The following is a 51698-nucleotide window of genomic DNA, read 5'->3' on the forward strand; positions in this document are numbered from 1 at the left end:
TTTTAAGCCTAACTCTTTTCGAAAAAATACCTATCGATCAATTGGTTAAAAATACCGATGTGCAAATAACCATGTCGAACAATAATAACCAACTGAATCTATTCAATTAAATCTCCGGACACTTCTGAAAAATGATAAAGATTTAAGTTTTTTCGAAGAAATGCTCAATCAATTAATACATGGCGAATTTAACCTAAGTGAAGGAGCTTCATTCATACTTCCAGATGCTAGGACTGTGCAAGGTAATTTTAAAATTAAGAATGGACAATTAGTGGAGATAGAATTTCAATATTTTGGCGATAATGAATGGTTTAATTCTTCTTCTCACTTTAGCAATTCGCGCAGGATTTTTATTTACTCTGAAACAGATTTGACCAGTAACGATCTGAATGAGCTAAAAGAAAAAGCAAAGGAACACGACTTTAATGTTCAATTTAGATCAGAAAAATTTAGAAAAACTTTAAGTATGGAAGAAAGACCCTATGCTTTTATTTGTCATGATTCAAATGATAAGAATATTGCAAGGAATGTTGCTTCAAATCTAAGTAAGAAGTTATGTCCTGTTTGGTATGATGAATTCTCTTTGAAAGTAGGTGACAATTTAAGAATCAGCATAGAAAAAGGACTAAAAGAATGTAAGAAATGTGTAATCATTTTAAGTCCAAAATTCATTTCAAATACTGGTTGGACAAAAAAAGAATTCGATTCAATCTTTACGCGAGAGATACTAGAAAATAAAACCCTAGTTTTACCAATCTGGTACAACGTAACTAAAAATGATGTTTATGATTATTGCCCTAGTTTATTAAATATTCGGGGAATAGATTATATCCAATTAGGAGAAGAAGAAGTCTGTCAGCAACTATTTGATACGATTACTTATCATCAATAGCGTGGTAGGTTGGGCTGACAAAGGAAGCCCAACATTTCCCATTCGCGATAAAGAAACACCTTCATTTTACCACGCTGATACCCGGCAGCAATACACCGACAGGAACCTGTTTTATTTCATCGCCATTTGATGTTGAACTTTCTCCGGCAGTCCAACCTTGCATTTCATCTTGCTAGACGAATAGACGCTTAATGGGATAAAAAAGTAATCTTCTTGATAAACGCTTCGGCGCCGCCTTGGGTATTGTTGGTATTGGCCTGGAAAGCAATCCCTGTAATCGGCGGTGTTTTATCGTGATTGAAAGTGGCGCGGAATTTTTCATCGACTTCAAAATCGGTGGTAATCACTGTTCCCGGCGGATTCCCGGAAGCCACGCAAAAATATCGCCCGCCCTTTTTCCATAGCTTGCCCACATACATTCGATCCACTTCTTCGGCCTTGCCAATAAAAGGACTCAAGAAATAGGGCGCGGCATAGATACCGAAAGGCAAACCGCTTGAAAGCTTTTCGGTTCCAAATGACAACATCACGGCAATGGGCACACTGTTAATTCCCGCATTCCAATTTGCGCCCTGGGGATACTTATTCACGCCCCAAACGATTTCCACCCGCTTCACATTGTGAATAAAGTTCTGTTGCTTCAGCTGCAAACCAAACAATCCGGCCATCTCGCCGTCCGCGCTGATCACCAGGGCATCATTCTCAAATCTAGGGTTCAGTTTTTTTGCATCCAGTTGAAGCTCGAATCCTCGTTCCTCCAACCAGGAAACGGCACTGCCATTCAAATTGCCGGAAAAATCGATGACATGAACAATTTTTTCATTCGCTACGGCAAACGACGCCCAACACCACAACAATAGAACGCCAATTAAAAAATGTCGATTAGGGAAGCGCCGATTCATTTGTACTGTTTACAAAAATTGACAAGATGAATTGTTGTAGTTTAAAAGCAACTCCAAAATTATCTCATTATGAACAAGCTAAGCAGCCTGATTCGTTCGATTGAAACCTCAGGTCTGTGAATTCTTCCGGTTTATTTTGTTTTTCTTAAGACTTTTCTTTGCAGCCTTGCCATCCGCTTGCGGCCGGGCACGCTTACCGGTCGCGATAAATTTCTCGCTACCCAGTTTCTGGATGAATTTCATTTTATCAACCGGCGAGATAATGATGAATTTATCATCGTCGTAGGCAATTTCCAGGCGGTCAAACGACAATGCCGGGCTTGTCACTGCACTTTGCGTTTCCTGTATTGATTTGATCGATTGTATGGGAATGTTCCATGAAAAGGGGCCACTGATTATTTCTAGCTCATCGCCGCTCACAATATATTGGGTTGATGTATATAGCCATACCGGTAAACCGGCGCCCGCAAGCAATATAATTGCTGCAAACACATAATTAGCTATCCCGCCGACCATGAAGGCAGCGGATGCGCCCATCAGGCAGGCAGAGATTGATAACAACAAACAAACCAGTACCCAGTTATCGATTTTAGACTTGAAAACATGCATGATTATTGTTTTTTAAAATATTGATTCGATGATATCGCACACAACTTATCTGGTTTTGATCACAATTAATTTTCACAGTGTAAAAATATCAACTAAGAAAAATTCGGGAATTTTGCCTCATTATCGTTTTAAAAACAAAACTTGCGCCAATATTTCTCCAGAAAGTCACAGTGACGATTGATGCATTGATGATCAATCAAAGCAAAACGTAATGAAACTGTGACTTACTTTCCGCCTTTCCGCAGTAAACACACAACCCGGCAATCCAGTTATCCGAAACTGATAAGCAACTTTATCGCATGCAAAACCGAACACATACAAAAATAAACCTTTTTCACGTATAATTCCGCCTTCAATAGCCGAGGCATTTAGAACTTGTTGGCCTTGGTCCTGTTTCCAGATCTTGTCAGTATCCAAGGAGTTTTTTGTGTCACAACGCCCGCACGCCATCCTCGCACTTGCCGATGGAACAATTTTTCGTGGCGTGTCTATTGGTGTTGAAGGCATCAGGACCGGTGAAGTCGCTTTCAATACGGCAATGACCGGTTATCAGGAAATATTAACCGACCCTTCGTACTGTCAACAAATCATCACCCTGACTTACCCGCATATTGGCAACACCGGCACCAATCCGGAAGATTTTGAATCCGGCAACATCAACAAAGTGTACGCCGCCGGTTTAGTGATTCGTGATCTCCCGCTAGCAGCCAGTAGTCACCGCAAAACTCAGACATTATCTGAATTTTTGAAAGAACAAAATGTGGTCGCTATCGCTGAAATTGATACGCGCAAGCTCACCCGCATTTTACGGGAAAAAGGTGCGCAATCCGGTTGTATCATGGCGGGTGATATAGATGAGGACAAAGCATTACAGACCGCTAGGGCATTCCCTGGTCTAGCGGGCATGGATCTTGCCAAGGTGGTCAGTTGCCAGCAATCGTATCCTTGGACAGAAGGTGAATGGTCGCTCGGATCGGGTTTTAGAATTCAGGAAAATTCCCAATATCACGTTGCCGCTTTTGATTTTGGCATCAAACGCACCATATTACGCAAACTGGCGCAACGCGGCTGCAAGGTCACGGTATTTCCTGCACAAACCCCGGTCGAGGAAATTTTAGCGGTACAGCCTGATGGTGTATTTCTCTCCAATGGCCCTGGTGACCCGGAGCCTTGTGATTATGCAATTTCTGCCACCCAAAAATTGCTGGAAAAGAATATTCCGATATTTGGCATTTGTCTTGGCCTCCAATTACTGGGTTTGGCTACGGGTGCACGCACCATCAAAATGAAGTTCGGCCATCATGGCGCCAATCATCCAGTGCAGGATGTTGACACTAACCGGGTGATCATTACCAGCCAAAATCATGGTTTTGCTGTTGATGCAAATACGTTGCCCGCTAACGCGCGTATCACACATAAATCACTGTTTGATGGCAGTTTGCAAGGATTTGAGCTAACGGATAAACCCGCATTCTGTTTTCAGGGACATCCGGAAGCCAGCCCGGGCCCGCATGAAGCCGATTATCTGTTTGATAAATTTATTAAAATGATGCGGCGTTATAAAAATCAACCTTCACAATAATTCGCATCTAAACGACGCAAATTTTACCTCTTAGAAAGTATGCCTAAACGTACCGACATTCAATCCATACTCATCATCGGTGCCGGCCCCATCATTATCGGCCAGGCTTGCGAGTTTGATTATTCCGGCGTACAAGCCTGTAAAGCTTTGCGTGAAGAAGGCTACCGCATCGTTCTGGTGAATTCCAATCCCGCTACCATCATGACTGATCCGGAAATGGCCGATGCTACCTATATCGAGCCGATTACCTGGACGATGATCGAGAAGATCATTGCTATTGAGCGGCCACAGGCGCTGCTGCCTACCATGGGTGGCCAGACTGCATTGAACTGCGCATTGGATTTGGTCAAACATGGCGTATTGGAAAAATACGGTGTTGAGCTCATTGGTGCATCGCGTGAAGCAATCGATATGGCTGAAGATCGTGAGAAATTCAAACAAGCCATGACGCGCATTGGATTGGGCTCTGCCCGTTCTGCGGTTGCACATAGTATGGAAGAAGCATTACAAGTTCAGGCTATGGTTGGCTATCCAGTTATTATTCGCCCTTCTTTTACAATGGGCGGCAGTGGTGGCGGGATTGCGTACAATCGTGAAGAATTCCTGAGTATTTGTGAACGCGGATTGGAAACTTCCCCTACCAAAGAACTATTGATTGAGGAATCCGTTATTGGCTGGAAAGAGTTTGAAATGGAAGTGGTGCGGGATAAAAACGATAATTGCATTATTGTCTGTGCCATTGAGAATATCGATCCAATGGGTGTTCATACCGGCGATTCGATAACGGTAGCGCCTGCTCAAACACTGACTGATAAAGAATATCAGTTGATGCGCAATGCATCCATCGCCGTGTTACGCGAAATTGGGGTGGAAACCGGCGGCTCCAATGTTCAGTTTGCCATTAATCCTAAGAACGGCCAAATGCTGGTAATTGAGATGAATCCGCGTGTCTCGCGCTCCTCCGCGCTGGCTTCAAAAGCAACCGGTTTTCCGATTGCCAAGATCGCCGCCAAACTTGCTGTCGGTTATACCCTAAACGAGTTGGGCAATGACATTACAGGCGGCATTACACCGGCATCCTTTGAGCCCACGATCGATTATGTCGTCACCAAGGTGCCGCGTTTCGCTTTTGAGAAATTCCCGCAAACCAATGATCGCCTGACGACACAAATGAAATCGGTGGGTGAAGTCATGGCGATTGGACGAACTTTTCAGGAATCTTTGCAAAAAGCGCTACGTGGACTGGAAACCGGCGTGGATGGTCTGGATGAGAAAACCGACAACCTGGAAAATATCAGCACCGAACTGGCTAACCCCGGTCCGGAACGCATCTGGTTTGTCGCCGATGCTTTCCGTTGTGATATGTCTATTGAGGAAGTGCAGCAGCTGACCAATATTGACATTTGGTTTTTGGCACAAATTGAAGATCTGGTCAAACAAGAACAGGCATTGACTCATACAAAACTGGAAACACTGGATAAACAGGCATTACGGAAACTAAAACGTAGCGGTTTTTCCGACCGCCGCCTGGCCAAGCTACTTAATACCGAACAGACGGCTGTCCGCACTTACCGGCATCAACTCAACTTACATCCTGTCTACAAACGTGTAGATACCTGCGCGGCTGAATTCGCAACTAGCACGGCGTACATGTATTCCACTTACGAAGACGAGTGCGAATCCCGCCCTACGGATAAGAAGAAAATTATGGTGCTGGGCGGTGGACCCAATCGTATTGGCCAAGGCATCGAATTTGATTATTGTTGCGTGCATGCGGCATTGGCATTACGTGAGGATGGCTTTGAAACCATTATGGTCAACTGCAACCCGGAAACCGTTTCAACCGACTACGACACATCGGATCGTTTGTATTTTGAGCCGCTGACACTGGAAGATGTTCTTGAAATTGTAGCAGTAGAAAAACCCGATGGCGTGATCGTACAGTATGGCGGGCAAACGCCCCTCAAACTCGCACGAGACCTAGAGGCTAATGGCGTGCCGATTATTGGCACCAGCCCGGACATGATTGATTGTGCGGAAGATCGCGAACGCTTCCAGAAAATGTTGCAACAGCTGGGTTTAAGACAGCCGCCTAATCGGACTGTGCGCAATCCAGAGGCTGCTTTTATCGCTGCTGAAGAAATCGGTTACCCGCTGGTAGTACGACCAAGTTATGTATTAGGTGGACGTGCTATGGAAATTATTCATGAAAAGGCTGATCTGGAGCGCTACATGCGTGAAGCAGTTAAGGTTTCCAATGACTCACCGGTATTATTGGACCATTTTCTTACCAATGCAACGGAAGTGGATGTTGATGCAATCTGTGACGGAGAAACCGTTTTGATCGGCGGTATCATGGAGCATATTGAGCAAGCCGGTGTGCATTCCGGCGACTCCGCTTGTTCTCTCCCGACCTTTAACTTGCAGCCTGAAATATTGGATGAACTGCGTCGCCAAACTGCTGAAATGGCGCGTGCATTGAATGTCGTTGGGCTCATGAATATTCAATTCGCGATTCAAGACAACACAGTCTATGTTCTCGAAGTCAATCCAAGAGCATCACGCACTGTTCCTTTCATCTCTAAGGCAACCGGCCTCCAATTAGCAAAAATCTCTGCACGTTGCATGATAGGAAAGAGTCTTATTGATCAGGGTACTACCAAAGAGATACTCCCTGAATATTATTCTGTCAAAGAAGCCGTATTCCCCTTTATCAAACTCTCTGGTGTTGATACGATATTGGGTCCGGAAATGAAGTCTACCGGCGAAGTTATGGGAATGGGCGCCACTTTTGCAGAAGCTTTTGTTAAATCCCAATTAGCGACAGATGTTCGTTTACCTACTTCCGGCAAGATTTTCATCAGTGTGAAGCAATCCGACAAACCGCATGCCGTTGAAATCGCACGCAGCCTTGCAGAACTTGGTTTCACCCTTTATGCTACACGCGGAACTGCTGCTGCGATAACCGAAGCCGGCGTAGATGTCGTTATCATTAACAAGGTAGCAGAAGGTCGTCCGCATATAGTAGACATGATTAAAAATGGAGAAATCAACTTAATCATCAATACAGTAAAGAATCAGCGCAGTGCGATACGTGATTCTTACTCGATTCGCCATGCCGCGCTTCAGGCAAGAGTAACTTACTATACAACATTAGCGGGCGCACGCGCTGCATGCATGGGCATAACCAATCGACGTGAACTGCAGGTCTATAATTTACAGAAATTGCACACACAACTTAAGACATAAACACATAACCCCCTATATTATTGAAAATAAAATGAAAATGAAAGGTAAAAATTTACGATGAGCACTATTCCATTAACGGTAGTAGGGGCGGAGGCATTACGTAAGGAATTACACGAAATGAAAACGGTACATCGCCCAGCAGTCATTGCGGCGATCGCCGAAGCACGTGCACATGGCGATCTTTCTGAAAATGCCGAATATGATGCTGCCAAAGAAAAGCAAGGCTTTATTGAAGGACGTATTGCGGATTTGGAAAGCAAACTTTCCAACGCACAAATCATTAACCCGGCACTCATTAATGCTGATGGAGCCTGTGTTTTCGGCGCTACTGTCGAATTGGAAGATCTACAAAGTGGCGATATCGTTACTTATCAAATTGTGGGTGACGATGAAGCCAACATCAAGAATGGAAAAATCTCCATCAGCTCCCCGATTTCGCGTGCCTTGATCGGTAAATTTGCCGGAGATATCGCAGAAGTTCAAGCACCCAGCGGTATACGAGAATATGAAATATTGGATGTTAAGTACATCTAAAGATACGGTCAATAGACAATCAATTCTGAAAGCTACGCTTGGCACGAAATGCTTCACGTTTCTTTCTGTGGATCGTATGCACAGGTTTCTTCTCGGTTTCTTCCGGTTTAGGCCGATAAATAATAAATATTTTACCGATATGCTGTACCGGCGCTGCTCCCAATTGCTGACATATTTCCTCAAAAAGCGTATTCCTGACAGTCCGATCATCAATCTGAGCTTTAATCTTAATCAATTCATGACTTAAAAGCCCGCGATCCAGCTCCGCAATAACGCTAGGCGACAAGCCAGTCTTCCCGATCATCACAACCGGATTTAGCGCATGTGCTTGCGCTTTTAGTTCACGCCGATGAGCAATAGTTAGTGTTAACATAAATCCTCTTAAATTATATTATTTTACTTGATGAAACAGGCTAAAACCAGTAAAGCTTGGATGAAGGAACATGTCAATGATTTTTTTGTCAAGCAAGCCAAAAAAGATGGTTATCGCTCGCGGGCCGCATACAAGCTGCTAGAGATCGCCGAACGTGATCACATACTGAGACCGGGTATAATTGTTGTCGATTTAGGCGCAGCCCCCGGGAGCTGGTCTCAAGTTGTCAGCCATAAAGTAGGTAACAAAGGTAAAGTTATTGCCGTGGATATTCTGGACATGTCACCACTGCCCGGTGTGGAATTTATCCAAGGTGATTTTAGAGAAGAGCACGCTGTGCTTGAATTGAGGAAGCACTTAGGTGAACATCAGCCGGATCTTGTAATTTCAGACATGTCGCCTAATATCAGTGGTATTGTAGTCAGTGACCAAGCTAGAAGTATGTATTTGGCTGAACTGGCACTGGCATTTTCAATGGAACAACTGAACTATGGCGGAAATTTTCTAGTCAAAGTTTTTCAAGGCCGCGATTCTGAGCAGTTTCTCCGTGACATGCGCGCCGGATTTAAGAGCGTACTGATAAGAAAACCCAAGGCCTCACGTGATCGCAGCAATGAATTATATTTATTAGGGCTCGGGAAAAAATAATAGTAAGATTGCTGAGAAATGAATGGATCCCCTCAGTGATCAGGATAAATGTACAGAGTAGGATTACAATTTAACAGCAAATTTATACAACACGAACTGTTCTGTTATATTCTACAAAATAGAGTTAGAATGACTAATCAATGATTTTAAGGTGCAAATCAAGGAGCTATTTTGAATAACTTAATTAAAAATATGGCCATTTGGCTAGTAATTGCACTTGTGTTGATGACCGTATTTAATCAATTCAGCGTACGTCAACCGGCGCAAGTGCCAATGGAATACTCTCAATTCATTTCAGAATTGAATCAAGGCAGGATCGCTAAGGTTGTCATTGAGGGCCGTACACTTAAAGGTACGAAGTCTGATGGCAGACGCTTCACAACATATGCGCCATCCGATCCCTGGATGGTCAGCGATTTACTTAAAGCTGGTGTTGTTGTTGAGGCTAAACCGGATGAAGAGCCATCCATGTTGATGAGTATTTTCATTTCATGGTTCCCGATGCTATTACTGATTGGCGTATGGATATTTTTCATGCGTCAAATGCAAGGTGGTGGGCGGAATGGCGGCGCGTTCTCATTTGGCAAAAGCAAAGCGCGTATGCTCGACAAATCAACCAACACGGTAACTTTCAATGATGTTGCAGGTTGCGAGGAAGCAAAAGAAGAAGTTGCAGAACTAGTCGAATTCCTGCGTGATCCCACCAAATTCCAGAAACTGGGGGGGCGTATCCCACGCGGCGTATTGATGGTAGGTAGCCCAGGAACGGGAAAAACATTGCTGGCTCGCGCAATCGCAGGGGAAGCGCAGGTACCATTTTTCAGCATTTCGGGTTCCGATTTTGTTGAAATGTTCGTCGGTGTTGGCGCATCTCGGGTACGTGACATGTTTGAGCAAGCAAAAAAACATGCGCCTTGCATCATCTTTATTGACGAGATTGATGCGGTAGGCCGTCAACGTGGCGCCGGTCTGGGCGGTGGAAACGATGAACGTGAGCAAACGCTCAATCAGCTACTGGTAGAAATGGATGGTTTTGAAGGTGCCATGGGCGTTATTGTGATTGCAGCAACCAACCGTCCTGATGTATTGGATCCTGCTTTACTACGTCCCGGCCGTTTTGACCGTCAAGTTACCGTACCACTACCAGATATACGTGGACGGGAACAAATTCTTCATGTGCATATGCGCAAAGTACCACTTTCGCCTGATGTAAAAGCAGATATTCTGGCACGTGGCACACCGGGTATGTCGGGTGCAGATCTTGCTAATCTGGTTAACGAAGCTGCGCTATTTGCAGCACGTGGTAACAAACGTTTTGTCGACATGGAAGATTTTGAACGCGCCAAAGATAAAATATTTATGGGCGCCGAACGACGTTCTCTTATCATGCCGGAACATGAGCGCAGAAACACTGCCTATCATGAATCAGGGCATGCTGTCGTGGCACAATTATTGCCAAAAACAGACCCGGTCCACAAAGTAACTATTATTCCACGAGGCCGTGCTCTGGGTGTCACCATGCAATTGCCCACAGAAGATCGCTTTAGTATGGAACGTGAAGAAATACTGCAAAGAATCTCGGTTATGTTTGGCGGGCGTATCGCCGAAGAAGTCTTCATGAAGCAAATGACAACGGGCGCTTCCAATGATTTTGAACGTGCAACAGATCTAGCACGGCAAATGGTAACCCAGTGGGGAATGTCCGATAAGCTTGGACCGATGGTCTATGGTGAAAATGAAGGCGAAGTTTTTCTGGGTCGTTCAGTGACTACTCATAAAAATATGAGTGAAAAAACTATGCAAACCGTCGACGCAGAAGTTCGCCGTATTGTTGATGAACAATATGCGATTGCCCGAAAACTTATTGAAGCCAATAAGGACAAAATCGAAGCCATGACTCAAGCTTTACTGGAGTGGGAAACGATCGATAGCGACCAAATCAATGATATTATGGAAGGTCGTCCACCACGTCCACCTAAACCACCACAGTCAACAACTTCTTCAACCACAAGTGGCGAATCATCAGTAAAACCGGATGAACAAGGTGAACCCGCAGCACCGCAGGAAATCGCAAAAGAAGCTGATTAATCATCAATCATCTGAATGACGGGATACGACCAGAAATCGTATCCCGTTTTTACTTCTACATTCCCTTTCTTATTGTAACTTCATGACAGAAAAGCCTTATGCTCTCAACTAATCGCCCACTCATCATGGGGGTTATTAATGTAACCCCCGATTCCTTCTCGGATGGGGGACTTTACCTGTCAACGCAACAAGCTATTGCACATGGCAGGAATCTGATTGATGAAGGTGCCGATATACTGGATATCGGTGGAGAATCAACACGCCCCGGGAGTCAACAAGTCAGCATTGATGAAGAATTAAAGCGCATTATCCCTGTGCTGGAAGCACTCATAGTTACCAATACGCCTATTTCAATTGATACTTCCAAGCCCGAAGTGATGAAATGCGCAATAGCTGCAGGCGCTTTCATGATTAATGACGTTAATGCACTGCGTAGCCCCGGAGCGTTGGAAACTGTCGCACAGAACAATCATGTTCGAATCTGTTTGATGCATATGCAAGGTACCCCTCAAGGTATGCAGAAAAATCCAGAATACAAAAATATTGTCTCTGAAGTAAAAGATTTCTTGGAGCAGCGTATCCATGCAGCAACGACAGCCGGCATTTCGAAAGATCGATTGATTATCGATCCGGGTTTTGGTTTTGGCAAAACACTGCAACATAATCTTGCATTACTCAATCAGCTGGAACATTTGACAACACTGGGTGTTCCGGTATTGGCAGGTTTATCCCGCAAATCCATGCTTGGAACCATTACCGGAAACAGTGTAGATCGCCGGATTCATGAAAGTGTTGCAGCCGCCTTGCTCGCAGTAGTTAAAGGTGCAAAAATTGTACGTGTACATGATGTCAAAGCCAGCAAAGATGCGCTTGCTGTCTACAACGCCATGCAGAACTTTGAAGTATAACAAACAGCAGATTAACAAACCAAACGTTCATAAAGATTTTTCCAATCCTGATCAATAATTTCTTAAAATGACTAAAAAATATTTTGGAACTGATGGCATACGCGGGCGTGTAGGTAAATATCCGATTACACCTGATTTCATCATGCATCTGGGTTATTCTGCAGGCAAAGTTCTGGCGGCTGCCGATTGGCATTTGATGGAAGGGAAGCGTCCAACCGTCCTTATTGGCAAAGATACCCGGGTTTCTGGCTATATGTTGGAATCTGCACTGGAAGCAGGATTATGCGCAGCCGGCGTGGATGTCATTTTGTCTGGACCGATGCCGACGCCAGCCATAGCTTACCTGATTCGCGCACTGCGATTGCAAGCTGGCATTGTTATCTCAGCATCACATAATCTGTTTGAGGATAACGGTGTAAAGTTTTTTTCTGCTTTAGGCAGCAAGCTTCCTGATGAAATGGAACACAAAATAGAAGCTGGCTTAAGTGCTCCCATCGAAACCAAACCTTCGGCACAGCTCGGCAAGGTACAACGGATTGATGATGCCGCTGGCCGCTATATCGAATTCTGTAAAAGCACTTTTCCCTATCACCTTGATCTGCGCGGATTGCGCATTGTGGTCGATTGTGCGCATGGTGCCGCCTATCATATTGCCGGTCATGTCATGCATGAACTCGGCGCCGATGTCGTCACCATTGGTGTACAACCTAATGGTCTGAATATCAATCATGAATGCGGTGCTACTCATTGCGCCACATTGCAAAAGGCTGTCACACATCACCATGCTGACTTGGGCATTGCACTGGATGGTGATGGTGATCGCGTCATCATGGTGGATAAGCAAGGCAGGTCGTACGACGGTGATCAATTGATCTACATCATCGCCAAGCATCGTCAGCAGAAAAAAATGCTAACCGGCGGAGTTGTTGGCACCTTGATGACCAATCTTGCAATAGAAGCCCAATTCAAGAAACTGCATATTCCGTTTCTCCGCACCAATGTCGGTGATCGTTATGTGCTGGAATCACTGCAAGAAAAAGGATGGCATCTCGGTGGCGAGAATTCTGGACATATCATTTGTATGGATAAGCATACGACGGGTGATGGCATTATTTCCGCTTTGCAAGTTTTGTATGCACTGCGTGATACTAATAAAACACTGGCTGAATTCATGCGCGGCGTCTCCTTATACCCGCAACGCTTAATCAATGTAAGAATCCCCAAGATGTTTAACTTTAATACTAACAAAGCGATCAAATCCGTACAGCAAGAAGCTGAAACTGATCTGAGTGGCGGCGGACGTGTTCTTATTCGGGCATCGGGTACAGAACCGCTTATCCGTGTGATGGTTGAAGGTAAATTAAAACATAAGGTTAATTTCTGGGCTGAACGAATCGCTGAAACCGTGCAAGCTGCCAGCGCTGCATAAAAAATATCGGCATTCGAATTCCACAATCAGTCTTTCTAGAAACCTATCTGACATACTCATGAAACACTGTATGCTGTATATGATTAGAGATCTGATATAAAATTGAGTCGAGCCAATCCACTTTATGACAAAAATAAAACTGTCATAATATTGTAATAATTCTGCAATAAAATATTGCGTCAACTTTAAGTAACCTCTCATTACCTTTTATCCACTCATTTGGAGAGCATATAAATGTCGAACTCGGTTCACTTCAGGACGCTCATTGCGACCATGTTTCTCAGCGCATCAATTACCGCAGGCGTTGCCAATGCCAGTCCGATCGTTAAGATTGATGGTTCCAGCACCGTTTTCCCCATTACTGAAGCTGTCGCTGAAGACTTTCAGATAGCCAAACGCGGCGCGATCCGTGTCACTGTCGGTATCTCTGGAACCGGTGGTGGTTTCAAGAAATTCTGCCGGAATGAGATTGATATTGTTAATGCTTCCCGCCCGATTACGCAATTAGAAATGGAAGCATGTAAGCTGGAAGGGGTACAATACATTGAGATGCCGATTGCTTTTGATGCCTTAACCATCGTTGTTAATCCAAAAAACACTTGGAGCAAAACCATAACTGTTGATGAACTGAAGAAAATATGGGAACCCGGTGCACAAGGTGTAATCACCAGCTGGAATCAGATAAACCCTGCATGGCCTGATAAAAAAATTAAACTTTATGGCCCTGGTGCGGATTCCGGTACATTCGAATACTTCACCGAAGCTATTGTTGGCAAGGCAAAATCAAGCCGTGGCGATTTTACCGCATCAGAGGATGACAATGTTTTGGTGCAAGGTGTCGCAAGTGACATCTATGCGCTAGGTTTTTTCGGTTTTGCCTATTACATAGAAAATAGTAATAAAATTAATGCAGTTGCGGTCGACAGTGGCAATGGTGGCGTAATTCCATCCGCCGCAACGGTAGAGAATAATAGCTACAAGCCATTATCACGCCCGATATTCATCTACGTTAATGCCAAATCAGCTGACAAACCTGAAATTAATGAATTCGTTAATTTCTATATGAAGAACGCGGCAGAACTTGTAACTGAAGTCAAATACTTCCCGCTTTCCAAAGAAGTATACAATCTCAATATCGAACATCTGAATAAGAAAAAAATAGGTACGGTATTTAAAGGTACGGGAACCAACATAAAGCTAGAAGATATACTTAAACTGGAATCCAGTTTATAAACCATTTGAAGACGATTCAGTTCTCAGGCTTCGGTTAAAATAGCCACAGCATCTCAGGGAAGTACTGATTAAATCTTGCGCCTATTTATGCGCTTAGAATTAATCAGTACTTCCTTTTTTTTTGCATTGAGGATTACCCGGAGAAGCGATGGATTTTCTGCCAATTTTCTTTAACATCAAAAACAAAACCTGTCTAGTGGTAGGCGCCGGTGAAGTCGCTACGCGCAAAATTATGCTTTTGCTCCAGGCTGGGGCCAAAGTTTCAGTGGTATCCCCTGAATTGGATACAACGCTGAAAGAATACCTCGTGCATGGCAAAATCAAATTTTTTGCTGAATCTTTTCAACCCGAACAACTGGAAGATATTGTTTTAGTTATTGCGGCAACGAATGATCGGGTCACAAACCAATTGGTTTCTGAGGCAGCCCAGCAAAGGCAAATTCCGGTTAATGTGGTCGATGACCCGGATTTATGTACCTTCATCATGCCTTCCATCGTTGACCGGTCGCCGTTGTTGATTGCCGTATCCAGTGGCGGCCAATCCCCTGTACTGGCTAGATTGTTACGCGCCCAATTGGAAATTATGATACCGGTCGCCTATGCACGGCTAGCGGCGATGGCCGGGAAGTTCCGTAAGCATGTCAAACAGCATTTTACGCACCCGGAAAAACGACGTATTTTCTGGGAAGAATTACTGCAAAGCCGATTTACGGAACTGGTGCTGGCTGGAAAGGACAAAGCGGCGCAGGCATATCTTCTACAATCCTTGCAGCAAGAAAAAGACAAATCTCCACAAGGAGAGGTTTATCTGGTTGGAGCCGGGCCGGGCAATCCTGATTTACTCACTTTCCGGGCCATGCGTCTGATGCAACAAGCGGATGTTGTTGTTTATGACCGGCTAGTCTCGCCTGCCATTCTCGATATGGTACGCCGGGATGCCACTCGTATATATGCCGGAAAGGAACGTAATCGCCACACCCTGGAGCAGGAATCTATCAATCAACTACTGGTACGTCTCGCACAAGAAGGGAAACGAGTGCTGCGGCTCAAAGGCGGCGATCCTTTTATTTTTGGCCGTGGCGGCGAAGAAATCGAAACTCTGGCCTCCCACCATATTCCTTTCCAAGTTGTACCCGGCATTACCGCCGCTTCCGGTGTTGCAGCCTATGCAGGCATTCCACTTACACACCGGGATTATGCCCAGTCATGTATTTTTGTTACCGGCCATCTGAAAAATAACAGCGTCGATCTGGACTGGTCCCTTCTCGCACATCCTAACCAGACCATCGTAATTTACATGGGGCTGTTGGGTTTGCCTTTTTTATGCCAACAGTTGGTCGCCCACGGCCTGCCAGATTCCACGCCTGCAGCAATCATTCAGCAAGGCACGACGCAAAAACAGAAGGTCATTACCGGAACATTACAAACACTAGCAGATCTCGCCGCAGCTGAAAATCTGACTCCACCCACCCTGATAATCGTTGGAGAAGTCGTCCAACTACACCAGAATCTTGCGTGGTTTGAACCAGCCGAAGAAATCTCGCGAACACAAATCATCTCAGGGATAGCAACGAACAAGGGTAAGAAACAGTAAAGTCACAAAAAACATGCGCAACATCATTAATGCAATACCAGATTCCAGAATCAGTTCTTGCGATAGTCACTTGAGTTTGAATAAGAAAAAAGCTAATCAATTGTATCTTATGCTGACTCTCTAAATCGCATCGACAAATCTATCGCTTTGATATTCTTAGTCAAACTGCCAATAGAGATCCTATCTACACCCGTTTCAGCAACCTGGCGCACGTTCTTCAAGGTAATATCCCCAGATGCTTCCAATATGACTCGTTCACCGACTTGCTGGCGAGTCAGCGCAACCGCATCCAATAGCTGATTCAGCGTAAAATTATCTAACAGAACCATACCGGCATCAGCTGTCAGCGCCTCTTGTAGTTCTAGCAAAGATTCCACTTCAATCTGGATAAAACCCCCTGGCGGCACAATTTCCTGCGCTTTTCTTAATGCTGCCGTTATTCCACCCGCTGCAATAACATGATTCTCTTTGATCAAAACCCCATCATACAAGCCAAATCGATGATTGATGCCGCCGCCACACTTCACTGCATATTTCTGCGCCAACCGTAACCCAGGTAATGTTTTGCGTGTATCCACAATAGCGGCTTGTGTACCGGCTATTGCATCAACAAAATACTTGGTCTGTGTCGCTACAGCAGACAGCATTTGTAAAAAATTCAACGCGGAACGTTCGGCTGATAATAAGGCACGGGCTTGTCCTTTAATCTCGCATAGTTTATGCCCTGCCTGAACAGTGTTTCCATCCTTGGCAAACCAATGCACTGTTGTTTCTGACGACAAAGCTAAAAAACAAGCTTCAAACCACTGCACTCCGCACAATACCGCATCTTCTCTGCTAACCACCGATGCGCTCAATTCCTTGTCTCCAGGAATCAAGGATGCCGTCAGGTCGCCAGCGCCAATATCTTCCACCAGCGCCTGCTTTACATTGCGGTCAATTTCAGTATGTAAATCTTGCAATTATTTCACCTTATTCTTCAATGAAGAACGAAATTATAGTACACCTGATTAACGCTACAGTAATTCCAGTAGCTTTCCAGAATGTTCACTCACAGTATTTGAACAGATAGTATATGCTGACACATGCCGATAAGGAGGTTATATGTCTAGTGCAATTGATTTAATTATCTACAGTATTGCCACCATGCTGGGTCTTGTCATCGTTGGTATGGTCGTATTCTGGTTCATTCAAGATGTAACGCAGAAAAAACATTCTGTTTTACGCAACTATCCTGTTATTGGGCGGCTACGCTATATTTTTGAACGGCAAGGTAAATATTTCCGGCAATATTTTTTTTCCAATGATCGAGATGAAATGCCGTTCAATCGCGCTACACGGGGCTGGATTTACAAGAATGCCAAGAATAAAGGCAGCCTCGTCGGTTTTGGTTCTACCAATGACTTGCGCCAGCCCGGTTCGATTATTTTTGTCAATGCTGCTTTTCCTATTCAAGAAGAAGATCAGTTACCGACACCTTCATTACATATCGGCCAAGGTTATTGTGAATATCCGTTTGAAGCCAAATCCATCGTCAATATAAGCGGCATGAGCTATGGTGCAATCTCGAAACCAGCTGTGCGCGCGCTATCTCTCGGCGCCGCACAAGCGGGTTGCTGGCTGAATACCGGTGAAGGCGGATTATCTCCTTATCACTTGGAAAGCGATTGTGATGTGATCATGCAAATTGGCACCGCCAAATATGGCATCCGAGATGAAAGCGGAAATTTCTCGCCCCAACGCGCAAAAGAATTGAGCAAGGTAGTAAAAGCATTTGAAATCAAGCTATCTCAAGGTGCAAAACCCGGCAAAGGTGGATTACTGCCTGGGAATAAAGTCGGTAGCGAAATTGCTGCCATCCGCGGTATTCCTGAGAATCAGGATTCCATCAGTCCGAATCGCCATAAGGACATCAACAATATTGATGAGCTGCTAGATAAAATTATTTTTATCCGAGAACTGACCGGGCGGCCTGTAGGCGTCAAAACGGCTATCGGCGGGTGGAATTTTATTAATGAGCTATGTGATAGCATCAACCGCCGAGGACTTGAATATGCACCCGATTTTTTGACTATTGATGGCGGTGAAGGCGGCAGTGGCGCAGCACCGCAGACATTGATCGATCATGTCAGCCTACCAATCGCAGAAGCGTTGCCTCGCGTGGTAGATTCATTACTCCAATCCGGTCTGAGAAACCGCATCCACATCGTTGCGGCGGGAAAATTGGTGACTTCTGCAGAAGGCGCATGGGCGCTCTGTGCTGGTGCCGATTTTGTAAATACTGCTCGTGGCTTTATGTTCTCATTGGGCTGCATTCAGGCGATGCGCTGCCATCTCAATACCTGCCCAACTGGAATTACCACGCATGATGCGCGTTTGCAGAATGGTTTGGTGGTTGAAGAAAAATATCTGCGTGTTGCCAATTATGCCCGGAATGTCAACAAAGAAATTAACATGATCGCTCACTCATGCGGCCTACATCACGCACGGCAATTTAAACGTGAGCATGTACGTATCGTTGAAACAGCGGGTAAAAGCGTGGCACTAAATATTCTTTATCCCTATCCCGAATCATCCAAGAAAAAAATATGAACTAGAAACCCGATTTATTCAGCTTCATCGTTAGATACTATTCATATATCAATCATGTGGCACTTCGCATCATTTTGAGAATAAGAGGGAAAAAGATCCCCTAAATACAGCTTAAGGTTAATGCCTGATTACCGATAATGTATGCCTTATGCTCGGAAACAAATCTACTTAACAACAAGTAGTCCTATAATCGACAATGATTCATTTTTTCATCAATCGGGATGACCGAAGAATTTGTATCCTCAGTGGATTAGCATTGATGGCACTCATCTTCTCAGCAGGAATCTCTGTCTACAGCGTCATGCAGCCGCAAATTGAAGAAATGACCACCTCAGGTCTCAAAGTAGCACTAGAAAACAAAGTCAAGTTAATCGAAAATCAGATTGCACATTCCGTCGCGAATACAAAAGCATTATCTACACGCATCTTTCTGACTCAAAGTTTAGAAAAGATTTATTCAGATGAATCCAATGATGAAGGCATCACCGGACTCATCAAGTCTGTAGATAAAATACTGACTACACATTTCATGGGTATAAAAATCCATGACGTTGAAGAAAACCTGATACTCAGTTCAGGCATCAATTCCACTAGCCCGGATCTTGCCGTTGAATTGGATACAGACCCGGATATCCATACTGTTTTATTGTGGGATGGACAATTTATTGTCCGTAACTCGATACAGCTCCTAGATGAGAAAAATAATCCCATTGCCCGCATCACAACTGAAGAGGCTATGTTTGATCTTACGAGGATATTTAAAGAAGCTATCCTCATTGGCAAAACCGGTGACTTCCTGCTTTGTGCACCTGTAAAAGACAATGATCTTGAGATGGATTGCTTCTTGCGCGGGTTTAACGGGAATCAATTTAAACGCATGCAACGAATCATGCATAACAAACCTTTACCGATACATTTTGCTTTAGCAGGGCAGAGCGGTATTAAATTTACTCAAGATTATCGGCAGACAGATGTTGTTGCAGCCCATTCACCCGTTGCCTACGGCTTAGGCGCCGTGCTCAAGATCGATGAAAAAGAACTGTATAGCCATCTGACCCAGCAGACAAAAACTATAGCTTTATACCTAGGTTTTCTTGTTTTAATCGGCATGGCAATTGTATATTGGCTGACCGTTCCGCTCATTCAAAAATCAATTAAATCCAGAAATACATCACTCAAAGCACATAAGGAATTAATAGAGGCTAAAAACGAAGCTGAAGAAATTTCTTCCGAACTGACTGCCTATCTTGACGCTATTGGTAAGCTTGCTCTAATTTCTATCACAGATGATCAAGGAAGTATTATACAAGTCAACGAGAAATTCTGTGAAATCAGTGGCTATTCTCAAAAAGAACTCATCGGACAGGATCATCGCATACTGAACTCACGTACACATCCTAAGTCATTCTTCATGGAAATGTGGGAAACGATTACAAAAGGTCAAACCTGGCATCAGGAAATCTGTAATCGCAATAAATCTGGCGGACTCTATTGGGTTGATTCGACCATCGTCCCATTAGTGAACACAAGTGGAAAAATAGATCATTACCTTTCTGTACGGGTAGATATTACCGCTCGCAAACAAAAAGATCTTGACTTGAGCGAGCGGTTGAAGGAAAGCAATTGTTTACATACAGTACGAAACTATCTGGAACAGGATTTAAGTGTAGAAAAAACATGCCAGAGCATATTAAATTGTTTAACACTGGCTTTACAATTTCCTGAGATGGCTGTTGCCATGATTAAACTTGCAGATAAAAAATTTACCACAGCACCCTATCAAGACAATCTTCTGAATACGATAAGCGCAAAAATCATAGCCAATGGAGAGATATGTGGATTGCTACAAGTATCCTATATCCAGGATCTCCCATTTGCCCTGCCTTATGAGCAGAATCTTATTGCTACCGTTGCGCATGATCTAAGCCGCTGGTACGAACGTACGGAAGCAGAAAAACGCATCATCGAGATGGCAACACATGATGCATTAACAGGTCTACCCAATCGGCATTTGCTACAAGACCGTATCGAGCAGGCGCTTGTCCATGATACGCGCAGCCAAAAACAAATGGCGGTGCTGTTTATCGACTTGGATCATTTCAAAACCATCAATGATTCACTCGGTCATGATATTGGTGATCTTTTATTAAAGGCGGTTGCAGAAAGATTGTTGATTTGTGTCCGCAACGAAGATACGGTTGCCCGTCAGGGCGGTGATGAGTTTATTGTCGTATTAAATTCCATTACGGAATCACTGGATGCTGCAAAAGTAGCACAGAAGATATTGGATTCACTGCTTCGGCCTTATTATATCCATAAAAATGAACTACATATCGGTGGCAGCATCGGTATCGCAGTTTTTCCGAATGATGGGGCCAATGCAGAAACATTGCTAAAGAATAGTGATGTCGCAATGTATCACGCAAAGGAAAACGGACGGAATAATTACCAATTCTTTACCGATGAGCTCAATAAATCAGCGCATGAAAGACATACGCTCGGGCTTGATTTACGCTATGCGCTGGAACGTAATGAACTGGTATTATATTACCAACCTGTCATGGATATGCCCAATCACCAGTTGTACAGTGTAGAAGCGCTGCTCCGTTGGCGGCACCCAGAACACAAATTGATCGCTCCAGATAAATTTATCAACTTGGCAGAAGAAACTGGTTTAATTATCCCAATTGGTGAATGGGTTCTGAAAACAGTCTGTGCACAGATTAAATCCTGGCAAGAGCAGGGTTATATCGTACCAAAGGTTGCCATTAACCTGTCAGCAAGGCAATTCCGTGACAAAGAGCTAATAAATAATATATCACGCATCCTCAGCGAAACAGGTGTAGAAGCTAAGTATATCGCCCTGGAAATAACAGAAAGTATGCTGATCGACAATATTGAGAGAGTGGTAGAAACACTTAACTGTCTCAATGCAATGGGCATACAGATTTCAATTGATGATTTCGGGACTGGTTACTCAAGCCTGAGTTATTTGAAGCGTTTCCCGATTCATACACTCAAAATAGATCGTTCATTCGTTCGCGATATCGTAACCGATAAAAATGACCGCACCATTGTTGCGACTATCATAGCAATGGCGCACAGCCTGGAAATGGATGTCATTGCCGAAGGAATAGAAACAGAAGAGCAATTGAATCTATTGATGGCACAAAAATGCAACCACTATCAAGGCTATTATTTTAGCAAACCAGTGCCTGTTTCTGAAATTGAACGTGCCCTACTAAAACCTATACCACCAACAAGCAAAATACGCGTTATCCACTCAGCAAAATAATCTGCTCTTGAAATTCCGGTCCTCTCCCCCACGTAGGCAACAATAACCTACTATGGGAGCATTTCATGCGTTTTGACAAACTAACCACTAAATTCCAGCAAGCCTTTGCTGATGCACAGAGTATTGCTGTCGGTCAGGATAATCCAACTATTGAACCACAGCATCTGCTATTAGCATTATTGCAACAAGAAGATGGCAGTACACTTTCCTTGCTTCAGCGCTCCGGAGTCAATACCACCCCACTGCTGGAGAATATAAAGCAAAGCGTTCATCGTTTACCAAAAGTAGAAAATTCAGGTGGCGAGGTTGCTATTTCCCGTACGCTGAATAACCTGCTTAATTTGGCAGACAAAGAAGCGCAAAAACGCAATGACCAGTTTATTGCCTCAGAAATGTTTCTTCTGGCAATCTTGCAGGATAAAGGTGAAATCGCTGCATTGCTTAAGCAACATGGTACCAATTACACAGCACTAGAAAAAGCCATTAATGCAATACGAGGTGGCGAGCAGGTCAGTAGTGCAGAAGCCGAAGGTAGTCGAGAAGCTTTAAAAAAATATACACTGGATCTCACGGAACGTGCACGTCAGGGTAAGCTGGATCCGGTCATCGGACGTGACGATGAAATTCGTCGTGCGATACAGGTTCTACAACGTCGCACAAAAAACAATCCCGTGCTGATTGGTGAACCGGGTGTGGGTAAAACCGCAATTGTTGAAGGCTTAGCCCAGCGCATTATCAATGGGGAAGTACCTGAAAGCCTGAAAGACAAACGAGTTCTCTCGCTGGATATGGCTGCACTGCTGGCGGGTGCAAAATACCGTGGCGAATTTGAGGAACGCCTCAAGTCGGTGCTAAAAGAACTTGCGCAAGACGAAGGTAAAACCATTGTATTTATTGATGAGCTGCATACCATGGTTGGAGCAGGCAAAGCAGAAGGCGCAATGGATGCAGGCAATATGTTAAAACCCGCATTGGCACGCGGAGAATTGCACTGTGTCGGCGCGACCACATTGGATGAATACCGAAAATATATTGAAAAAGATGCTGCGTTGGAACGACGCTTTCAGAAAGTATTGGTGGAAGAACCCACCGTAGAAGCTACGATCGCGATACTCCGCGGTTTGCAGGAAAAATACGAGGTGCATCATGGTGTGGATATCACAGACCCTGCTATTGTCGCTGCCGCTGAATTATCCAATCGCTACATTACCGATCGTTTTCTGCCCGACAAGGCAATTGACTTGATTGATGAAGCCGCGGCACGTATTCGCATGGAAATTGATTCCAAGCCAGAAGCGCTAGATAAGCTGGATCGGCGTCTGATCCAACTCAAAATTGAGCGCGAAGCAATCAAAAGGGAAAAGGATGAAGCATCGCAAAAACGCCTGCAATTACTTGAGGAAGAAATAAAACAAAAAGAACGGGAATATGCTGACTTAGACGAAATCTGGAAAACCGAAAAATTCCATGTACAAGGCTCCCAACAGATTAAGGAGGAAATGGAAAAAATCAAGCTAGAAATAGAAGCGGCTACCCGTAAAGGCGATTGGCAAAAAGTCTCGGAATTGCAATACGGTCGTCTCCCGCAACTGGAAGCGCAATTACAATCCCAGCTCAATGATCAGAAGCAACAAACCGGAGACACCGAACCGGGCGTGACAATCACGCCCAAACTATTACGCACGCAAGTCGGCGCAGAAGAAATTGCAGAAGTAGTATCGCGGGCTACCGGCATCCCTGTGTCTAAAATGATGCAAGGTGAACGTGAAAAACTGCTGCTGATGGAACAAAAACTACATGATCGCGTGGTTGGTCAGGATGAAGCCGTGCGCTTAGTATCTGATGCGATCCGCCGTTCGCGTGCCGGGCTGGCTGATCCCAACCGGCCTTACGGATCTTTCCTGTTCCTGGGACCAACCGGTGTAGGGAAAACTGAACTATGTAAAGCTCTGGCCGGATTTCTGTTTGATTCAGAAGACCATCTAATCCGCATCGATATGTCCGAATTTATGGAGAAACATTCGGTAGCCCGCCTGATTGGAGCACCGCCGGGTTACGTCGGTTATGAAGAAGGCGGTTACTTAACTGAGATTGTACGCAGAAAGCCCTATTCCGTCATTTTGCTGGATGAAGTGGAAAAAGCGCATCCGGATGTATTCAATGTATTGCTACAAGTTCTGGATGACGGTCGTATGACGGATGGTCAAGGACGCACCGTTGATTTTAAGAATACGGTTATCGTCATGACATCCAACCTGGGTTCACAAATGATTCAGGAAATGTCCGGAAGTGAATATCAAGCGATCAAACAAGCCGTTATGGGCGAAGTTAAAATCCATTTCCGTCCGGAATTTATTAATCGCATTGATGAAGTTGTGGTATTCCATGCGTTGGATGAAAAACATATTAAATCGATAGCTAGAATACAATTACATTATCTGGAAACAAGATTGGCTAAATTGGAAATGAAACTTCAAGTAAGCGAAGCAGCACTCGCAGCACTTTCTCAAGCTGGTTTTGATCCAGTGTATGGCGCTCGCCCTCTAAAACGCGCCATCCAAGCGCAAATTGAGAATCCGTTGGCCAAAGAGATTCTGGAAGGCAAATTTGTTGCAAAAGATACCATTAAAGTTGATTACAGTGATGACAAGATCAATTTCTCTAAATTAAATGTGGATATATCGATAGACTAAAGCGTAGCATCTAAGTCAGCAGCAAGAATAAAATATGCCGGAATACATGGTGAATATGCTTAAACAATATGAGATTCGGGTAAAATGTATTATTTTTACTGGATAGATTGATATGTTTAAAGGTAGCTTGGTTGCTATCGTCACTCCGATGGATGAAGAGGGTGGATTAGATTTAGAGCGTTTCCGCTCTCTTCTTGATTTCCATATAGACCAGGGTACCGATGGCGTTGTAGTAGTTGGCACGACAGGTGAATCGCCAACTGTAGATTTTGATGAGCACCATCTATTGATGCGCGCGGCAGTTGATCATGTTGCTGGACGCATCCCGGTGATTGCAGGCACTGGCGCTAATTCAACACGTGAAGCCATCGACTTGTCGATTTATGCAAAAGATTCAGGCGTAGATGCCTGCCTCTCGGTTGCTCCTTATTACAACAAACCTACTCAGGAAGGGTTATATCAGCACTTTAAGGCGATCGCAGAAGCAGTAGAAATCCCCCATATCCTCTATAACGTTCCCGGCAGAACGGTTGCAGATATCCATAACAATACCGCACTACGCTTGGCACAGATTCCCAATATTGTGGGTATTAAAGATGCGACGGGAGATATTGGGCGAGGTTCTGACTTATTGTCACGCGCACCATCTGGATTTTCCATCTATAGCGGTGATGACGTCAGTGCATTAGCATTGCTGCTGTTAGGTTGTCATGGTGTCATTTCAGTCACGGCAAATGTAGCACCCAAAATGATGCATGAAATGTGTATTGCTGCATTCTCTGGCAATCTAAATACTGCGCGAGTGCTGAATCAAAAGCTCCTGCGTTTACATATCGATCTGTTTGTAGAAGCGAATCCAATACCTGTGAAATGGGCTGTTGCACAAATGGGTTTAATCGGCTCTGGAATCCGCCTGCCGCTTACACCCTTATCCGCTCAGTATCACCAGCTTATTCGAGAAGCCATGCAATCAGCCAATATCCATGATTTGAAGGAATAAGATGTCAAAAATGAAATGGCGAAAAGTAACCATACCGTCTCTGGTATTGGCGCTTTCATTGACAAATACAGGTTGCAACCTGTTTCCAGAAACCAAAACCATCGATTATAAGTCAGCAGGAAAATTACCTGCTTTAGACATACCGCCCGATCTCATCAAACCCGCTATTGATGAACGTTATTCAATCCCTGAACTCAGTTCATCAGGTAGTGCAACATTTTCCACCTATAGTAGCGAACGTGGTGGACAACAAACGGCTGCTGGCACATCCTCTTTTTTACCATCATCGATTCAGAATGTGCATATTGAGCGAGCTGGAACGCAACGCTGGCTGGTTGTACCGCAATCTCCTGAAACCGTATGGCCGATAGTAAAAGAATTCTGGCAGGAACTGGGTTTCTTGATCAAAATAGAAGTTCCGGAAGCAGGAATTATGGAAACTGATTGGGCAGAAAATCGCGCCAAGATTCCACAAGACTTTGTGCGCACTTTCCTCTCCACCTTCCTGGATAGTATTTATTCAACCGCCGAGCGTGATAAATTCCGCACCCGTTTGGAACGCAATGAGATAGGCAGTACCGAAATATATATCAGTCATCGTGGCATGAATGAGGTCCTGGAAGGAGGCAGCCTCAACCGGACAATCTGGCAACCACGCGCAGCAGATCCTGACCTGGAAGCTGAGATGCTATCTCGTTTGATGATGCGCTTTGGCGTAGAAGAAGAGAAAGCCAAGCTGGAGTTAACTACCGGCAAGAGTACTGCTCAAGAACGCGCTCACATTGACTCGGAAACAGGGAGCACTCTCGTCATTACTGAAGCATTCGATAGATCATGGCGACGTGTTGGTTTGGCACTTGACCGTATCGGCTTTACTGTTGAGGATCGCAATCGCGTAGAGGGTATTTATTTTGTGCGCTATCTTAGTCCCGATAAGGACAGCAAGAAAAAAGGCGATGACGAGGGTATTCTGTCAGGAATTATGTTCTGGCGTAGCGGGAATAAGGATGATGAAAAAGCTGCAAAATACCGTATACAAATTCATAGCACTGGAACCAATACCAGCAAAGTTACTCTGTTAAATGATGACGAAACAGCAGTGAATTCCGCCACTACGAGCCGCATTCTGAAGCTTTTACATGAGCAGCTTAAATAACAAAAGTGTAAGTGCTGACATGAGCGCGTTGAAGAGTTAGTTTTATATTTTGGAAAAATCCTAAAGTAATAAGGGAAACTCTCAGAAAGAATGAAAAAGAACAAATATCCAAAAAATAAATCTTACAAATAAAAAACCGCCTCTTCGGGCGGTTTTTTTCTCAGGCAAAAAGAAATTATTTTTTGCTGTCTGGCTCTCCGCCTTTCATAACCTTTTCATAGTTCGCTTTTTCAGTTTCAGGCAATGCTTGACTAGGTTTTCCACCGCATGCAGATAACGTTAAAGCCAGCAAGAGTGAAGCCAGAAGAGTATATTTCATCATGTATTTTCCTTATAAAAAGTTCTTAAAAGTAAGTTCAGCAGTATATAACGAATTAAACTAATCATTCAAGCAAGTTCTAGCTAGAAATTTAACGAGTTTATATCTGCTTTTTGGATTATTTAATCATTAATGGAATAAGAAAAACTCTACATATCCCATATAATTTCATAGTTTCTACAAATTCATTTTTCATACCTACACTGCGTATAATTTCATAAACTGGAATTATACGCAGTGGTCGCAATCAAATGAAAAATCTTTTTTGATTGACTAAAATAATAAATAATCCAGCTTAATTTATTATTTTATCAATCGACAAGCCAATAATCTTCTTTTAAAAAAGCTAATGGTCCTATAAAAGACTATTTTGTATTATCAGCAGGTTCTGAATCCCTGGGTGCATAAGCTGATGGAGGTGGTTTATCCATAGGATAGCCATCAAGACTTTTTTTGCCTTCACAAGCAGTTAACGTTAATACTGCAAATGCCGCGGCAAAGAGTGAAAATTTAATCATTTAATCTCCCATATTCTTTCTATTTAGTTTAAATGCAATAGCATAATTGCAGTCGTTCAATTATACAATTTTGTATCCAGTATTTAAACTACCACAAAACTTAAAAGACTTTATTCCGAGCATCTTCATTCGCTGATACCATGTGAAAAACATTCATCAAAATGATAGATAGCTCATTATAAACATCATATTAATTTCATTAGATAACTTCATAAAAAAGAAACCGCCCTTTACAGAGCGGTTTCTTTTTTTATGAAGTTAGAAAAATTCTTAATATTTAAGAATCGACCGATACCTCATTACTTCGGTGCGCTTTCACGATCATCCATGAAGCTTGGAGGATATTGACCTGGCTTTGGCTCACCGCATCCGACTAGAAATGAAGCTAAAAGAACAGCAATTAATAGAGAGTATTTCATATTCTAAATCTCCTATATTCAAAAATAAATTTGACGAAAATTAAGTTATGTAAAACAGCTCATCGGCCATTCAAATCAGAAAGACCACAACCTTAATACCAGAATAAAATAATACTGTCCAGAGAAATTCAAGAAAATTTATAAGATATCGGACTATTGAAGGCTTTATACTCCCTGATTTTTACTTACGATATAACCACTAACATACCATTGATAAAGGATATTCGCCGTCTCTTCGTCAATATGAGGAGATGGGAAAAATTCCTGGCTGTCAGCAAGCTCAAGCAACGTTTTGAATGCATTGCTACTCACTCTATAGACTTCACCATTGATAAAGAACTTATTGTGGCTACTGAATAGCCTGCTTTTTAAGCCAAGCTGAACACCCTTTTTCTTAATCTGTTGCAGAAACAAATGTGGTGTCAGAGGCTTTGTCGGTTGCTCAAAGAAAACATGTGATTTAGGTTCCGAAAGATAGATACCCAGAAAATTTTCGATATCATCGCGATTCCAGTGAATTTTCTTCAATATCGATTTCACCTGGGATTGCATTGCCACACTGATCTTTGATGGATGAGATTGCAATTGCAATCCAGGATCAGAATACCAGCCTTCCGTTTCGACCCTGTCTTGTAGATAAACAAGAAATTGTGTCATCAATTCATCATGACTAGGGGCGCGAAAGCCAATGGAATATGTCATACAATCATCTTCAGCAATCCCGTTATGCGCATATTTAGGCGGCAAGTAAAGCATATCACCCGGTTTAAGCACCCACTCTTGCTCTGGTAGGAAATTTTTCAGTATTCTAAGCGGAGCATCCGCTATGAATCGATCATCCTGCTGCGCAGATATCTGCCAACGTCGAGACCCCATTCCTTGTAATAAAAACACATCATAGGAATCAAAATGTGGTCCGACCCCCCCCCCTTAGGTGCATAGCTCACCATTAGGTCATCCAAGCGGGCATGCGGAATAAAGCGGAATTTCGACAATAAATCACGCGCTGAAGGTAGAAAATGATTCACATCTTGTACTAGCAGTGTCCATTGCTTTTTAGGCAACTTTGCCAAATCATTGCTGCTGAGTGGACCATGTTTAAGATGCCACTTACCATTTCTCTGGATAACAAGGCGGGATTGCGCATCTTCATGACACGCCAGTTCCGTCAGCTCATCGCATGTTAATAATCCACCAAAACCGGGCAATGCATTCCTTACCAGCAGAGGCCGCTGTTGCCAATAATCACGTAAAAAGTCTTTAGGCGTAATTCCTCCCAAAGAAATCATCTTTATTTTATTAATGTTTAATTCCCCACAATTCTTCTAACCGTTTATCCCGTCCGCAGTTTTTTCGATAATATGCATACCGCAGTGGATTCTTAATGTAATAATCCTGATGATATTCTTCTGCGCGGTAAAATTCCGTCGCCGGTAGAATCTCCGTGACAATCGGTTGATTAAATCGCCCGGAAGCTTCCAGTGCCTTCTTTGAGTTTTCTGCCAGCTGTTTTTGATCAGAATCGCGGTAAAAAATTGCACTGCGATACTGTGAACCCGCATCGCAAAACTGTTGGTTAGTTGTCAATGGGTCTATCGTTAGCCAATAGGCAGCTAGTAATTTGGAAAAACTGGTTCTTGTATTATCAAAATGAATTTTCACAGCCTCAACATGCCCGGTTTTGCCAGCAACTACCTGATCATAGGTTGGATTTACCACGGTACCGCCAATATAACCTGATGTAGTCGAAACAACACCTTGGATTTTATCAAAATCAGATTCCGTACACCAAAAACAACCTCCAGCAAAAATTGCTGTCTCTAAATTTTCCTCCGGTATTAGCGAAATCGTTGCCTCTGCTATTGCTTCATCCATCTGTTGGCAAGCATTCAATATCACTACAAACAGCAATAACACAATCATGAAATTCAATTGACGAATCCACTTCCGCATAGACTTAACCTCTGAGCGCCGGTAGTTGATCCGCTTTCAGTACAAACTTTAACGCCAGTCCATTATTGCACCAACGCTCGCCTCTGGGTGGCGGGCCATCTTTAAAAACATGCCCCTGATGCCCCCCGCATCGTGCGCAGTGATACTCGGTTCGCAAAAAAATTAGTTGAAAGTCGCGCTTAGTGCCAATGTTCCCCGGAATAGGCTGGGTAAAGCTCGGCCATCCGCTCCCACTTTCATATTTATACTGACTTTCAAACAATGGTAAATAACAGGCAGCACAAATAAAAACTCCTTCCCGCTGCTCATAATTTAATTCACTACTACCGGGTTCCTCGGTATGTTCTTCAAATAAAACCCGATAAGCCGCTGCTGACACCAATCCGCGCCATGCTTTATGTGATTTGTTGAGTGGCTCGACCACAGTCTGATTAATACGATTTGCAGCTGCTTGTGTTGATAGTAATAATGAAAAAACAGGCAATACAGTAATTACACTGCATCCTTGGAAAAAGGTGCGTCGTTTCATAAAAAATCCCTCATATAATTCATGCGGCCAGATAACCTCATTTCATAAAAAACTCAAGCAAGCTGATCAAGCAAGTTTTATCCAGCATTTAAGATACTTACCAAAAATTGACATCATTTTGATTAACTCCGCCATGCAGATTTATCTATAAATCCTGTATCATCTCTGTTTTAAGATTATATCTTAGTCCACATGAAAATCACTTTTCTGGAATTTGAGCAAAATATTGCAGAATTTGAATCAAAAATAGAGGAATTACGCTTCGCGCAAGACGACTCCGCACTGGACATCTCGGCTGAAATTGTGCGTTTACAGGCAAAAAGCCAGTCTCTCACGAAAAATGTTTATGCAAAACTGACACCCTGGCAAATCTCACAAGTTGCTCGGCATCCGCAACGCCCCTATACCCTCGACTACATTGAGCATTTATTTGCAGATTTTGAAGAATTACATGGTGATCGGAATTTTTCCGATGACCATGCAATTGTTGGCGGTTTAGCGCGATTTAACGGTCAGACCATTATGGTGATTGGCCACCAGAAAGGGCGCGACACCCGGGAGAAAATTTACCGTAATTTTGGGATGCCCAAACCGGAAGGTTATCGTAAAGCACTGCGCTTGATGCGCCTGGCCGAGAAATTTTCTATTCCGCTCGTTACTTTTATCGATACGCCGGGTGCATACCCCGGCATTGATGCAGAAGAGCGCGGACAGTCGGAAGCTATCGGTAAGAATCTTTATGTTCTGGCGGAATTAAGAATTCCCGTTATCTGCGTGATTATTGGTGAAGGTGGCTCTGGTGGCGCCTTAGCAGTAGCTGTCGGTGATGTCATACATATGTTGCAATATGCTACCTACTCGGTGATATCGCCAGAAGGTTGTGCTTCTATCCTATGGAAAAGTGCGGACAAAGCACCGGAAGCAGCGGAAATCATGGGCATTACTGCTGACCGGTTGAAAACAATGAATTTAATTGACAGTATCATTACTGAACCAATCGGTGGTGCCCATCGTGATTACCCAGCCATCATGCAATCGGTAAAAACTGTTTTACAGGAGTCACTCCGCAAACTTCAGGATCATTCTATCGAAACACTGTTGGAAAAACGTCTAGATCGGCTTATGACATATGGCTCATTTAAGGAAGTCAAAGTCGAGTAGCCTTCTATGTGATACCGAAGAAGTATTACTTGCACATATTAAGCAGGGCAATCACTTAGCCATTGCTTTGAGCGGTGGTATCGATTCCGTTGTATTACTACATGTACTGGTTACGTTATCCAAGCAATTGCAATTCACACTTTCTGCTGTGCATGTTAATCATGGTATCAGCAGCAACGCGACACTCTGGAGCAGGTTTTGCTGCGACCTCTGCCACAGCTACGGCATTTCTAGCTACGTCGCCTATCTACAAATCACAAAAGAAGCCGGCATCAGCCTTGAAGCCATCGCCCGAGAAGAACGTTATCGCATATTCGGTCATATACAAGCAGATTATGTAGTGTTGGCGCAGCATCTGGACGATCAGGCTGAAACATTATTATTACAATTATTTCGTGGTGCAGGCGTTAAAGGATTGAGTGCGATGCCAGTTACGAGAAAACAAGCTTCTGATGCTGCTCCGCAGATACTCCGGCCACTGTTAGACGTTTCTCGTAGTCGAATTGAAGACTACGCACGGCAAAACAAATTAAACTGGATAAACGATGAGAGTAATGACAGCATCACTTTCAATAGAAATTTCCTTCGCCATGAAATTCTGCCCATATTAAGAAAACGATACCCTAATTATCCCAAAACACTGTTACGTACCAGCCGTCACTTATCTGAAGCGTCATTACTGTTGGAAGAATTGGCTGAGATCGATAGTGCGCATTGTCTTGATTCAGGGAAACTACAAGTTGAAAACCTACGCAAACTGAGTTTCTCACGCGCAAAAAATCTTCTACGCTACACTTTGATACAGCACGGTGTAACCCTTCCCAGCACAGCTAAAATAGAAAACATTCTGAATCAACTTTTATCGATAGGCATGGATAATCAATTCCATATCAATTTGGGTGATACTGAAATCCGTTGTTATAAAGGTGCCATTTATATGTTACCCGGGAAAACACCTCCTCAAGAACCCAAGCAATGTGTATGGCATGGAGAAAAGTATTTGCCACTCCAGCATTTTCGCGGAACCATCCGTTTTACTCAAGTTAAGAATCAAGGTATTAGCCAACAAAAAATATTAAATGGACCGGTCACGGTGCGTTCGCGTAGCGGCGGTGAACGTTTTACACCTGCTTGTAATCGTCCTCGAAGAAGCTTAAAAAACCTATTACAAGAAGCAGCTATCCCACCGTGGGAACGTATCGCCATGCCCTTATTGTTTTGTGGTGAGAAACTAATATGGGTGCCGGGAATCGGCATCGACTGTGAATTTCAAGTAAACTCTGATGAAATAGGAATTTTACCCACCTGGGATCCTAAGTAAATAATAAAAATTAAGCTATGCTTGGCATTTATAGAAATATTACCACAATCGATCTATTCTTTAGGAAAACAGCATGATTCTAGTCACAGGGGGTGCAGGATTTATTGGAAGTAATTTTGTTCTGGATTGGTTGGCGCAATCCGATGAAAAAATTGTAAATCTTGATAAATTAACTTACGCTGGTAATTTACAAAATTTGTCCTCCTTATCTAAGGATACGCGGCATATCTTTGTACAAGGAGATATTGGAAATACCCAGCTGGTTTCACAAATCCTGGTTCAGTACCAACCCCGCGCAATTATTAACTTGGCTGCAGAAAGTCATGTCGATCGCTCAATCCACGGCCCAGAAGATTTTATTCAAACCAATATTGTGGGCACATTTCATTTACTGGAAGCAGTACGTGCTTATTGGGATGAGCTTGAATTCATCGCCAAACAAAATTTCCGTTTTCTCCATGTTTCGACCGATGAAGTGTACGGTTCATTGACTCAGAATGAGCCCGCTTTTACCGAAGAACATCGATATGAACCCAACAGTCCCTACTCAGCGAGCAAAGCTTCCAGTGATCACTTAGTTCGCGCCTATCATCACACATACGGCTTACCCATGCTGACCACAAATTGCTCGAATAATTATGGCCCCTTTCAGTTTCCAGAGAAATTAATTCCTTTAATGATTGTTAATGCTCTGGCAGGAAAATCCTTACCGGTATATGGGGATGGTCAGCAAATTCGCGACTGGTTATTTGTCACGGATCATTGCTCCGCAATCCGTCGTGTACTAGAAGCTGGTATCGTAGGAGAAACTTATAATATTGGCGGTTGGAATGAGAAGCCGAATATTGAGATCGTTCAAATAATTTGTACTTTATTAGAAGACTCTTTTCCAGGCTCAGCTTTCCACAAGTTTATTACTTACGTCAAAGATCGACCTGGGCACGATCGCCGTTACGCAATTAATGCAATGAAAATTGAACGTGAGTTAAACTGGAAACCAGCAGAAACTTTTGAGACGGGAATACGTAAAACTATTCAGTGGTATCTGAATAATCAACAGTGGATAGCTGATATTCAAACCGGTGCTTACCGCAAATGGATAGAAAAAAACTATCCCAAGTTACTGTCATGAAAATATTGCTATTCGGTGGAAAAGGTCAAGTAGGATGGGAACTGCAGCGGAGTTTGATTCCATTAGGCGAATTAATCGCATTAAATTCGACAAGTGAAAATTTTTGTGGTGATCTAACTAATCTTGCAGGCATCAAACAGACCGTACGGAAAATTGCACCAGATATCATTGTTAATGCAGCAGCCTATACTGCGGTCGATAAAGCTGAAAAGGAACCAGAACTGGCTCAAATCCTTAACGCAGAGGCACCTAGCGTACTGGCACAAGAAGCCAAGCAACTGAATGCCCGGTTAATTCACTATTCGACGGATTATGTTTTTAACGGCACGGGTGACCAACCATATCTTGAAACAGATCCTACAGATCCGCTTAATGTTTACGGTAAAACTAAGTTGGAAGGTGAAAAAAATATCCTGTCATCTGGTTGTGCACATTTAATATTTCGTACCAGTTGGATTTATGCTACTTATGGAAATAATTTCATTAAAACAATGCTTCGCTTAGCGCAACAGCGAGATAAATTAACTATTGTCAATGATCAAATTGGATCACCTACAGGAGCAGAATTAATTGCTGATGTCACTGCTCACGCAATACTTACATTAAAACACAATCCCGAGATATCCGGTTTATACCACCTAGTTGCAAGAGGATGTACATCTTGGTTAGACTTTGCCAAATTCATTTTAAAGCATGCTGAGCAAGCAAACATTCCACTCAAAGTTCCATCTACTGCACTGCAACCACTAAAAAGTAGTGATTATCCATTGCCTGCAAAACGCCCACTTAACTCTCGGTTAAATACATGCAAGCTAGAAAATACTTTAGATCTAATTCTTCCTGAATGGCAAATTGGGGCGTCGCGTACACTCTCTGAAATATTGGATAAGTGACTTTATGGAACAATAGGAGCAAAATTTCTAGCAATAAACTTGCTCCGCGCGCCCTGCACCTATCCCCGTGGCAAGACCACGGGGAATTGCAAGTTCAAGTACATCACAATCTGGCACTTAACTATTTTTCTATGTATAACATTGAGTAGAAATCGCTGTTATCTAAAAGTCCACACATTCTCAGATAGAATACTAAGTATTATTTGACTAAATCGCTTTGTAAACAAATCGGATAAACCTTCATGGGGTGTAAAATCTACTAACGTCTCAGCTTCTATGATCTCTCGTGCGACATATTCTGCATTGCCCATTTCATCAGCTAACCCCAAATCAATACTTCTTTGCCCGGTCCACACTATGCCACTAAATATTTCCGGTGCGTTTTTCAAACGTTCACCTCTTCCTTGCTTCACTACCCGGATAAACTGTTCATGTATTTCACGTAGTAATGATGTGGCATGCGCCTTTTGAGCAGGATCCAGAGGCGTAAAAGGATCCAGAAAACCTTTATTTTCACCAGCAGTAAGTAAACGTCTCTCCACGCCTAATTTCTCTAAAGTTCCTGTGAAGCCAAAACCATCCATCAAAACACCAATTGAACCAACTAGGCTCGCTTTATCAACAAAAATTTTATCTGCAGCTGCAGCAACATAATAACCACCAGAAGCACAAATATCTCCCACTACCGCATAAAGCGGTATGTTAGGATATTTAACACGCAAACGGCGAATTTCATCATTAATATAACCCGCTTGAACTGGACTTCCTCCCGGGCTATTTATTCGCAATATGACTCCTTTTGTATTTTTGTCTCGAAAAGCAGATTGGAGGCTGGCATTGATTTTATCGGCACCGCTATTACCATCAGCGACAATAACACCTTTTAAATCAACAAGTGCAGAATGTTTTTCAGAAATTCGTACTTTACCATCCTCGATCCAGCCTAGTGCAAAGAACAGCAATATAAAAAGATAAAGAAAAGTGAGAATTTTAAAAAAAATTCCCCAGGTCCGTGTGCGCCGCTGCTCACGTAAAGATGCTAAGGCAAGGTTTTCTAGTAGATTTCTTTCCCAATCTTCTTTTTTAACTTCTGGCTCATTCATAGTGGTGCACTCATAAATTGGAAATCAGATGAAATATTTCTATAGATGACAAAAATATTGTTTACTGTGATATTTACTATATGTCAATGGTTATTATCGAATCTGCAGTCATATTTCTATTACTTAGATTATCGCTCAGCATTCTGCACAATCTGCAGAAAGAAAATTAATAAAAAAAGCCCCTCATCTTTTCGATGAGGGGCTTTTATGGAGTGCCTGGCGGTAACCTACTTTCACATGCGAATGCACACTATCATCGGCGCAGCTTCGTTTCACGGCTCTGTTCGGGATGGGAAGAGGTGGGTCCAAAGTGCTATGGCCGCCAAGCGAAACTTGGCAATATATTATATTAATATATTATTGGAAAAAGTAAATTAGATTAGATATTATCAACAAAAACTAAAAAATTAAATTTTTAAAGTTATAGGATCAAGCCTCACGGTCAATTAGTATCGGTTAGCTTAACATATCACTATGCTTCCACACCCGACCTATCAACGTCGTAGTCTTCGACGAACCTTTAGGAGGGTTAAACCCTCGGGAAGTCTCATCTTGAGGAGAGTTTCCCGCTTAGATGCTTTCAGCGGTTATCTCTTCCGCACATAGCTACCCGGCGATACGACTGGCGTCATAACCGGTACACCAGAGGTGCGTCCACTCCGGTCCTCTCGTACTAGGAGCAGGTCCACTCAAACTTCCAACGCCCACGGCAGATAGGGACCAAACTGTCTCACGACGTTTTAAACCCAGCTCACGTACCACTTTAAATGGCGAACAGCCATACCCTTGGGACCGGCTACAGCCCCAGGATGTGATGAGCCGACATCGAGGTGCCAAACTCCCCCGTCGATATGAACTCTTGGGAGGAATCAGCCTGTTATCCCCGGCGTACCTTTTATCCGTTGAGCGATGGCCCTTCCATACAGAACCACCGGATCACTATGACCTGCTTTCGCACCTGCTCGACTTGTCAGTCTCGCAGTTAAGCACGCTTTTGCCATTGCACTATCAGCACGATTTCCGACCGTACCTAGCGTACCTTCGTACTCCTCCGTTACAATTTGGGAGGAGACCGCCCCAGTCAAACTGCCTACCATACACGGTCCCCAATCCAGATAATGGATCTAGGTTAGAACCTCAACAACATCAGGGTGGTATTTCAACGTTGGCTCCATGAATTCTGGCGAATCCACTTCAAAGCCTCCCACCTATCCTACACAAATGTTATCAAAGTCCAATGTAAAGCTACAGTAAAGGTGCACGGGGTCTTTCCGTCTAGCCGCGGGGAGATTGCATCTTCACAAACATTTCAACTTCGCTGAGTCCCAGGAGGAGACAGTGTGGCCATCGTTACGCCATTCGTGCAGGTCGGAACTTACCCGACAAGGAATTTCGCTACCTTAGGACCGTTATAGTTACGGCCGCCGTTTACCGGGGCTTCAATCAAGAGCTTGCACCCCATCATTTAACCTTCCGGCACCGGGCAGGCGTCACACTCTATACGTCCACTTTCGTGTTTGCAGAGTGCTATGTTTTTATTAAACAGTCGCAGCCACCATTTCATTGCAACCCTATTCTGCTTCACGCGCGAGGCGCTACACATACAAAGGGCACACCTTTTCCCGAAGTTACGGTGCTATTTTGCCGAGTTCCTTCTCCTGAGTTCTCTCAAGCGCCTTAGAATTCTCATCCTACCCACCTGTGTCGGTTTACGGTACGGTCTTCATTCAACTGAAGCTTAGTGGCTTTTCCTGGAAGCATGGTATCACTCACTTGGCGTTCCTAAGAACGTTGCGTTATCACGTCTCAGCTTAGTCGCTCGGATTTGCCTAAGCAACACGCCTACACGCTTGAACCGGGACATCCAACACCCGGCTGAGCTAACCTTCTCCGTCCCCACATCGCATTGAACAAAGGTACTGGAATTTTAACCAGTTTCCCATCAGTTACGCATTTCTGCCTCACCTTAGGGGCCGACTCACCCTGCGCCGATTAGCGTTGCACAGGAAACCTTGGGTTTTCGGCGAGGGAGTCTTTCACTCCCTTTATCGCTACTCATGTCAGCATTCGCACTTCCGATACCTCCAGCAGCCTTTACAAGCCACCTTCACAGGCCTACGGAACGCTCTCCTACCATTTACATAAATGTAAATCCCTAGCTTCGGTGCACAGTTTGAGCCCCGTTACATCTTCCGCGCAGGACGACTCGATCAGTGAGCTATTACGCTTTCTTTAAAGGATGGCTGCTTCTAAGCCAACCTCCTGACTGTTTATGCCTTCCCACTTCGTTTCCCACTTAACTGTGTCTTGGGGACCTTAGCTGAGGGTCTGGGTTGTTTCCCTTTCGACACCGGACGTTAGCACCCGATGTCTGTCTCCCACGCTCGCACTCTTTGGTATTCGGAGTTTGCAATGGTTTGGTAAGTCTCAATGACCCCCTAGCCATAACAGTGCTCTACCCCCAAAGGTGATACGTGAGGCACTACCTAAATAGTTTTCGGAGAGAACCAGCTATTTCCAGATTTGTTTAGCCTTTCACCCCTACCCACAGCTCATCCCCTAATTTTTCAACATTAGTGGGTTCGGACCTCCACGAGGTGTTACCCTCGCTTCATCCTGGCCATGAGTAGATCATCTGGTTTCGGGTCTACACCCAGCAACTAAACGCCCTATTAAGACTCGCTTTCGCTACGCTTCCCCTACTCGGTTAAGCTTGCTACTGAATGTAAGTCGCTGACCCATTATACAAAAGGTACGCAGTCACGGAACAAGTCCGCTCCCACTGTTTGTATGCATGCGGTTTCAGGATCTATTTCACTCCCCTTCCGGGGTTCTTTTCGCCTTTCCCTCACGGTACTGGTTCACTATCGGTCGATTACGAGTATTTAGCCTTGGAGGATGGTCCCCCCATCTTCAAACAGGATTCCACGTGTCCCGCTCTACTTATCTCAATCCTAGTTCCACATTTGAATTTTCACCTACAGGGCTATCACCTACTATGGCTTAACTTTCCAGAAAATTCGATTAATTCAAATGCTAAATATTGAAGGCTTTTCCCATTTCGCTCGCCACTACTCTGGGAATCTCAGTTGATTTATTTTCCTCTGGTTACTTAGATGTTTCAGTTCTCCAGGTTCGCTACACTTAACCTATATATTCAGTTAAGGTTGACTCTTGCTCAATCAATTCTTTTTGTAATTCATAAAAACTGATTAAGCAAGAGTCAGGTTTCCCCATTCGGATATCTCCGGATCAAAGCTTGTTTGCCAGCTCCCCGAAGCTTTTCGCAGGCTTCCACGTCCTTCATCGCCTGTAATCGCCAAGGCATCCACCACATGCACTTATTCACTTGATCCTATAACTTTAATAACTTAATATTATTATTATAGGTATTTGTATATATTGCACTTTCATGCAATATAAAGATACAATCTAACCCATTGCTTCTTAATTATATTCGCAATTAAAAATTCATTGCTAAATATAAATAAAAAACTTTACTTTCTCCAAATTTTTAAAGAACAAAAAACTTTTATTATAGGCGCAAATCATCCATACTATAAATATTTTCTAAATACTTATATACAGCGTACTCTCTCTTATTATATTAATAAGATTAATGTATGGTGGAGGTGAACGGGATCGAACCGATGACCCCCTGCTTGCAAAGCAGGTGCTCTCCCAGCTGAGCTACACCCCCGATTATGTTGGTGGGTCTGGGTGGATTTGAACCACCGACCCCACGCTTATCAAGCGTGTGCTCTAACCAACTGAGCTACAGACCCTAGTATGAGTCTAAGCACCATCCGTCAATTGACGAACACTCAGTACAAATTACTGGCTCTTAGCTCTGCCTATAAACAATCGATAGGTTGTGGGTACTTAAATGAGATTTCTCTTGAAAGGAGGTGATCCAGCCGCAGGTTCCCCTACGGCTACCTTGTTACGACTTCACCCCAGTCATGAACCTCACCGTGGCAAGCGCCCTCCTTGCGGTTAGACTACCTGCTTCTGGTGAAACCCACTCCCATGGTGTGACGGGCGGTGTGTACAAGACCCGGGAACGTATTCACCGCGACATGCTGATCCGCGATTACTAGCGATTCCGACTTCACGGAGTCGAGTTGCAGACTCCGATCCGGACTACGACGCGCTTTCTGAGATTAGCTCCCCCTCGCGGGTTGGCAACCCTCTGTACGCGCCATTGTATTACGTGTGAAGCCCTACCCATAAGGGCCATGAGGACTTGACGTCATCCCCACCTTCCTCCGGTTTATCACCGGCAGTCTCATTAAAGTGCCCAACTGAATGATGGCAATTAATGACAAGGGTTGCGCTCGTTGCGGGACTTAACCCAACATCTCACGACACGAGCTGACGACAGCCATGCAGCACCTGTGTTCAGATTCTCTTTCGAGCACGAATTCATCTCTGAAAACTTTCTGACATGTCAAGGGTAGGTAAGGTTTTTCGCGTTGCATCGAATTAATCCACATAATCCACCGCTTGTGCGGGTCCCCGTCAATTCCTTTGAGTTTTAATCTTGCGACCGTACTCCCCAGGCGGTCAACTTCACGCGTTAGCTACGTTACCAAGTCTAATAAGACCCGACAACTAGTTGACATAGTTTAGGGCGTGGACTACCAGGGTATCTAATCCTGTTTGCTCCCCACGCTTTCGTGCATGAGCGTCAGTGTTAACCCAGGGGGCTGCCTTCGCCATCGATGTTCTTCCATATCTCTACGCATTTCACTGCTACACATGGAATTCCACCCCCCTCTGCCACACTCTAGTCCTGTAGTTTCAAACGCAGTTCCCAGGTTAAGCCCGGGGATTTCACATCTGACTTACAGAACCGCCTGCGCACCCTTTACGCCCAGTAATTCCGATTAACGCTCGCACCCTACGTATTACCGCGGCTGCTGGCACGTAGTTAGCCGGTGCTTCTTCTGTCGATACCGTCATGAGTTATGAATATTAGTCACAACCTTTTCTTCTCGACTGAAAGAGCTTTACAACCCGAAGGCCTTCTTCACTCACGCGGCATTGCTGGATCAGGCTTGCGCCCATTGTCCAAAATTCCCCACTGCTGCCTCCCGTAGGAGTCTGGGCCGTGTCTCAGTCCCAGTGTGGCTGGTCGTCCTCTCAGACCAACTACTGATCGTCGCCTTGGTAAGCCATTACCTTACCAACTAGCTAATCAGACATCGGCCGCTCCAAAAGCATAAGGTCTTTCGATCCCCTACTTTCCTCCTCAGAGTATATGCGGTATTAGCACATCTTTCGATGCGTTATCCCCCACTTCAGGACACGTTCCGATGTATTACTCACCCGTCCGCCACTCGCCACCAGGTGCAAGCACCCGTGCTGCCGTTCGACTTGCATGTGTAAAGCATGCCGCCAGCGTTCAATCTGAGCCAGGATCAAACTCTTAAGTTCAATTCTGTTAAAACTCTCGCTTGACTATTTTGATGTTGATTAAAAACCAATATCTATTTTTCTTACGAGTACTTAATATTTCTTAGGATTCTATTTCAAATCCTTTTTCTCACTAAGTACCCACACCTATCGATTGTAATTTTTTAAAGAGCGCTGCTACTTTTTAATCTGTTGCTTGGTAGCGAGAGGCGAATTATACAGACTCCGAAATGCTGGTCAAGACATATTTACACATAATTCAAATAAGTCGAATTGAGCTTACTAAGCATTTCATGAAATGCTCTTAAATACAATTACTCAGCTTTATTCGAGTGGCTTTTTATTTAACGCCTTGCTTGAGACTTGCTTCAATAAAGTGACTAAGATCTCCATCTAATACACTTTGCGTATTCCCAATTTCTATATTTGTTCGTAAATCCTTAATCCGTGACTGATCCAAAACATAGGATCGAATTTGATGACCCCAGCCAATATCTGTCTTAGTCTCTTCTATTGCTTGCTTCTCTTCATTACGCTTACGTAGCTCTGCCTCATATAATCTTGATTTCAACATAACAAGCGCATCGGCTTTATTACGATGCTGTGATCGGCCACTCTGACATTGCACAACTATTCCTGTTGGATTGTGCGTAATGCGGATAGCGGAGTCGGTTTTATTAATATGCTGACCTCCCGCACCCGATGCGCGGAATGTATCTATTCTTAAATCCGCCGGATTAATTTCTATCTCTATGGTGTCATCCACTTCAGGATATACAAAAACACTGGCAAAAGATGTATGACGACGATTACCCGAATCAAATGGTGATTTTCTTACCAAACGATGCACACCAGTTTCTGTCCGCAAATATCCATAAGCATAATCACCAGTAATTTTTAAGGTAGCACTTTTAATACCTGCAATATCACCAGCTGATTCTTCCAGAATTTCAACAGCCAATCCTTGTCTTTCACAGTAGCGCAGATACATGCGTTCCAGTATGGCTGCCCAATCCTGCGCCTCCGTTCCTCCAGAGCCCGATTGAATATCCACAAAACAATTATTTGGATCCATTGGATCAGAAAACATCCGCCGGAACTCCAAATTTGCTATTACTTTTTCCACGTTATTAACATCAATCGCTATACTCTCAAGAGTAGCTACATCCACTTCATCCTTCGCCATCTGAAATAATTCTTGTGCATCATGCAATTGTTGTTCCATCGATTCCAATGTAAAAACGGTATCTTCCAGTAATTTTTTCTCACGGCCTATTTCCTGGGTACGTTTACTATCATTCCAAATCGCAGGATCCTCAAGAAGCCGGGTTAATTCACTCAGCCGGATTTGTTTAGTATCGAAGTCAAAGAAACCTCCGTAATTCATTGGCTCGATTGCCCAGATCCTGAAGATGATTTGCAACTGCATTAATTTGTTCTGCTTCCATATTTTTCACCTGAAATTTAATTTCTAATTATACCTATTAGTGCACTGAGATCATGGGCACCTGTTGTTAACTTTCGTGAACCACATTATTCCTTTGCAATCAGAAGAAATTTTTAGGCTTATGGTTCAACTTTTCAAACCATCTACCAGTAAAAAAATTATAATCATCAGCTAATATTGCGTGCGATTCATGCATTCTTCACATTCCAACCCGTTTTCTTAATCAATTTTTTCATAAACTCAATAATGTCAAAGTTTTTTGCATTGATTCCAGCAGCAGGCTCAGGCTCACGTATGGGCAATGAGCTTCCCAAACAATATCTATCATTGAATAACAGACCTATGATTTATCATGCAATATATACGCTATGTCAGAACCAGTTCATTGCTGGCGTATTTGTCGTACTTGCGCCAAGTGATAACGAATGGTTCAAGTATGACTGGTCTGAGTTTTCAGAAAAACTAGTCGTGCTTAGCTGTGGCGGTTTAACTCGAGCGGATAGTGTGCTTAATGGCCTTACTGCAGCAAAACAAAAAAATCTGGTCGATACGAATGATTGGATATTGGTGCATGACGCTGCTCGCCCCTGTTTAACTTCAATTCTATTGGATAAATTAATCAATGAATTATCCATGGACGAAGTGGGTGGATTATTAGCAGTACCTGTAGCTGATACTTTAAAACGCAGTAACACTGAAAATCGTGTGGCACATACTGAATCCAGAGAAAATTTATGGCAAGCGCAGACGCCGCAAATGTTTCACTATGACCTCCTCACCCAAGCACTCCGTAGCGCGACGAGCATTAATGTAACAGATGATGCCAGTGCCGTTGAGGCTTTAGGATTTCACCCAAAACTTGTGCTTGGTGATGCTTACAATTTTAAAGTAACCTACCCTCAAGATCTGGCTTTAGCAGAACTAATAATACAGAAAAGGAATAATCCGTGAGTACACTAAGAATAGGGCAAGGTTTTGATGTACATCAATTGGTTGAAGGCCGTCCGTTGATCATCGGCGGAGTAACGATTCCTTACGAAAAAGGATTGCTCGGGCATTCCGATGCGGACGTGTTACTGCATGCAATTTGTGATGCACTTATTGGTGCTGCAGCATTGGGAGACATTGGCAAGCATTTTTCCGATTCTGATCCGCGCTATAAAAATATCGATAGCCGCGTGCTATTACGCAATGTATACAGCTTACTGGAAAACAATAGCTACACCATTATCAATATTGATGCGACCATTATTACTCAAGCACCAAAAATGGCGCCCCATATCCCCGCGATGATTGCAAATATTGCGCAGGATCTGAAAACACTTACAAGTAACATCAACATTAAAGCTAAGACAGCCGAGAATTTGGGCGCGATTGGCCGCAAAGAAGGTATTGTGGCAGAAGTTGTATGCTTAATTAACCGCACAAAAAATGAGATTGACTGAAAAAGGTACCGACACAAAAATAAAACCTATTCGGGTATTTTTTGCCATTTTCCCTAATGAATTTGTACAAAAACAATTGGCTCATCAAGCTGAAATACTGGAACCTACTTGCGGCGGCCGTAAAATACGAACGCAGAATTTCCATCTTACGTTGTTATTTCTAGGAGATGTCAGTACGCACCGTATTGCAATACTTCAGCAGACCATGAAAAACATATCAGCAAAAAAATTTGAGCTAAGTTTAGACAAAATTGGCTACTGGAAACACAATCAAATTACTTATATCCAGGCAAATCAATTCCCTGAAGAACTGTTCTTGCTCGTTGATTCACTGAAGACTGCGCTGTCAGAAGCTGGGTTCTTATTTGATAAATACACTTACAAACCACATGTTACGCTAATCCGGCAAGCGACTCATTCTGCAGAAATCGATCTACCTATCCCAATCAAATGGGAAGTAAATGAGTGGTCTCTTATTCAATCCAAACAAACTGAGCACGGTGTTGATTATATTCCACTGAAACAGTGGAACTTGAAATAAGCCAATATTGATCGAATAATTTATCCTATATAAATACCCCTTAACTCAAAGTTACCTGATTACATTCAATTAAAACCCTTGCCACTCAACTATTTTGAAAATTCTTGCCCTCGAAACATCTACTGAATTCTGCTCTGTTGCACTGTACCTGGATGGCAAGCTATTCAACAAGGAAATTCTTGCTGAGCGCCGTCACTCTGAAATTCTTCTGCCTATGATTCATGAACTGCTCGAAGAATCTGCACTTGCATTGCAGCAATTAGATGGCATCGCTTTTGGCGCAGGTCCAGGTTCTTTTACAGGTCTGCGCATAGCTTGCGGTGTCGCTCAAGGTTTGGCGTATGCAACCAGTCTCCCGATTATAGGAATCAGCACGCTTGAAGCAGTGGCACAACAAGTTGATGAACAGAAAATCATTGTGGCACTTGATGCCCGCATGGGTGAGATTTATCATGCTGCTTATCAGAAATTAACAAATTATGACTGGCAAGTTATCAGTCCGCCGACACTCTGTTTACCGCAGCATGCGCCCTCGGTACCGGGCAATGGTTGGATTGGATGCGGTAGTGGTTTTGATGTCTATCGCGAAGAATTATTGGCACTGTATAGCGAAACTATTCACCAGGTTCATTTCAAGCTCCACCCGCAAGCTGGGGAGATAGCACAACTTGCGCTACCCAAATTTACTGATGGTTCTAATACTGATCCAGCCAATGTAACACCTGTCTATATACGTAACAAAGTCGCATTGAAGGAAAATGAGCGATGAATAGCACATTACAGCAGACAGCCGAGTTCAGAAAAATGTACTCATCGGATCTAGATCGTGTCATCCTGATCGAACGAGAAATTTTTCTTTTCCCCTGGTCACTAGGAAATTTCGCCGATTCAATCAAGGCCGGTTATGTATGTCAGGTTTTGGAACATGCTGATGTGCTGTTCGGCTATGGAATCATGATGATGAGTCCTGAAGAAGCACATATTCTCACCATTGGTATCGCCGCAGACTGGCAAAAAAAAGGTTGGGGAAAAATGCTACTCCAGCATTTTATTCAATATGCCAGAGAAGAAAATGCAAAATCGATATTCCTGGATGTACGAGAATCTAATCACGGTGCCGCACAGCTCTATAAGCAAATGGGCTTCCAGCACATTGCAACGCGCAAAGGTTATTACCCGGCAATGTGCGGACGTGAAGATGCTCTTGTTATGCAATTGATGCTATGAATACGCGGCGCAGACAAATACTCAAAGAATTGAATCTGCTGCCGGTATGGCAACAAAAATCAGGCACCCGGAAACAGAATCAGTCGCTTGAATCACAATCAATCGAAATCAGAAATTTGATATCTCCACCTGATCCTGCAAAAGATTCACAGCAGCGCCAGGAAATCCATCAAATGAATTGGGATCAACTCAGATTAGCGGTATCCCAGTGTACTGCCTGCCCTTTACACCAAACACGTACTCAAACCGTATTGGGTGTCGGCGATGAGAATGCGGATTGGCTCTTTGTAGGCGAAGGACCAGGAGCCACAGAAGATGCAATCGGCGAACCTTTTGTAGGACCAGCCGGCAAATTACTTGATCAAATGTTGGCGGCTATTAAGCTAAACCGTGGCCAGCAAGTCTACATCACCAATATCGTAAAATGCCGCCCGCCCAATAATAGAAATCCCAATGCCAATGAAGCCCGTCAATGCGAACCTTATCTGACGAGGCAAATTGCTCTGATCAAACCCAAACTTATTGTTGCATTAGGAAAGGTTGCTGCACAAAACCTGCTCCAGTGTGAAGACAGTATTTCCAGCTTGCGTGGAAAAATACATGATTACTCAGGCATACCCCTGATAGTCACTTACCACCCCGCCTATTTATTGCGCTCTCTCCCAGAAAAAGCGAAAGCCTGGAAAGATTTATGTTTTGCTCAATCAACTATGCAGTCAATAACATTGGGGCGCCTCTAAAAATTCAAAATTCCAAACAAAACGAGGCGCTAGCAACAAATGGTGACGCAGCATATAACTGATATATAAGGAAACATTCTTTGTGAGCAACAAAGTGTTGTGACGAAATTTGGATTTTTAGAAGTGCCCATAAGCTGTTTATTTAACGAATATTCATGACTCATTTTATCAATACTAATCTTGTGAATTTCTGATCGGTTGTCAGTGTGTTCGACAATCCAGCCGTTTTCCAGAAGCTTCATCTTTTATGAAAAGAGCGTTTATTTTTCCTATCCGCTATCTTTGGATTCTTGATTCTGGACCCATGCTTCCGTTAGGTTAGACTTGAATGGACGTCAACAGTAAGCAAGACAGGCTAGTCTTCCCCCCGGTAAGCCAGATCTGGAATTGCCAGAACAATTCGCCTAGCAAGATCTTGGACTACCCAAACTTCTTGATCACCGTAAAGATTCATTCCTGCAAAAACAGAATTCATAACAAAGCTCCCTATACCAAAGGGAATGCCACCACCTCTAATCACTGCTGTATGGCTACCCTGCCAGAGAACGTCCCCTGTGGAGGCTCTGATAATTTGTATATTGGCTCCGGCACGAACCTCAGAGTAAACGCCATAGTACCTCGATGATTTTTCAGTTACCTCACCCACCATGATGGTGTCACAGCCGATTGATTTGGCTACACTAGCGTTCAGGTCACCCAAAGAGTTGTCAGTCATTTTGACTGCAGCATCGACCCGTTGGAGCGTTACCAAACGAATACCCGTGGGCGCCAGATGTGCGTGTAGCTCTTTACGAATCAATTCAGCCCCTTTTAGATTACTCTTCTTCGCCGTAAGAGGGAATACTGCGATGCAGGACAGAGGGGTGGACTTCAATTCTTGGGACGATTCAACTACAACGACATCGACATCGCTCTGTTTGGCATAACCACTACTACTTTCAACAGGGAGGGTTGCACAACCCGTAATGCTGAGTACGCAGGTAATTAGGAGTATCGGCAGTTTCATTGAATCGAGTTTCCTCTGTTAAATCCACGTGGAGTTGATAAATTCTTTTAACGATGGATCTCTCGTCGAGAAGTATCTCTCGTATTTTTATCTTAAAGACAACGAGTTTGTAAGTAAATAAAAAAGGCGGGGGATGTGTTGGGGGATATCAGCATATTAACTTTTTCTAAGCTTTATTAAGAATCGAGACTGAAACGGATCAAGACAAATCAAGCTTTACTGGGCAAGGCTTCGGCTTAATAAATCAAACCCGGAATTGTCGACACAACTCGCCTAGCAAGATCGTGGACAACCCAAACATCCCGGTCACCGTAAAGATTCAGTCCTGCAAAAACCACATTTAGAGGAACATTAACCATACCCAACGGGATCCCCCCACCTCTAATCACTGCCGAGTGGCTACCCTGCCAGAGAACATCCCCTGTGGAGGCTCTAATAATTTTTATATTGGCTCCAGCACGAGCCTCAGAGTAGATACCATACTGACTTGACACTCTCTCAGTCACTTCACCCAACATGATCGTGTCACAACCAATTGATTTAGCTACACTAGCGTTCAGTTCACCCAATGAGTTGTCAGTCATTTTGATCACAGCATCGACCCGTTGGAGCGCTACCAGACGAATACCCGTAGGTGCCAGTTGTGCGTGTAGCGCACTACGAATTGACTCTGCTCCCTTAAGATCACTCTCCTTGGCGGTAATAGGGAATACCGCAAGGCAGGTCAAAGGTGCGGAATTTAATTCTTGAGAAGATCCAGAGACAACAACATCATGAGCAGCTTCATGGGCAATATCAGTGGTCTTGACCGATTCTGGATTCTGTTTGGCATAATCAGCGCTACGATCAACATAACGAGTCGCGCAGCCTGTAATGCTAAATAGAAAAAAGATTAAGAGGGCTGACTGTTTCACTATATGTTAGGTTTAGAGATAACCAGGGTGAAATAGGTGAGGGACATAGGAAAAATAAACACCCCTTTTTATTCAAGTTCATTATACGCAAACCGGATGTTTAGGCAAATGCTGCTGAACGATCAAAAAACATCTGATTTTATTTACAAAAAATCGAGTCTGACCCCCATTGATTCCACTACGGCCAGGCGCTGGCGGAATTAGTGGAAATTTTATGTGCTGGAAAATTCTAAAAACCAACAACTTATCAAGTCTCCTTGGTTCATCAAGGCTCTGTAGCAATTAATTGTTGAATTGCTAGTCAAATATGCATCGGAATGTAAAGGAAGAGGTATGCATCATGAAAGCAGCTGAATTCAAAGATTGGATAACATCGATTGAACGGATGAGCCGCGGTCAGCGAGACAAGCTTCGAGAAAGATTAGAAGGAGAAGCCGATGCTGATACGATCATGGAATTGATTGAACAAGGGCAGAGTGCTGAACGAATTTGTCCCTATTGTCAGGGAACAAAGCTGTATCGGTGGGGCAAAGCGAGTGAGTTACAACGCTATCGATGCCGCCACTGTAATCATACATTTAATGCCCTGACCGGCACGGCATTGGCCCGATTACGCCACAAAGACAAGTGGCTTGATTATGAACAAGCGATGGTTCAAGGGGTAAGTGTGCGTAAAGCAGCGATCAGCTGCGGAGTAACCACGAACACGAGCTTTAAATGGCGTCATCGTTTTTTGCGAGTGCCTGCAATCCATCGATCTAGCCAAATGAATGGCATTGTTGAAGCTGACGAAATGTATTTTCTGGAATCTTTTAAGGGGCAACGTCATTTACCGAGAGCCGCGCGCAAACGAGGCGGCAAAGCTGCCAAGCGCGGCACATCAAAAGAACAGATACCTGTGCTAGTGGTACGCGATCGTCATGGTGAAACTGATGATCGTATACTGCATGACACAAGCGCAGAGCAAATCGGAACAGTGCTTATCCCTTTGTTAAGCAAAGATGTCATTCTCTGCACAGATGGAATGCCCGCCTACAGACAGATCACCAGGAATGCAAGAATTGTTCATCGTCCAGTCAACATTGCTGCAGGTCAACGAGTTATCAACGATGTTTACCACATTCAGAATGTTAATGCTTATGGCAGCCGACTCAGACAATGGATGGCGAAGTTCCATGGTGTAGCAACACGCTATCTTGCGAGCTATCTGGGGCGGCATAGAATGGTTGACCGTCTCGGTCAGAACGTTACACCAACCCTTTGTTTCCTGATATCACTTGGAAAAACAAGACAATTTCAACAATTAATTACTACATAGCCTTCATCAAAGTAATTCTTCACAGAAAAAAATCTCAATTCTAGACCTGTCCCCAAGCATTTGCTCGCTCTGCTTGGCAGCGCCTTCTATCCGGTTCTTGTACATTCGCAATGACCAGCTCACGGCGGGACTTGCACTCGCAGGAATGCGCCCATGCTGGGCGCGCAAACAAGAACGCCCTTCCGAAGAAGGGCGTGACTAATGCGAAGGATGGGAAGAAATTTAATTATGTGGGCGGGACAATTGGACACTTATATCGTTTGTGCGATTCTGCGATTCCACTCCGTACGAGCGGCTGTATTAGTACTCCATTGTGGGAATGTGTTCAATGATTCCCCTACCGGATTCTCTGGTCCATAAGTCTCACTCAATACCCAAACCCCATTGAGAAGCTGAGCCATTGCAGTCCATCCCCATTCAAGACGAGCGATAGGCACCCATACGGAATTGCCAGTGTTTGGTCTGAACATCAAAAACGTTTGATACGACTCCAAATTAGCTGGGCCCTCACCGACCAAAAATGCAAGGTACGACGATGTTGCGGGATTTGGCAGTTGTGTGCCGGGTGCATCAGTAGCATAGATCCATTTGGTTTGACCTGTAGATATCGCCACCACTGTGTTTTGATAAATAAAATCACCAGTAAGACCCACATCCAATATCCATTGCCCATTAGTGCTAAGGTCGTAGGTCCAGCCTGAGGTATCCATGCATTCTCTATAATTCTGAGCCAACTGAATGAAGCAAAGCTGCCCATCATCAATCGAATCTCCAACGACATCAGCACCAATCTCAATCCCCGGACTACCCGGTCGACCAAAACCCATCCATGGATTTCCATTTGCGTCGTTGTATATCAATATTGATGCGGTCACACTATTTATGGATGTAACAGAAGGGCCAGTGACAACAAATGTGTTGGAAGTAAATTGAGTGCCAAATTCTGAAACTATGATTGCCGTTACAACGTATTCGCCCGGAGTAGTGAATGCGAATGCAATCTCTTGACTCGTGAGCATGGCGGCCGTGACCGGTATGACGCTACCTGCTTGGGAAGTCGGCGAGAATCCAGCGACGATATTTGTAGTGCTTATCGTCCACTCAGCACTAATTATTGGAAACGGGCAAACAATCTGATGCGTCCCAATGTCTCCGATCGTAACTGGATATGTGTCACCGAATTGTCCCGATCGCCTAACCCAAGAACAGACTATTCGAATCGCGGGCTCAAAGTTACTATGGGTATTTATTGGTTCAGCATTCATATTTTTCTCTTTTTGTATGCGTCGGCCGAGCGCATTGACTGCCGTCACCCGATGCATGTAGCGTGCGTTGGAAAGTACTGCCTTGTGTTGCTTGTACAGCCCGTGGTCATTAGAGTCAAGAGGGATGTAGAGAACAAATAAGCTGTCCGGGTTTGTAGCACATGATCTGTCCGGATTATCTTTAGCCCAAGGAGGGTTTGAGATGAAACGGACAGAATGGCTACAGGAGACACGGAAGATGAGGTTTGAGGA

General features: G+C 43.8%; 41 protein-coding genes, 2 tRNA genes and 3 rRNA genes. 26 read left to right on the forward strand and 20 right to left on the reverse strand.

What is annotated here, in order from left to right:
* Positions 1 to 160 precede the first annotated feature (160 nt).
* Positions 161 to 892, forward strand: coding sequence for a toll/interleukin-1 receptor domain-containing protein (locus tag QZ942_RS10635; protein ID WP_292995392.1), 732 nt, complete (start codon positions 161 to 163; stop codon positions 890 to 892).
* 188 nt (positions 893 to 1080) lie between these two features.
* Here the strand turns inward: QZ942_RS10635 and QZ942_RS10640 are convergent, their stop codons facing one another.
* Complete coding sequence (locus tag QZ942_RS10640) at positions 1081 to 1794, reverse strand: hypothetical protein (RefSeq protein ID WP_292995394.1); 714 nt, start codon at positions 1792 to 1794, stop codon at positions 1081 to 1083.
* A 108-nt stretch (positions 1795 to 1902) separates the two neighbouring features.
* Entirely contained in the window at positions 1903 to 2403 is a 501-nt protein-coding gene (locus tag QZ942_RS10645) for a PH domain-containing protein (protein ID WP_292995396.1), read from the reverse strand.
* Between the two features lie 427 nt (positions 2404 to 2830).
* On the opposite strand from QZ942_RS10645, the gene carA reads away from it, so the two are divergent.
* The 3 genes from carA to greA are packed head-to-tail and all read left to right on the forward strand — an operon-like array spanning position 2831 to position 7768.
* Positions 2831 to 3985, forward strand: a complete 1155-nt coding sequence (gene carA, locus QZ942_RS10650) for a glutamine-hydrolyzing carbamoyl-phosphate synthase small subunit (RefSeq protein ID WP_292995398.1) — start codon at positions 2831 to 2833, stop codon at positions 3983 to 3985.
* A 39-nt stretch (positions 3986 to 4024) separates the two neighbouring features.
* Complete coding sequence (carB, locus tag QZ942_RS10655; RefSeq protein ID WP_292995400.1) at positions 4025 to 7234, forward strand: carbamoyl-phosphate synthase large subunit; 3210 nt, start codon at positions 4025 to 4027, stop codon at positions 7232 to 7234.
* 57 nt (positions 7235 to 7291) lie between these two features.
* Entirely contained in the window at positions 7292 to 7768 is a 477-nt protein-coding gene (gene greA, locus QZ942_RS10660) for a transcription elongation factor GreA (RefSeq protein WP_292995402.1), read from the forward strand.
* Positions 7769 to 7787: 19 nt separating this feature from the next.
* Here greA and QZ942_RS10665 read toward each other — a convergent pair whose 3' ends face one another.
* Positions 7788 to 8141 carry a YhbY family RNA-binding protein gene (locus QZ942_RS10665; protein WP_292995404.1) on the reverse strand — a complete coding sequence of 118 codons (354 nt, stop codon included), beginning with the start codon at positions 8139 to 8141 and terminating at the stop codon, positions 7788 to 7790.
* A 30-nt stretch (positions 8142 to 8171) separates the two neighbouring features.
* Between QZ942_RS10665 and QZ942_RS10670 the strand changes: the two genes are divergently transcribed.
* The 6 genes from QZ942_RS10670 (at position 8172) to cysG (ending at position 16041) form a co-directional block, all read left to right on the forward strand.
* The gene (locus tag QZ942_RS10670; protein ID WP_292995406.1) at positions 8172 to 8789 is read left to right on the forward strand and encodes an RlmE family RNA methyltransferase; all 618 of its coding nucleotides are present in this window, start codon (positions 8172 to 8174) and stop codon (positions 8787 to 8789) included.
* A 171-nt stretch (positions 8790 to 8960) separates the two neighbouring features.
* Positions 8961 to 10877: an ATP-dependent zinc metalloprotease FtsH gene (gene ftsH, locus QZ942_RS10675; protein WP_292995408.1), complete on the forward strand. Its 1917-nt coding sequence runs from the start codon at positions 8961 to 8963 to the stop codon at positions 10875 to 10877.
* A 98-nt stretch (positions 10878 to 10975) separates the two neighbouring features.
* Complete coding sequence (folP, locus tag QZ942_RS10680; RefSeq protein ID WP_292995410.1) at positions 10976 to 11785, forward strand: dihydropteroate synthase; 810 nt, start codon at positions 10976 to 10978, stop codon at positions 11783 to 11785.
* A 67-nt stretch (positions 11786 to 11852) separates the two neighbouring features.
* Positions 11853 to 13214, forward strand: a complete 1362-nt coding sequence (glmM, locus tag QZ942_RS10685; protein ID WP_292995412.1) for a phosphoglucosamine mutase — start codon at positions 11853 to 11855, stop codon at positions 13212 to 13214.
* A gap of 273 nt (positions 13215 to 13487) precedes the next feature.
* Entirely contained in the window at positions 13488 to 14447 is a 960-nt protein-coding gene (locus tag QZ942_RS10690; protein WP_292995462.1) for a PstS family phosphate ABC transporter substrate-binding protein, read from the forward strand.
* Positions 14448 to 14595: 148 nt separating this feature from the next.
* Positions 14596 to 16041 (forward strand): siroheme synthase CysG, encoded by a 1446-nt coding sequence (gene cysG, locus QZ942_RS10695; RefSeq protein WP_292995414.1) that lies wholly within the window; start codon positions 14596 to 14598, stop codon positions 16039 to 16041.
* 107 nt (positions 16042 to 16148) lie between these two features.
* Here cysG and nadC read toward each other — a convergent pair whose 3' ends face one another.
* A complete protein-coding gene (gene nadC / locus QZ942_RS10700) occupies positions 16149 to 17003 on the reverse strand; it encodes a carboxylating nicotinate-nucleotide diphosphorylase (protein WP_292995416.1) in 855 nt (284 codons plus the stop codon).
* A 142-nt stretch (positions 17004 to 17145) separates the two neighbouring features.
* Here nadC and QZ942_RS10705 point away from each other — a divergent pair, with 142 nt between their 5' ends.
* From QZ942_RS10705 to bamC, 5 genes are all read left to right on the forward strand, one after another.
* Positions 17146 to 18633 (forward strand): FMN-binding glutamate synthase family protein, encoded by a 1488-nt coding sequence (locus QZ942_RS10705; RefSeq protein WP_292995418.1) that lies wholly within the window; start codon positions 17146 to 17148, stop codon positions 18631 to 18633.
* 259 nt (positions 18634 to 18892) lie between these two features.
* Positions 18893 to 21928 (forward strand): GGDEF and EAL domain-containing protein, encoded by a 3036-nt coding sequence (locus QZ942_RS10710; protein ID WP_292995419.1) that lies wholly within the window; start codon positions 18893 to 18895, stop codon positions 21926 to 21928.
* 65 nt (positions 21929 to 21993) lie between these two features.
* Entirely contained in the window at positions 21994 to 24621 is a 2628-nt protein-coding gene (gene clpB, locus QZ942_RS10715) for an ATP-dependent chaperone ClpB (RefSeq protein WP_292995420.1), read from the forward strand.
* A gap of 112 nt (positions 24622 to 24733) precedes the next feature.
* Complete coding sequence (dapA, locus tag QZ942_RS10720) at positions 24734 to 25621, forward strand: 4-hydroxy-tetrahydrodipicolinate synthase (RefSeq protein WP_292995421.1); 888 nt, start codon at positions 24734 to 24736, stop codon at positions 25619 to 25621.
* Position 25622: 1 nt separating this feature from the next.
* Positions 25623 to 26777 (forward strand): outer membrane protein assembly factor BamC, encoded by a 1155-nt coding sequence (gene bamC / locus QZ942_RS10725; protein ID WP_292995423.1) that lies wholly within the window; start codon positions 25623 to 25625, stop codon positions 26775 to 26777.
* Between the two features lie 175 nt (positions 26778 to 26952).
* Here bamC and QZ942_RS10730 read toward each other — a convergent pair whose 3' ends face one another.
* The 6 genes from QZ942_RS10730 to msrB form a co-directional block, all read right to left on the reverse strand.
* Entirely contained in the window at positions 26953 to 27099 is a 147-nt protein-coding gene (locus QZ942_RS10730; protein WP_292995425.1) for a hypothetical protein, read from the reverse strand.
* A gap of 362 nt (positions 27100 to 27461) precedes the next feature.
* The gene (locus tag QZ942_RS10735; RefSeq protein WP_292995427.1) at positions 27462 to 27614 is read right to left on the reverse strand and encodes a hypothetical protein; all 153 of its coding nucleotides are present in this window, start codon (positions 27612 to 27614) and stop codon (positions 27462 to 27464) included.
* A gap of 584 nt (positions 27615 to 28198) precedes the next feature.
* The gene (locus QZ942_RS14125; protein ID WP_366836403.1) at positions 28199 to 28909 is read right to left on the reverse strand and encodes a cupin domain-containing protein; all 711 of its coding nucleotides are present in this window, start codon (positions 28907 to 28909) and stop codon (positions 28199 to 28201) included.
* Positions 28858 to 29322 (reverse strand): hypothetical protein, encoded by a 465-nt coding sequence (locus QZ942_RS14130; RefSeq protein ID WP_366836397.1) that lies wholly within the window; start codon positions 29320 to 29322, stop codon positions 28858 to 28860. Before QZ942_RS14130 ends, QZ942_RS14125 begins: the two co-directional genes overlap by 52 nt.
* Before the next feature lie 10 nt (positions 29323 to 29332).
* Positions 29333 to 29986 carry a peptide-methionine (S)-S-oxide reductase MsrA gene (msrA, locus tag QZ942_RS10745; protein ID WP_292995429.1) on the reverse strand — a complete coding sequence of 218 codons (654 nt, stop codon included), beginning with the start codon at positions 29984 to 29986 and terminating at the stop codon, positions 29333 to 29335.
* A gap of 4 nt (positions 29987 to 29990) precedes the next feature.
* The gene (gene msrB / locus QZ942_RS10750) at positions 29991 to 30515 is read right to left on the reverse strand and encodes a peptide-methionine (R)-S-oxide reductase MsrB (protein ID WP_292995431.1); all 525 of its coding nucleotides are present in this window, start codon (positions 30513 to 30515) and stop codon (positions 29991 to 29993) included.
* Positions 30516 to 30707: 192 nt separating this feature from the next.
* Between msrB and QZ942_RS10755 the strand changes: the two genes are divergently transcribed.
* From QZ942_RS10755 to rfbD, 4 genes are all read left to right on the forward strand, one after another.
* Positions 30708 to 31676 carry an acetyl-CoA carboxylase carboxyltransferase subunit alpha gene (locus tag QZ942_RS10755; protein WP_292995433.1) on the forward strand — a complete coding sequence of 323 codons (969 nt, stop codon included), beginning with the start codon at positions 30708 to 30710 and terminating at the stop codon, positions 31674 to 31676.
* A complete protein-coding gene (gene tilS / locus QZ942_RS10760; protein ID WP_292995435.1) occupies positions 31645 to 32997 on the forward strand; it encodes a tRNA lysidine(34) synthetase TilS in 1353 nt (450 codons plus the stop codon). Before QZ942_RS10755 ends, tilS begins: the two co-directional genes overlap by 32 nt.
* Before the next feature lie 73 nt (positions 32998 to 33070).
* Positions 33071 to 34129 (forward strand): dTDP-glucose 4,6-dehydratase, encoded by a 1059-nt coding sequence (gene rfbB / locus QZ942_RS10765; protein ID WP_292995437.1) that lies wholly within the window; start codon positions 33071 to 33073, stop codon positions 34127 to 34129.
* A complete protein-coding gene (rfbD, locus tag QZ942_RS10770) occupies positions 34126 to 35022 on the forward strand; it encodes a dTDP-4-dehydrorhamnose reductase (protein WP_292995464.1) in 897 nt (298 codons plus the stop codon). Before rfbB ends, rfbD begins: the two co-directional genes overlap by 4 nt.
* 158 nt (positions 35023 to 35180) lie before the next feature.
* Here the strand turns inward: rfbD and QZ942_RS10775 are convergent, their stop codons facing one another.
* From QZ942_RS10775 to prfB, 7 genes are all read right to left on the reverse strand, one after another.
* A complete protein-coding gene (locus QZ942_RS10775) occupies positions 35181 to 36125 on the reverse strand; it encodes a S49 family peptidase (RefSeq protein ID WP_292995439.1) in 945 nt (314 codons plus the stop codon).
* Positions 36126 to 36339: 214 nt separating this feature from the next.
* A 5S ribosomal RNA gene (rrf, locus tag QZ942_RS10780) occupies positions 36340 to 36452 on the reverse strand.
* A 98-nt stretch (positions 36453 to 36550) separates the two neighbouring features.
* Positions 36551 to 39480: ribosomal RNA gene (locus QZ942_RS10785) — 23S ribosomal RNA — on the reverse strand.
* A gap of 269 nt (positions 39481 to 39749) precedes the next feature.
* Positions 39750 to 39825 (reverse strand) — tRNA-Ala (locus tag QZ942_RS10790).
* 8 nt (positions 39826 to 39833) lie between these two features.
* Positions 39834 to 39910, reverse strand: a tRNA-Ile gene (locus QZ942_RS10795).
* A 116-nt stretch (positions 39911 to 40026) separates the two neighbouring features.
* Positions 40027 to 41564 (reverse strand): 16S ribosomal RNA (locus tag QZ942_RS10800).
* Together the 16S, 23S and 5S rRNA genes with 2 tRNA genes alongside form the textbook arrangement of a ribosomal RNA operon.
* A 319-nt stretch (positions 41565 to 41883) precedes the next feature.
* Positions 41884 to 42991 (reverse strand): peptide chain release factor 2 gene (prfB, locus tag QZ942_RS10805; RefSeq protein WP_292995441.1). Its coding sequence is split into 2 segments (ribosomal slippage): positions 41884 to 42909 and positions 42911 to 42991, totalling 1107 coding nucleotides; the frame shifts between segments, so codons are not numbered across the junction.
* Between the two features lie 245 nt (positions 42992 to 43236).
* On the opposite strand from prfB, the gene ispD reads away from it, so the two are divergent.
* From ispD to QZ942_RS10835, 6 genes are all read left to right on the forward strand, one after another.
* A complete protein-coding gene (gene ispD / locus QZ942_RS10810; protein WP_292995443.1) occupies positions 43237 to 43941 on the forward strand; it encodes a 2-C-methyl-D-erythritol 4-phosphate cytidylyltransferase in 705 nt (234 codons plus the stop codon).
* Complete coding sequence (gene ispF / locus QZ942_RS10815) at positions 43938 to 44435, forward strand: 2-C-methyl-D-erythritol 2,4-cyclodiphosphate synthase (RefSeq protein WP_292995445.1); 498 nt, start codon at positions 43938 to 43940, stop codon at positions 44433 to 44435. The genes ispD and ispF overlap by 4 nt, the downstream gene beginning before the upstream one ends.
* Positions 44422 to 44976: an RNA 2',3'-cyclic phosphodiesterase gene (gene thpR, locus QZ942_RS10820; protein ID WP_292995447.1), complete on the forward strand. Its 555-nt coding sequence runs from the start codon at positions 44422 to 44424 to the stop codon at positions 44974 to 44976. The genes ispF and thpR overlap by 14 nt, the downstream gene beginning before the upstream one ends.
* A 94-nt stretch (positions 44977 to 45070) precedes the next feature.
* On the forward strand, positions 45071 to 45745 hold the full coding sequence (gene tsaB, locus QZ942_RS10825) for a tRNA (adenosine(37)-N6)-threonylcarbamoyltransferase complex dimerization subunit type 1 TsaB (RefSeq protein WP_292995449.1): 675 nt from the start codon (positions 45071 to 45073) through the stop codon (positions 45743 to 45745).
* Positions 45742 to 46203 (forward strand): ribosomal protein S18-alanine N-acetyltransferase, encoded by a 462-nt coding sequence (gene rimI / locus QZ942_RS10830; protein ID WP_292995451.1) that lies wholly within the window; start codon positions 45742 to 45744, stop codon positions 46201 to 46203. The genes tsaB and rimI overlap by 4 nt, the downstream gene beginning before the upstream one ends.
* A complete protein-coding gene (locus tag QZ942_RS10835) occupies positions 46200 to 46943 on the forward strand; it encodes a uracil-DNA glycosylase (protein WP_292995453.1) in 744 nt (247 codons plus the stop codon). Before rimI ends, QZ942_RS10835 begins: the two co-directional genes overlap by 4 nt.
* Positions 46944 to 47298: 355 nt before the next feature.
* Here QZ942_RS10835 and QZ942_RS10840 read toward each other — a convergent pair whose 3' ends face one another.
* Complete coding sequence (locus QZ942_RS10840; protein WP_292995455.1) at positions 47299 to 47742, reverse strand: hypothetical protein; 444 nt, start codon at positions 47740 to 47742, stop codon at positions 47299 to 47301.
* A 443-nt stretch (positions 47743 to 48185) separates the two neighbouring features.
* Entirely contained in the window at positions 48186 to 48863 is a 678-nt protein-coding gene (locus tag QZ942_RS10845) for a GNA1162 family protein (RefSeq protein ID WP_292995457.1), read from the reverse strand.
* A gap of 340 nt (positions 48864 to 49203) precedes the next feature.
* On the opposite strand from QZ942_RS10845, the gene QZ942_RS10850 reads away from it, so the two are divergent.
* A complete protein-coding gene (locus tag QZ942_RS10850; protein WP_292995459.1) occupies positions 49204 to 50181 on the forward strand; it encodes an IS1595 family transposase in 978 nt (325 codons plus the stop codon).
* Between the two features lie 251 nt (positions 50182 to 50432).
* Here QZ942_RS10850 and QZ942_RS10855 read toward each other — a convergent pair.
* Positions 50433 to 51698, reverse strand: a 1266-nt coding sequence (locus QZ942_RS10855) for a hypothetical protein (protein ID WP_292995461.1), incomplete at its 5' end; no start/stop codon positions are given.

The organism is Nitrosomonas sp. (genome assembly GCF_021731985.1).
Taxonomy (GTDB): domain Bacteria; phylum Pseudomonadota; class Gammaproteobacteria; order Burkholderiales; family Nitrosomonadaceae; genus Nitrosomonas.

Excerpts from the sequence above, each read along its gene's own strand:
- QZ942_RS10635 (WP_292995392.1), top strand. The coding sequence starts at position 161 with ATGCTCAATCAATTAATACATGGCGAATTTAACCTAAGTGAAGGAGCT.
- QZ942_RS10640 (WP_292995394.1), bottom strand. The coding sequence starts at position 1,794 with ATGAATCGGCGCTTCCCTAATCGACATTTTTTAATTGGCGTTCTATTG.
- QZ942_RS10645 (WP_292995396.1), bottom strand. The coding sequence starts at position 2,403 with ATGCATGTTTTCAAGTCTAAAATCGATAACTGGGTACTGGTTTGTTTG.
- carB (WP_292995400.1), top strand. The coding sequence starts at position 4,025 with ATGCCTAAACGTACCGACATTCAATCCATACTCATCATCGGTGCCGGC.
- greA (WP_292995402.1), top strand. The coding sequence starts at position 7,292 with ATGAGCACTATTCCATTAACGGTAGTAGGGGCGGAGGCATTACGTAAG.
- QZ942_RS10665 (WP_292995404.1), bottom strand. The coding sequence starts at position 8,141 with ATGTTAACACTAACTATTGCTCATCGGCGTGAACTAAAAGCGCAAGCA.
- QZ942_RS10670 (WP_292995406.1), top strand. The coding sequence starts at position 8,172 with ATGAAACAGGCTAAAACCAGTAAAGCTTGGATGAAGGAACATGTCAAT.
- folP (WP_292995410.1), top strand. The coding sequence starts at position 10,976 with ATGCTCTCAACTAATCGCCCACTCATCATGGGGGTTATTAATGTAACC.
- glmM (WP_292995412.1), top strand. The coding sequence starts at position 11,853 with ATGACTAAAAAATATTTTGGAACTGATGGCATACGCGGGCGTGTAGGT.
- QZ942_RS10690 (WP_292995462.1), top strand. The coding sequence starts at position 13,488 with ATGTTTCTCAGCGCATCAATTACCGCAGGCGTTGCCAATGCCAGTCCG.
- cysG (WP_292995414.1), top strand. The coding sequence starts at position 14,596 with ATGGATTTTCTGCCAATTTTCTTTAACATCAAAAACAAAACCTGTCTA.
- QZ942_RS10705 (WP_292995418.1), top strand. The coding sequence starts at position 17,146 with ATGTCTAGTGCAATTGATTTAATTATCTACAGTATTGCCACCATGCTG.
- QZ942_RS10710 (WP_292995419.1), top strand. The coding sequence starts at position 18,893 with ATGGCACTCATCTTCTCAGCAGGAATCTCTGTCTACAGCGTCATGCAG.
- clpB (WP_292995420.1), top strand. The coding sequence starts at position 21,994 with ATGCGTTTTGACAAACTAACCACTAAATTCCAGCAAGCCTTTGCTGAT.
- dapA (WP_292995421.1), top strand. The coding sequence starts at position 24,734 with ATGTTTAAAGGTAGCTTGGTTGCTATCGTCACTCCGATGGATGAAGAG.
- bamC (WP_292995423.1), top strand. The coding sequence starts at position 25,623 with ATGTCAAAAATGAAATGGCGAAAAGTAACCATACCGTCTCTGGTATTG.
- QZ942_RS10730 (WP_292995425.1), bottom strand. The coding sequence starts at position 27,099 with ATGATGAAATATACTCTTCTGGCTTCACTCTTGCTGGCTTTAACGTTA.
- QZ942_RS10735 (WP_292995427.1), bottom strand. The coding sequence starts at position 27,614 with ATGATTAAATTTTCACTCTTTGCCGCGGCATTTGCAGTATTAACGTTA.
- QZ942_RS14125 (WP_366836403.1), bottom strand. The coding sequence starts at position 28,909 with ATGGGGTCTCGACGTTGGCAGATATCTGCGCAGCAGGATGATCGATTC.
- QZ942_RS14130 (WP_366836397.1), bottom strand. The coding sequence starts at position 29,322 with ATGATTTCTTTGGGAGGAATTACGCCTAAAGACTTTTTACGTGATTAT.
- msrA (WP_292995429.1), bottom strand. The coding sequence starts at position 29,986 with ATGCGGAAGTGGATTCGTCAATTGAATTTCATGATTGTGTTATTGCTG.
- msrB (WP_292995431.1), bottom strand. The coding sequence starts at position 30,515 with ATGAAACGACGCACCTTTTTCCAAGGATGCAGTGTAATTACTGTATTG.
- QZ942_RS10755 (WP_292995433.1), top strand. The coding sequence starts at position 30,708 with ATGAAAATCACTTTTCTGGAATTTGAGCAAAATATTGCAGAATTTGAA.
- tilS (WP_292995435.1), top strand. The coding sequence starts at position 31,645 with ATGGCTCATTTAAGGAAGTCAAAGTCGAGTAGCCTTCTATGTGATACC.
- rfbB (WP_292995437.1), top strand. The coding sequence starts at position 33,071 with ATGATTCTAGTCACAGGGGGTGCAGGATTTATTGGAAGTAATTTTGTT.
- rfbD (WP_292995464.1), top strand. The coding sequence starts at position 34,126 with ATGAAAATATTGCTATTCGGTGGAAAAGGTCAAGTAGGATGGGAACTG.
- QZ942_RS10775 (WP_292995439.1), bottom strand. The coding sequence starts at position 36,125 with ATGAATGAGCCAGAAGTTAAAAAAGAAGATTGGGAAAGAAATCTACTA.
- ispD (WP_292995443.1), top strand. The coding sequence starts at position 43,237 with ATGTCAAAGTTTTTTGCATTGATTCCAGCAGCAGGCTCAGGCTCACGT.
- thpR (WP_292995447.1), top strand. The coding sequence starts at position 44,422 with ATGAGATTGACTGAAAAAGGTACCGACACAAAAATAAAACCTATTCGG.
- rimI (WP_292995451.1), top strand. The coding sequence starts at position 45,742 with ATGAATAGCACATTACAGCAGACAGCCGAGTTCAGAAAAATGTACTCA.
- QZ942_RS10835 (WP_292995453.1), top strand. The coding sequence starts at position 46,200 with ATGAATACGCGGCGCAGACAAATACTCAAAGAATTGAATCTGCTGCCG.
- QZ942_RS10850 (WP_292995459.1), top strand. The coding sequence starts at position 49,204 with ATGAAAGCAGCTGAATTCAAAGATTGGATAACATCGATTGAACGGATG.